Source organism: Methylocystis silviterrae, assembly GCF_013350005.1.
Classification (GTDB): Bacteria; Pseudomonadota; Alphaproteobacteria; order Rhizobiales; family Beijerinckiaceae; genus Methylocystis; species Methylocystis silviterrae.
Map to the genome: position 1 here is coordinate 56124 of NZ_JABVWW010000002.1, position 53950 is coordinate 110073.

General features: G+C 62.9%; 55 protein-coding genes, 1 tRNA gene and 1 other RNA gene (2 of these 57 only partly in view). 29 read left to right on the forward strand and 28 right to left on the reverse strand.

From position 1 onward, the window contains the following. A protein-coding gene (locus tag HUN39_RS02135; RefSeq protein ID WP_175092872.1) for an MFS transporter crosses the window boundary here: on the forward strand, positions 1–1184 show its 3' portion. The gene continues 136 nt to the left of window position 1, outside the view; only the last 1184 of its 1320 coding nucleotides appear in the window; the start codon falls outside the window, past its left edge; it ends in the stop codon at positions 1182–1184. A 111-nt stretch (positions 1185–1295) separates the two neighbouring features. Here HUN39_RS02135 and HUN39_RS02140 read toward each other — a convergent pair whose 3' ends face one another. Continuing rightward, the gene (locus tag HUN39_RS02140) at positions 1296–1757 is read right to left on the reverse strand and encodes a pseudoazurin (protein ID WP_175092873.1); all 462 of its coding nucleotides are present in this window, start codon (positions 1755–1757) and stop codon (positions 1296–1298) included. A gap of 178 nt (positions 1758–1935) precedes the next feature. Beyond that, positions 1936–3747 (reverse strand): ABC-F family ATP-binding cassette domain-containing protein, encoded by a 1812-nt coding sequence (locus tag HUN39_RS02145; RefSeq protein ID WP_175092874.1) that lies wholly within the window; start codon positions 3745–3747, stop codon positions 1936–1938. 100 nt (positions 3748–3847) lie between these two features. On the opposite strand from HUN39_RS02145, the gene HUN39_RS02150 reads away from it, so the two are divergent. Beyond that, positions 3848–4522: a class I SAM-dependent methyltransferase gene (locus tag HUN39_RS02150; RefSeq protein WP_175092875.1), complete on the forward strand. Its 675-nt coding sequence runs from the start codon at positions 3848–3850 to the stop codon at positions 4520–4522. Here HUN39_RS02150 and HUN39_RS02155 read toward each other — a convergent pair. Beyond that, positions 4511–6154, reverse strand: coding sequence for a L,D-transpeptidase family protein (locus tag HUN39_RS02155; protein ID WP_175092876.1), 1644 nt, complete (start codon positions 6152–6154; stop codon positions 4511–4513). The genes HUN39_RS02150 and HUN39_RS02155 overlap by 12 nt on opposite strands. Before the next feature lie 493 nt (positions 6155–6647). Between HUN39_RS02155 and HUN39_RS02160 the strand changes: the two genes are divergently transcribed. Then, on the forward strand, positions 6648–6944 hold the full coding sequence (locus HUN39_RS02160) for a type II toxin-antitoxin system HicB family antitoxin (protein WP_175092877.1): 297 nt from the start codon (positions 6648–6650) through the stop codon (positions 6942–6944). A 1-nt stretch (position 6945) separates the two neighbouring features. Here HUN39_RS02160 and HUN39_RS02165 read toward each other — a convergent pair whose 3' ends face one another. The 8 genes from HUN39_RS02165 to HUN39_RS02200 form a co-directional block, all read right to left on the reverse strand. Continuing rightward, entirely contained in the window at positions 6946–7140 is a 195-nt protein-coding gene (locus tag HUN39_RS02165) for a type II toxin-antitoxin system HicA family toxin (RefSeq protein WP_175092878.1), read from the reverse strand. Between the two features lie 154 nt (positions 7141–7294). Next, complete coding sequence (locus tag HUN39_RS02170) at positions 7295–9655, reverse strand: ATP-dependent helicase (protein ID WP_175092879.1); 2361 nt, start codon at positions 9653–9655, stop codon at positions 7295–7297. Positions 9656–9783: 128 nt separating this feature from the next. Further along, the gene (locus HUN39_RS02175) at positions 9784–10080 is read right to left on the reverse strand and encodes a ribbon-helix-helix domain-containing protein (protein ID WP_175092880.1); all 297 of its coding nucleotides are present in this window, start codon (positions 10078–10080) and stop codon (positions 9784–9786) included. Then, positions 10077–10271: a DUF4169 family protein gene (locus HUN39_RS02180; RefSeq protein WP_175092881.1), complete on the reverse strand. Its 195-nt coding sequence runs from the start codon at positions 10269–10271 to the stop codon at positions 10077–10079. Before HUN39_RS02180 ends, HUN39_RS02175 begins: the two co-directional genes overlap by 4 nt. Beyond that, a complete protein-coding gene (locus HUN39_RS02185) occupies positions 10271–10876 on the reverse strand; it encodes an SspB family protein (RefSeq protein WP_175092882.1) in 606 nt (201 codons plus the stop codon). Before HUN39_RS02185 ends, HUN39_RS02180 begins: the two co-directional genes overlap by 1 nt. A gap of 101 nt (positions 10877–10977) precedes the next feature. After that, positions 10978–11335, reverse strand: a transfer-messenger RNA (tmRNA) gene (gene ssrA / locus HUN39_RS02190). Between the two features lie 59 nt (positions 11336–11394). Next, on the reverse strand, positions 11395–12000 hold the full coding sequence (gene pth / locus HUN39_RS02195; protein WP_175092883.1) for an aminoacyl-tRNA hydrolase: 606 nt from the start codon (positions 11998–12000) through the stop codon (positions 11395–11397). Positions 12001–12064: 64 nt separating this feature from the next. Continuing rightward, positions 12065–12706: a 50S ribosomal protein L25/general stress protein Ctc gene (locus HUN39_RS02200; RefSeq protein WP_175092884.1), complete on the reverse strand. Its 642-nt coding sequence runs from the start codon at positions 12704–12706 to the stop codon at positions 12065–12067. A 242-nt stretch (positions 12707–12948) separates the two neighbouring features. Here HUN39_RS02200 and HUN39_RS02205 point away from each other — a divergent pair, with 242 nt between their 5' ends. Beyond that, entirely contained in the window at positions 12949–13278 is a 330-nt protein-coding gene (locus HUN39_RS02205) for a PepSY domain-containing protein (RefSeq protein WP_175092885.1), read from the forward strand. 16 nt (positions 13279–13294) lie between these two features. Here HUN39_RS02205 and HUN39_RS02210 read toward each other — a convergent pair whose 3' ends face one another. The 3 genes from HUN39_RS02210 to HUN39_RS02220 form a co-directional block, all read right to left on the reverse strand. Further along, positions 13295–14779, reverse strand: coding sequence for a CoA transferase (locus HUN39_RS02210; RefSeq protein ID WP_175092886.1), 1485 nt, complete (start codon positions 14777–14779; stop codon positions 13295–13297). Between the two features lie 37 nt (positions 14780–14816). After that, the gene (gene aspS / locus HUN39_RS02215) at positions 14817–16598 is read right to left on the reverse strand and encodes an aspartate--tRNA ligase (protein ID WP_175092887.1); all 1782 of its coding nucleotides are present in this window, start codon (positions 16596–16598) and stop codon (positions 14817–14819) included. 121 nt (positions 16599–16719) lie between these two features. Further along, positions 16720–16908: a DUF1192 domain-containing protein gene (locus tag HUN39_RS02220; protein WP_175092888.1), complete on the reverse strand. Its 189-nt coding sequence runs from the start codon at positions 16906–16908 to the stop codon at positions 16720–16722. Positions 16909–17126: 218 nt separating this feature from the next. Here HUN39_RS02220 and ppdK point away from each other — a divergent pair, with 218 nt between their 5' ends. Next, a complete protein-coding gene (gene ppdK / locus HUN39_RS02225) occupies positions 17127–19805 on the forward strand; it encodes a pyruvate, phosphate dikinase (RefSeq protein ID WP_175092889.1) in 2679 nt (892 codons plus the stop codon). Positions 19806–19990: 185 nt separating this feature from the next. Here the strand turns inward: ppdK and HUN39_RS02230 are convergent, their stop codons facing one another. Next, complete coding sequence (locus tag HUN39_RS02230; RefSeq protein WP_175092890.1) at positions 19991–23068, reverse strand: class I SAM-dependent DNA methyltransferase; 3078 nt, start codon at positions 23066–23068, stop codon at positions 19991–19993. A 43-nt stretch (positions 23069–23111) separates the two neighbouring features. After that, complete coding sequence (locus tag HUN39_RS02235; RefSeq protein WP_175092891.1) at positions 23112–23783, reverse strand: Crp/Fnr family transcriptional regulator; 672 nt, start codon at positions 23781–23783, stop codon at positions 23112–23114. 107 nt (positions 23784–23890) lie between these two features. Between HUN39_RS02235 and HUN39_RS02240 the strand changes: the two genes are divergently transcribed. The 3 genes from HUN39_RS02240 (at position 23891) to HUN39_RS02250 (ending at position 26595) form a co-directional block, all read left to right on the forward strand. After that, positions 23891–24307: a secondary thiamine-phosphate synthase enzyme YjbQ gene (locus tag HUN39_RS02240; RefSeq protein ID WP_175092892.1), complete on the forward strand. Its 417-nt coding sequence runs from the start codon at positions 23891–23893 to the stop codon at positions 24305–24307. A 157-nt stretch (positions 24308–24464) separates the two neighbouring features. Further along, positions 24465–25739, forward strand: a complete 1275-nt coding sequence (locus tag HUN39_RS02245) for a cell wall hydrolase (RefSeq protein ID WP_175092893.1) — start codon at positions 24465–24467, stop codon at positions 25737–25739. A 28-nt stretch (positions 25740–25767) separates the two neighbouring features. After that, positions 25768–26595: a sulfite exporter TauE/SafE family protein gene (locus HUN39_RS02250; RefSeq protein ID WP_175092894.1), complete on the forward strand. Its 828-nt coding sequence runs from the start codon at positions 25768–25770 to the stop codon at positions 26593–26595. Between the two features lie 38 nt (positions 26596–26633). Here HUN39_RS02250 and HUN39_RS02255 read toward each other — a convergent pair whose 3' ends face one another. Together HUN39_RS02255 and HUN39_RS02260 are read right to left on the reverse strand one after the other, a co-directional pair. Then, positions 26634–27299 (reverse strand): aminotransferase class IV, encoded by a 666-nt coding sequence (locus HUN39_RS02255; RefSeq protein WP_175092895.1) that lies wholly within the window; start codon positions 27297–27299, stop codon positions 26634–26636. Next, on the reverse strand, positions 27248–28432 hold the full coding sequence (locus HUN39_RS02260) for an aminodeoxychorismate synthase component I (protein ID WP_175092896.1): 1185 nt from the start codon (positions 28430–28432) through the stop codon (positions 27248–27250). Before HUN39_RS02260 ends, HUN39_RS02255 begins: the two co-directional genes overlap by 52 nt. Positions 28433–28554: 122 nt before the next feature. On the opposite strand from HUN39_RS02260, the gene HUN39_RS02265 reads away from it, so the two are divergent. Both HUN39_RS02265 and ypfJ read left to right on the forward strand, forming a co-directional pair. Beyond that, positions 28555–29397: a TIGR00282 family metallophosphoesterase gene (locus tag HUN39_RS02265; RefSeq protein ID WP_175092897.1), complete on the forward strand. Its 843-nt coding sequence runs from the start codon at positions 28555–28557 to the stop codon at positions 29395–29397. A gap of 89 nt (positions 29398–29486) precedes the next feature. Continuing rightward, complete coding sequence (ypfJ, locus tag HUN39_RS02270; protein WP_175092898.1) at positions 29487–30380, forward strand: KPN_02809 family neutral zinc metallopeptidase; 894 nt, start codon at positions 29487–29489, stop codon at positions 30378–30380. A 17-nt stretch (positions 30381–30397) separates the two neighbouring features. Here the strand turns inward: ypfJ and HUN39_RS02275 are convergent, their stop codons facing one another. Continuing rightward, entirely contained in the window at positions 30398–31027 is a 630-nt protein-coding gene (locus HUN39_RS02275; RefSeq protein ID WP_332310708.1) for a transposase, read from the reverse strand. A 9-nt stretch (positions 31028–31036) separates the two neighbouring features. On the opposite strand from HUN39_RS02275, the gene HUN39_RS02280 reads away from it, so the two are divergent. The 3 genes from HUN39_RS02280 (at position 31037) to HUN39_RS02290 (ending at position 35072) form a co-directional block, all read left to right on the forward strand. Continuing rightward, positions 31037–32575, forward strand: a complete 1539-nt coding sequence (locus HUN39_RS02280; RefSeq protein WP_175092899.1) for an NAD(P)H-hydrate dehydratase — start codon at positions 31037–31039, stop codon at positions 32573–32575. Positions 32576–32816: 241 nt separating this feature from the next. Next, positions 32817–33464 (forward strand): carbonic anhydrase, encoded by a 648-nt coding sequence (locus HUN39_RS02285; protein ID WP_175092900.1) that lies wholly within the window; start codon positions 32817–32819, stop codon positions 33462–33464. A gap of 42 nt (positions 33465–33506) precedes the next feature. Beyond that, positions 33507–35072, forward strand: a complete 1566-nt coding sequence (locus tag HUN39_RS02290) for a SulP family inorganic anion transporter (protein WP_175092901.1) — start codon at positions 33507–33509, stop codon at positions 35070–35072. A 12-nt stretch (positions 35073–35084) separates the two neighbouring features. Here the strand turns inward: HUN39_RS02290 and HUN39_RS02295 are convergent, their stop codons facing one another. The 3 genes from HUN39_RS02295 to HUN39_RS02305 all read right to left on the reverse strand — a co-directional run bounded on the left by HUN39_RS02295 (position 35085) and on the right by HUN39_RS02305 (position 37151). Beyond that, complete coding sequence (locus HUN39_RS02295) at positions 35085–35783, reverse strand: sel1 repeat family protein (protein WP_175092902.1); 699 nt, start codon at positions 35781–35783, stop codon at positions 35085–35087. A gap of 124 nt (positions 35784–35907) precedes the next feature. Further along, on the reverse strand, positions 35908–36675 hold the full coding sequence (locus HUN39_RS02300) for a glycerophosphodiester phosphodiesterase family protein (RefSeq protein ID WP_175092903.1): 768 nt from the start codon (positions 36673–36675) through the stop codon (positions 35908–35910). Then, on the reverse strand, positions 36672–37151 hold the full coding sequence (locus tag HUN39_RS02305) for a RidA family protein (protein ID WP_175092904.1): 480 nt from the start codon (positions 37149–37151) through the stop codon (positions 36672–36674). The genes HUN39_RS02300 and HUN39_RS02305 overlap by 4 nt, the downstream gene beginning before the upstream one ends. 108 nt (positions 37152–37259) lie before the next feature. Between HUN39_RS02305 and HUN39_RS02310 the strand changes: the two genes are divergently transcribed. The 4 genes from HUN39_RS02310 to HUN39_RS02325 all read left to right on the forward strand — a co-directional run bounded on the left by HUN39_RS02310 (position 37260) and on the right by HUN39_RS02325 (position 40363). Continuing rightward, positions 37260–38081, forward strand: coding sequence for a cell envelope integrity EipB family protein (locus tag HUN39_RS02310; RefSeq protein WP_175092905.1), 822 nt, complete (start codon positions 37260–37262; stop codon positions 38079–38081). Between the two features lie 101 nt (positions 38082–38182). Then, positions 38183–38752: a pyruvoyl-dependent arginine decarboxylase gene (locus HUN39_RS02315; RefSeq protein WP_175092906.1), complete on the forward strand. Its 570-nt coding sequence runs from the start codon at positions 38183–38185 to the stop codon at positions 38750–38752. Continuing rightward, positions 38749–39669 (forward strand): agmatinase, encoded by a 921-nt coding sequence (gene speB / locus HUN39_RS02320; protein WP_175092907.1) that lies wholly within the window; start codon positions 38749–38751, stop codon positions 39667–39669. Before HUN39_RS02315 ends, speB begins: the two co-directional genes overlap by 4 nt. A 130-nt stretch (positions 39670–39799) precedes the next feature. Further along, positions 39800–40363: a hypothetical protein gene (locus HUN39_RS02325; protein WP_175092908.1), complete on the forward strand. Its 564-nt coding sequence runs from the start codon at positions 39800–39802 to the stop codon at positions 40361–40363. Between the two features lie 22 nt (positions 40364–40385). Here HUN39_RS02325 and HUN39_RS02330 read toward each other — a convergent pair whose 3' ends face one another. Further along, on the reverse strand, positions 40386–40907 hold the full coding sequence (locus HUN39_RS02330) for a hemerythrin domain-containing protein (protein ID WP_175092909.1): 522 nt from the start codon (positions 40905–40907) through the stop codon (positions 40386–40388). 54 nt (positions 40908–40961) lie between these two features. Further along, positions 40962–43034, reverse strand: coding sequence for a catalase (katE, locus tag HUN39_RS02335; RefSeq protein ID WP_232365860.1), 2073 nt, complete (start codon positions 43032–43034; stop codon positions 40962–40964). A 601-nt stretch (positions 43035–43635) separates the two neighbouring features. Between katE and HUN39_RS02340 the strand changes: the two genes are divergently transcribed. From HUN39_RS02340 to HUN39_RS02350, 3 genes are all read left to right on the forward strand, one after another. Beyond that, positions 43636–44556 carry an HAD family phosphatase gene (locus HUN39_RS02340; RefSeq protein ID WP_175092911.1) on the forward strand — a complete coding sequence of 307 codons (921 nt, stop codon included), beginning with the start codon at positions 43636–43638 and terminating at the stop codon, positions 44554–44556. Next, complete coding sequence (locus HUN39_RS02345) at positions 44553–45494, forward strand: phosphotransferase family protein (protein WP_175092912.1); 942 nt, start codon at positions 44553–44555, stop codon at positions 45492–45494. Before HUN39_RS02340 ends, HUN39_RS02345 begins: the two co-directional genes overlap by 4 nt. A gap of 127 nt (positions 45495–45621) precedes the next feature. Next, the gene (locus HUN39_RS02350; protein ID WP_175092913.1) at positions 45622–46137 is read left to right on the forward strand and encodes a superoxide dismutase family protein; all 516 of its coding nucleotides are present in this window, start codon (positions 45622–45624) and stop codon (positions 46135–46137) included. A gap of 119 nt (positions 46138–46256) precedes the next feature. Here the strand turns inward: HUN39_RS02350 and HUN39_RS02355 are convergent, their stop codons facing one another. Further along, a complete protein-coding gene (locus tag HUN39_RS02355) occupies positions 46257–47057 on the reverse strand; it encodes an SDR family NAD(P)-dependent oxidoreductase (protein ID WP_175092914.1) in 801 nt (266 codons plus the stop codon). Positions 47058–47376: 319 nt separating this feature from the next. Here HUN39_RS02355 and HUN39_RS02360 point away from each other — a divergent pair, with 319 nt between their 5' ends. The 3 genes from HUN39_RS02360 to HUN39_RS02370 all read left to right on the forward strand — a co-directional run bounded on the left by HUN39_RS02360 (position 47377) and on the right by HUN39_RS02370 (position 50199). Further along, positions 47377–47745, forward strand: coding sequence for a copper resistance CopC family protein (locus tag HUN39_RS02360; protein WP_175093131.1), 369 nt, complete (start codon positions 47377–47379; stop codon positions 47743–47745). Between the two features lie 221 nt (positions 47746–47966). Then, positions 47967–49364 carry a copper resistance D family protein gene (locus HUN39_RS02365; protein WP_332310709.1) on the forward strand — a complete coding sequence of 466 codons (1398 nt, stop codon included), beginning with the start codon at positions 47967–47969 and terminating at the stop codon, positions 49362–49364. A gap of 352 nt (positions 49365–49716) precedes the next feature. Next, a complete protein-coding gene (locus HUN39_RS02370; RefSeq protein ID WP_175092916.1) occupies positions 49717–50199 on the forward strand; it encodes a hypothetical protein in 483 nt (160 codons plus the stop codon). 195 nt (positions 50200–50394) lie between these two features. Here HUN39_RS02370 and HUN39_RS02375 read toward each other — a convergent pair whose 3' ends face one another. Beyond that, positions 50395–50724, reverse strand: coding sequence for a hypothetical protein (locus HUN39_RS02375; RefSeq protein WP_175092917.1), 330 nt, complete (start codon positions 50722–50724; stop codon positions 50395–50397). 367 nt (positions 50725–51091) lie between these two features. Between HUN39_RS02375 and HUN39_RS02380 the strand changes: the two genes are divergently transcribed. Then, positions 51092–51316, forward strand: a complete 225-nt coding sequence (locus HUN39_RS02380) for a hypothetical protein (RefSeq protein WP_175092918.1) — start codon at positions 51092–51094, stop codon at positions 51314–51316. A gap of 78 nt (positions 51317–51394) precedes the next feature. Here HUN39_RS02380 and HUN39_RS02385 read toward each other — a convergent pair whose 3' ends face one another. Then, positions 51395–51775: a PRC-barrel domain-containing protein gene (locus tag HUN39_RS02385; protein ID WP_175092919.1), complete on the reverse strand. Its 381-nt coding sequence runs from the start codon at positions 51773–51775 to the stop codon at positions 51395–51397. A 269-nt stretch (positions 51776–52044) separates the two neighbouring features. On the opposite strand from HUN39_RS02385, the gene HUN39_RS02390 reads away from it, so the two are divergent. The 3 genes from HUN39_RS02390 (at position 52045) to HUN39_RS19395 (ending at position 52726) form a co-directional block, all read left to right on the forward strand. Further along, complete coding sequence (locus HUN39_RS02390; RefSeq protein ID WP_175092920.1) at positions 52045–52242, forward strand: hypothetical protein; 198 nt, start codon at positions 52045–52047, stop codon at positions 52240–52242. Positions 52243–52353: 111 nt separating this feature from the next. Further along, positions 52354–52596, forward strand: a complete 243-nt coding sequence (locus tag HUN39_RS02395; protein WP_175092921.1) for a hypothetical protein — start codon at positions 52354–52356, stop codon at positions 52594–52596. 4 nt (positions 52597–52600) lie between these two features. Further along, on the forward strand, positions 52601–52726 hold the full coding sequence (locus HUN39_RS19395; protein WP_269750292.1) for a hypothetical protein: 126 nt from the start codon (positions 52601–52603) through the stop codon (positions 52724–52726). 228 nt (positions 52727–52954) lie between these two features. On the opposite strand, the gene HUN39_RS02400 is transcribed toward HUN39_RS19395, so the two are convergent. Further along, a tRNA-Ser gene (locus HUN39_RS02400) sits at positions 52955–53044 on the reverse strand. Positions 53045–53090: 46 nt separating this feature from the next. On the opposite strand from HUN39_RS02400, the gene HUN39_RS02405 reads away from it, so the two are divergent. Further along, complete coding sequence (locus HUN39_RS02405) at positions 53091–53543, forward strand: gamma-glutamylcyclotransferase family protein (protein ID WP_175092922.1); 453 nt, start codon at positions 53091–53093, stop codon at positions 53541–53543. Next, positions 53540–53950, forward strand: partial view of a pantoate--beta-alanine ligase gene (gene panC, locus HUN39_RS02410; RefSeq protein ID WP_175092923.1) — the 5' portion only. 447 nt of this gene lie beyond the right edge of the window; the window shows 411 of its 858 coding nt (coding positions 1–411); its start codon is at positions 53540–53542; its stop codon lies off the right edge, out of view. The genes HUN39_RS02405 and panC overlap by 4 nt, the downstream gene beginning before the upstream one ends.

Genomic DNA, 53950 nt, shown 5'->3' on the forward strand with positions numbered 1-53950 from the left:
ACCGCGTGAACATCGGCTTCGCCGCCCTGACAATGAATGCCGAACTTGGCTTCACGCCGGAATTCTTCGGCTGGGCCGCCGGCGTCTTCTTTATCGGCTATTGCCTGTTCGAAGCGCCGAGCAACTACATCATGCACCGCGTCGGCGCGCGCCTGTGGATCGCGCGCATCATGGTGAGTTGGGGCCTTGTTTCCGCGCTCACCGCCTTCATCTGGAGCGAGGCGAGCTTCGTCGCTCTGCGTCTGCTGCTCGGCGTGATGGAAGCCGGTTTCGCGCCGGGCGTCATTCTCTATCTCACCTATTGGATCCCCGCCGCCCAGCGCGCGCGCGTTCTCGCCAGCTTCCTGATTGCGGTTCCTCTCGCCAGTGCGATCGGATCGCCGATCTCGGGATTCATCCTCGCCTCGCTGAACGGCGTCGGCGGGATCAGCGGCTGGCGCTGGCTGTTCCTGATGGAGGCGTTGCCGTCGATCATTCTCGGGGTCGTCTGTTTTTTCTATCTGCCTGACGGACCTCAGTCGGCGAAATGGCTCACGTCTGGTGAAAAGGCGTCGTTGCGCGCCGTGCTCGAGCGTGAGGCCGGGCGGGATCATGGCGACCATTGGCGCGCGCTCAAGGATGTGCGCATTCTCATTCTCGGCGTCGCCTATTTCGGGATCGTCATTGCGCTCTACGGCTTGAGCTTCTGGCTCCCGCAGATCATCAAAGCCTTCGGATTCGGCGTCATCGCCACGAGTTTGCTGGCGTCCATTCCCTATATTTGCGCCGCTCTCGCGATGTGGGCCTGGAGCCGCAGCTCCGACCGACGGCGTGAGACCGTCGGCCACACGGCGCTCGCCGGCGTCGTCGGCGCCATGGGATTGGCCTGCGCCGCCTACGCGCCGACGCCGTTGCTGTCGATGATCGCGCTGTCCGTCGCCGCTGTCGGCGCGATCGCGGCGCTGCCGACGTTCTGGAGCTTCACGACGCTGGCGCTCGGAACGGGCGACGCCGTGGTCGGCGTCGCGGTGATCAACTCGATCGGCAATATCTCTGGGCTTGCCGGGCCCTACCTCGTCGGTCTCGTCAAAGGCGCGACGGGCGAATTTTCTGACGCGCTGCTCGCGCTCGCCCTGGGGCCGCTGATTGCGGCTTTGCTGATTCTCCGCATCGGCAGGGTCAGCCTTCGATTTCTTCGCGCCTGATGTCTCGCTGCGGCCATTTCTCGGCGCCGGAGAGTGGCTTTCGCCGCGGCGAAAGCCACTCTCGTTGCGACTGACTGGGCGTTCGCCAACGCCGCATTTAGACGCGAAGACTCAGAGGCTCCCCAGAAGTTTCGTCATGACCTCGCCCGCCTTGCCGGGCAGCTTCGCCTGCTTGGCGGCGTCGAGATTGGTCGGCTCTCCAACGATGACGACGCCGACCATTCCCAGCGTGTAGTGCGGATCGCAACGGAAGCCATAGACGCCCGGCGTAGACAGCGTGATCGCCAATTCCTCATTGATCTTGCCGCGGAATGGCTCCGCGCCCGAAGGGAGCAACTCCTTTATCGTGACGGCGTTATGCCCCTTATCGGCCGCGACGAATTTAATCGTGTCGCCCGGGTTGATCCGCACGACCTCCGGCTCGAACACCATGTAACGGTCCGCGCCCTTGTTGAGCATTTTGATCTCGACGGTTTCGCCCGCCATCGAAGGGCGCGACCATCCGATGAGGATTGCAAGAGCCAAAGCGGTCGCGCCGAAAGGGCGGCCAAGAGTAAGATATGCGCGTGTCACGAAGCTTTCTCCCTGGAACTATTATTAGTTGACGCGCCAATGCAAGTTTCCCTACAGCGGCGCTTCTCTTGGAAGAGAGCCAGACATCTAGCTATGCTAATTTCGATCATCAATAACGAGCGGCAGAACTTCGCGTGGAAGACTTCCATTGTGCCGACTGCTGTAGAGCAGAAGTCTTCTAATTTGACCGCTCTTCCTCGCGCTTGATTTCGAGCGCAAGCCACTCATCTTCGGCCTCAGCGATGTCAGCTTGAAGAGCGGCGAATGCTTCGCTCGCCTTGGCGAATTTGGCCGGATCGCGCGCATAAAGCTCCGGGTCATCGAGTAGACTCTGCAATTTCGCGCATTTTTCCCGCCACGCGTCGATCTTGCCGGGCAGGGTCGCGAGCGCATGCTGTTCCTTGAAGGAGAGCTTCTGCCGTATCGCCGCCTTCTCGCGCGGCGCGGGCTTTTCTTTCGTCTCCCGCGCTGAGGCGATCGCGCCCCGCGTCTCCACGCCCTTGCCGCGTTGCGCGACCATGTCGCTATAGCCGCCGGCATATTCAATCCAGCGGCCGTCGGCATCGCTCATCAAAACGCTGGTCGCGACGCGATCGAGAAAATCGCGATCATGGCTGACGACGATGAGCGTGCCGGGATAATCGGCGAGCATTTCCTCTAAGAGATCGAGCGTTTCGAGATCGAGGTCATTGGTTGGTTCGTCGAGCGCGAGGAGATTCGACGGCTTCGCCAGCGCCCGCGCAAGCATTAGGCGTCCGCGCTCGCCGCCTGAAAGCCTGCCGATGGGCGTGCGCGCCTGTTCCGGCTTGAACAGGAAATCCTTCATGTAGCCGATGACGTGACGCCGTTCGCCATTGATTTCGATCGTGTCGGAGCCGCCGCCGGTCAGCGCGTCCTGCAAGGTGGTTCCCGGATCGAGACTCGCGCGGCTTTGCTCGAGAGTCGCCATTTCGAGATTGGCGCCTAATCGCACCTTGCCGCTGTCGGGCGCGAGCGCGCCGGTCAGTAAATTGACGAGCGTCGTCTTGCCGGCGCCGTTCGCGCCGATGATTCCGATGCGATCGCCCCGCAGAATGCGCGTCGTGAAATTCTCGACGATGACGCGTTCGCCGTAGGACTTGCCGATCTTGATCGCCTCGATGACCAGCTTGCCGGACAGCTGCGCTTCGCTGGCTTCGAGTTTCACGTCGCCGGTCGGCATGACGCGATCGCGGCGCTCCGCGCGCAGATGATGCAGGCCCCCGAGCCGCTTCATATTGCGCTTGCGCCGCCCCGAAACGCCGTGGCGCAGCCAATGTTCTTCGGCGACGATCTTGCGCTCCAACTTGTGCTGCTGCTTTTCCTCTTCCTCCAATTCGCGGTCGCGCCAGGCCTCGAATTCCTTGAAGCCGCGCGCCAGATGCCGCGTGCGGCCGCGGTCGATCCAAAGCGTTTCCCGGGTCAGATCCTGAAGAAAGCGGCGGTCATGGCTGATGAGCACGAGCGCCGACCGCAACGCCGCGAGCCTTTCTTCGAGCCACAGGATCGTCGGCAGATCGAGGTGGTTCGTTGGCTCGTCGAGCAGCAAAATGTCGGGCTCGGGCGCGAGAACGCGGGCGAGCGCCGCACGCCGCGCTTCGCCGCCCGAGAGGCGCGCAGGGTTTTCGTCCCCCTCGAGCCCCAGATCGTTGAGCAACGTCCTGGCGACGTGAGGATCGTCGAGCGGCCCGAGGCCAGCTTCGACATAGGCGAGCGCCGTGGCGAAGCCCGAAAAATCCGGCTCCTGCGGCAGATAGCGCAGCGACGCGCCGGGTTGCAGGAAGCGCACGCCGCCGTCCGGTTCGATTTCGCCGGCCGCGATCTTGAGCAGCGTCGATTTGCCCGAGCCGTTGCGGCCGACGACGCACAGCCGGGCGCCTGTCGCGACGGCGAAATCGGCGCCTTCCAGCAGCGGCTTCCCGCCGAGCGTGAGCATGACGCCCTGGAGGGCGAGGAGGGGCGGAGGGGCCATTGGAAGCTTAGCAGCGTCTTATGAACATGAGATAAGCTTCTTCCACGCAGGCGGGCCGGTTGTCACCCCCGAAGCCGCCGATAGTTCCGGAGCGAGAGCGATGCCGATCACCACCGAGCAAATTCACGCCGGACAGGCGGTCTACACGCCGAACATGCTCGCGATTTACGATGTGCTGGTGCTCGGCCTGTCCAATCGCTGGATCTGGAAATGTCCGACGCCGCGGCTGCTCGCCCATTACGATCAACACATAAGCGGCAATCATCTCGATGTCGGCGTCGGCACCGGCTATTTTCTCGATCGCTGCCGCTTTCCGACTCCGGCGCCGCGCGTCGCGCTGATGGATCTAAACCGCGACGCGCTGCAATATGCGGCGCGACGCATCGCGCGCTACCGGCCCGAGATCTATGTGCGCAATGTGTTGGAGACGATCGATTTTGACGGCGCGAAATTCGACTCGCTCGGCATGAATTATCTTCTTCATTGTCTGCCGGGCGACATGGCGACGAAGGCGCGCGCGTTCGATTGTCTGTCGCCCTTGATGAACCCTGGCGCCGTCGTGTTCGGTTCGACGCTGCTGCAGGGCGGGGTCGCGCGCGGCTTCGCGGGGCAGAGGCTGGTGGCGTTCTATAATTCCAAGGGCGTATTCTCGAATACGCAGGACGATTTGGAGACGCTGACGCGCGAACTCGAAAAGCGCTTCAGCGCGGTCAGCATCGAAACGGTCGGCTGCGCCGCGCTGTTTTCGGCGAGAGTGAAAGGTTCAGGCGCCTAGCCCCAAAGCCTTCCGCACCCGCGCCGAATAGCCATAGAGATCGGGGCGCAGCACGATTCGCCCGCCTTCGTCGACATAGGCGGTGAAATATTCGATGTGGATCGGCAGCGGCTTCGCCAAGTTGATGTAGCGCTCCGAGCCGCCGATCAGCCGGCGTACGCGGCTCTCCGACCAGCCGCTGCCGGGGCCGAGCACGGCTTGGGCGAACGCGAAAGGCGCGTCGACGCGCATGCAGCCATGGCTGAAGGCGCGATGCGACGCCGCGAAAAGGTTGCGCGACGGCGTATCGTGCAAATAGACCGAGAAATCGTTCGGGAACATGAATTTGATGCGACCAAGCGCGTTGCGCTCGCCGGGCGGCTGACGCACCACGAGCTTGCCGCCGCGATAGGACACGTTGAAGCCGCTGGCCGCGATGGCGGCGACATCGCCATTGGCCTTCGGCAGCATCTCCTTGTTCAGGATCGACGGCGGCACGTTCCAATAGGGATTGACGATGATGTATTGCAGCGCGTTGGAGAAGATCGGCGTGGGCGTCTGCTCCTTGCCGACGATGATTCGCGTGCGATGCGTCACCTCGCCATTACGCACGACGGCGAGTTCGAAATCGGGGATGTTCACCTCGACCCGCTCTTCGCCAAGGTCCCGTGGCAGCCAGCGCCACCGCTCCATATTGGCGATGATTTCGGCTTCGATCCGCAAGGTCGAAGCTTTGGCGAGCCCGGCGGCGCGGCGCCGCTTGGACTTGCTTGCAGGCGGCAGGACGTCGCTCTGGGTGACGTTCCCAGTGGCTGCGGCGTAAAGTCCGTCAGAGGCCGGCGCGCTGGCGCGCTGCGTTCTCAGCTCGATGAGTTTTTCGCGCAGCTGCTGATAGCCATAATGCGTGGGATTATAGGCCTGCAGCGCGTCGCCGGCGGTTGCGCCCGCGCCGGCGACTTCTGCCACGGCCAGCGCCGGATCGGGGAGGGTCGTTTTCGCCCCGACGAGTCGCGAGATGCGTTCAGGTTCGATCCGGGCGCCGCGCGCCTGCAGCGCATAGGCGGCGATCGCCTCCGACAGAGCGAGTTCGTCCGCCGCCGTGGGCGCCGCCTTTTCCGCGTCCGGCGCTGCATAGGCGCGAAGATCGAGTCCGTCATCGGCGGCGAGCGCGAGGCGCGCGAGCGCGGCCCGGGCCGAGGCGCGCCATTCTCCATTCTCGATCCAGAACGGCGCGAGATCTCGAGCGGCGTAGGCGGCCGCCAGCGCCGCGCGCAGCCGACGGCGCTCCGGCCCGAGAGCTGCATCGCCGGACGACGCCCAGGCGTCGAGCGCCAAGGCGAGATCGCGCTTCTCTTCGGGCTGAAGGCTCCAGGCAAGGTCGAGCGGGTCCGGCTTGTTAGGCTCGGCGCGCAGCTCGACGTCGAGCAAAACCGCGGCGGGCGCGGCGTCCGCGACGGCGAAGTCCGGATTGTCCAACGGCGCGCGCGTCGGAATGCGCTCGACGTCAAAGAGCGCGACGAGCGGCGGCGGGTCAAACAGTTCGGCGCGGCGCGGCGGATACTGCGCCGCGACCGCGGGAGCGGCGAACGCCGACATGGCCGCAGCCGCAAGCGCGGCGCGGAGAAGTCGCTTGGCCTTTTCGCCAGCGGTCATAGCTGTCCCTCGCGCAAAACCTCGTCGCGGCGAGATCTGCGGCGCCTTTCCAGTCAAGATATGGGTGGAGCGCCGCCGCGCGGCAATCCTCCATTGCTTCGCCGGAACAGTAACGCGCGGCGTCAGGCTTGGGAATCGGCGCGCGGCGACGCGCCCCGCTCAGCCCCCGAAAAAGCCGGACTGTGGCGGCGACGCCACAATGGCGCCGGGCTCCGAAGCCAGGTTGGCGAGGCGTCATCTCACCGCGTCATGGCCGCGCTTGTCGCGGCCATCCACGCGACGACACGATGCAATTATGAGAGCATGAGCCGAATGCCGTCTCCCCGCGATGCGTTTCACGCTGTTCCGGCGTGGACGCCTGGCGCAAGGCCGGGCATGACGGCTGAAAGCTGAGCTGAAATTAGGCCGAGTTCGAAGCCCGTACAGTGGCGCCGAGCGATGGCAGGCCGGACTCGAACGCGCTATGAATTGTCATGGACCCCAGAGGCCGCCAATGAAGCCCTACATCGTCATCGTCCATAAGGACGAACACAGCGCCTACGGCATGACCTTTCCCGACGCGCCTGGATGTTTCTCGGCCGCGGATGACATCGACGACATTTTCATCATGGCCACCGAGGCGCTGGAGCTTTGGGCGGAGGGGATGCGCGAAGACGGCCTGCCGATTCCCGAGCCACGCGATTTTGAAGTCTTACGGGCGGACCCGAAATGGGCTGAGCGTTTTGGCGATGCGGAAATCGTGATTGCAGTCGAAGCGCCCTGGGCACGAAGGCGGCAAGCGGCTGAGTGAATCAGTCTTTCGGCCAGCCTGCGCTTTCATAAATGCTGAGCACAGTCTTTGGCGGCATGTCTTTCTTGGGATGCGCCACGGTCACCCGGCCGGATTTCGTCGGATGTTTGAACTGACGATGCGAGCCCTTGGAGCGCACGAGCCGCCACCCTTCGCTTTCGAGGCGGCGGATGATGTCGCGACTGTTGGTGAGCATGAGGCGCCTTCACATTTGTTGGGCGCCTTTCCAGATATCACTCAGAGAAATTGAATTTCAAGCTCGCGCGGCTTGTCCACAGAGATTACGACCGACTCCGCATTATGCTACATTGTGTTCGTGTAATGTTCTCATTCTGTTACGCGGGATAGGCTCACCCCGCATCGACGAAACTCTCCAGCACCATCTTCCTGCCGGCCTTGTCGAAATCGACCGTGAGCTTGTTGCCGTCGACCGCCGCCACGGAGCCGGGCCCGAACTTCAAGTGAAACACCCGCGCGCCCACTGAAAAGTGCGAGCCGCCGCTTGAGCGCGCGATCACTTCGCCCTCGATCGTCACAGGCTGCTTGCTGCGTGCGCCGCGCGACTCGCGCGCCGCGCCGCCGCGCCCGGCGTCGCCCCGCGTCGCCTGCGCGCGCTTCCATCCCGGCGTCGAATAGTCGGAGCCGTAGACGTCGAGATTGGCGAAGCGCGAGACGCCATAGGAGCCATATTGCGAGCCGCTCGGCGCCTCGACCACCTCGACATTGTCCGTCGGCAGATTGTCGATGAAGCGTGAGGGCACGGTCGCCTGCCACAGCCCGTGAATGCGCCGGTTGCTGGCGAAATAGATCTTGGCGCGGCGCTTGGCGCGCGTCAGCCCGACATAGGCGAGGCGGCGCTCTTCCTCGAGGCCGGCGCGTCCCTGTTCGTCGAGCGTGCGTTGGCTCGGAAACAGCCCTTCCTCCCAGCCGGGAAGATAGACGGTCTCGAACTCGAGGCCCTTGGCGCCATGCAGCGTCATGATCGAGACGCGCTCTTGATCGACGGCGCTGTCGGCCTCCATGACGAGCGACACATGTTCGAGGAAGGATTCGAGGTCGGGAAAGGCCTCCATCGCCCGGACAAGCTCTTTCAAATTGTCGAGCCGCCCGGTGGCCTCGGGCGTCTTGTCCGAACGCCACATCTCGGTGTAGCCGGATTCATCGAGCACCTGCTCGGCAAGCTCATGCTGCGGCTTTGAATCGATCAGCGTGCGCCAGCGGTCGAAATCGCCGATGAGGCCGCGCAGCGCGCCGCGCGGCTTTGGCTTCAGCTCCTCGCTTTCGACAAGAACGCGCGCCGCCTGCATCAGCGGAATGGCTTCGCGCCGCGCATATTCATGCAGCATCTGCAGCGTCGCGTCGCCGAGGCCGCGTTTGGGCGTATTGATGATGCGCTCGAAGGCGAGATCGTCGGCCGGCTGCGCGACGCAGCGCAGATAGGCGAGCGCGTCGCGAATTTCGAGCCGCTCGTAAAAGCGCGGCCCGCCGATGACGCGATAGGGCAGGCCGATCTCGACGAAGCGCTCTTCGAATTCGCGCATCTGAAACGACGCGCGCACGAGAATGGCGATCTCTTCGAGCGAATGGTCCTTGCGGCTCAACTGCTCGATGTCCTCGCCGATGCTGCGCGCTTCTTCCTGGCTGTCCCAGACGCCGGTGAGCGTCGGCTTTTCGCCCTCGCCGCCATCGGTGAACAGGGTTTTGCCGAGCCGGCCTTCATTATGCGAGATGAGATGCGAGGCGGCGGCGAGAATATGTCCTGTCGAGCGGTAATTGCGCTCGAGGCGAATGACCTTCGCGCCGGGAAAGTCCTGCTCGAAACGCAGGATGTTCTCGACCTCGGCGCCGCGCCAGCCATAGACGCTCTGATCGTCGTCGCCGACGCAGCAGAGATTTTGTTTCCCGGGCGCCCGCTGCGAGATCAGCCGCAGCCACAAATATTGCGCGATATTCGTGTCCTGATATTCGTCGACCAGGATATATTTGAAGCGGCGCTGATAGTCGGCGAGCACATCCGGATTGTCGCGAAAGAGCCGCAGGCTCTCCATCAAGAGATCGCCGAAGTCGACGGCGTTCAAGACCTTGAGCCGCTCCTGATAGAGCGCGTAGAGCGCCGCGCCTTTGCCATTGGCGAAGCTTTCGGCGTCGCCGGCGGGAACCTGCGCCGGCGTCAGACCGCGGTTCTTCCAGCCGTCGATGCGCATCGCGAGCGCGCGCGCCGGCCAGCGCTTGTCGTCGATATTCTCCGCGCGCAGCACCTGCTTCAAGAGGCGGATCTGATCGTCGACATCGAGAATGGTGAAGTTCGGCTTCAGCCCGACGAGTTCGGCGTGGCGGCGCAGAATCTTGGCGCTGATCGCGTGAAAGGTGCCAAGCCATTGCATGGCCTGCGCGCCCTCGCCGACGAGCGCCTCGACGCGCTGGCGCATCTCGCGCGCCGCCTTGTTGGTGAAGGTGACGGCGAGGATTTCATAGGCGCGGGCCTTGCCGAGCGCGAGGATGTGGCCGATGCGCGTCGTCAGCGCGCGCGTCTTGCCGGTGCCGGCGCCGGCGAGCACGAGCACCGGCCCGTCGAGCGTTTCGACGGCGGCGCGCTGCTCGGGGTTGAGCGCGTCGAGATAGCGCGGCCGTCCGGCGCTCGCCGCCGCGCGCGCGGCAAGCCCGCCCGTCTGCGGCGCGTAATCGTCGATCTCGGGCGGAGGGCTCTTCATGATTCTTCGATCATATAGGAGAACGGAAGGCGAATCACGAGATTGCGGCGCTTTCACCTCCCCCTTGGGGGGAGGTCGCTCGCCGCAGGCGAGCAGAAGGGGGGTGAGAAACGTAAGCCTGGCGGCGTTCACCCCACCCCGGCCTGCTTTGCAGGCCGACCCTCCCCCTCGAGGGGAGGGTGTAATTCCAGCGCCCGCTCCAGAACGAACACCCTCAGCGCCGAGGACAGGTTCGCCTCGCCGCGCCCGGCGTCAACGCGGGCGATGAGTCCCGCGAGCGAGACGCCCTCCTGCGCGGCGATGTCTTTCAGCGCGCGCCAGAAAGCATCTTCAAGAGAGACGCTGGTGCGGTGGCCGGCGATGACGACGGAATGCTTGACGACTCGGCGGCCATTAGCGTCTTGAGGCGCCTGCGCCTCGCTCACGCCTGATCGTCCGATTCCGGTTCCCGCCTATGCGCCTCCAGCCTGGCGCTTTCCAGCTGCGCCTGCGCGGCGGTCAACTCCCGCTCGGATTTGGCGCGCCCGAAGGCTGCGCGCTTCGCTTGCGCGGCGTCGTCCTTGACGCGGCGGTCGCGTTGTTTGCGCGCGCGCCGCAGATTGACGACGTCGCCCATCAGGGCTTTTTGCGGAAGGCGTCGATCGAGACGATCTTGTCGTCGCCGTCTTCCTTCGCTTCGACCGGCTTAAGTTTTTTTTGCCTGTCGGCGCTCGGCGTCTTGTTCGGCTCTGCTTTGGCCGGCTCTGATTTTACCGGCTCGACCTTGGCCGGCTTGAACGCCTTTACCGAGTCCGGCGTTTTCGCAACAAGGCTCGGTCCTGGGGAAGGCGCGTCCTCCTCTTCGCCTTCCTCAAGCGCGTCTTCCGCGCTCTCAAAGCGCAGGCCGAATTCGACGGCAGGATCGAAAAAGCCGGTGACGGCCGAGAAGGGCACGTAGAGATGCTCGGCGACCGAGCGGAACGATAGGGTGACGCCGAAACCTTCTTCGTCGACTTCCAGATCCGAATATTGATGCTGCAGGATGATCGTCAGCTCGCTCGGCCATTGTTCGGCGAGGCGGCGCGAAATCGTGACGCCAGGCGCATCGGTGCGGAAGCTGATGGTGAAGTGATGGTCGCCGGGCAGATAGCCGCTCTCGGCGACGTCGCCCAGCACTTTGCGCATGACGCCGCGCATGGCGTCCTGAACGAGAAGATCGTAGCGAATAATGTCTTTAGTCATTGCGTCGCGCCAGACTGCCATCCGTATGGTCGACCGGCTATCGCTTCCGACCGCCATGTCTGCCGCGCTTGCATCACGGCGGCGCGGCGCGAGAAAATTGAAGTGGAGGCTTCTGTTGCCAGGCGCCTCCTGACCCCGCCTAGAAGTGCTAACCCCTAGGGCTTAATTCCCAGTTTGGGCGCCGCATTACGCGGCGACGGCCACCGGAGCATAGTTGTCGTTGGCAACTATAAGTTTGACCCGATAACGGCGGTATCATGCCGAGCAAAAAATCACCCTTTACACCCTCGTCAATCCTATTTCGCCCCCGCCAAAACCCGCCGCGCGGACGGGCTTTGGTGGAGGCGCCGGGTACCGCCCCCGGGTCCGAATGGTTTATTACGGTGTTCGTTTATCGCCATAGCCGACGCAAGCGCCGGCAAATTGAATATAGGCGCTTGCGGGATTTTGTGAAAGTCCCCGCCGTCTGCGTCTTCAGCGCTTTTGCCGAGGTGGCGTGTGGCGCGAACGAGCCTGGCCTATTGCGCGCCGACGCGCTTCACCTCGCCAAAGCCCTTCGCGTCCATGGCGAGGTGCAGCCGGTTTTGCAGTCCGGCGTCGTCGCCCTTGACGAGCAGTCCGGCGTTTTCGGCGATCGCTTCGCAGAGCGCAGCCACCCAGGGCTCCTCGCTTTTGGCGAAATCGCTGAGCACATAAGCATGGACCAGCGCCTTATCGCCGGGGTGGCCGATGCCGAGCCGCAGCCGCTTATAGTCGTTGCCGATATGCGCGGTGATCGAGCGCAGCCCGTTGTGGCCTGCGACGCCGCCGCCTGTCTTGATCCGGCACTTGGCCGGCGCAAGATCGAGTTCGTCGTGAAGGACCACGATCTCATCGAGGCCGATCTTGTGAAAACGCGCGGCTTCGCCGACCGAACGGCCGCTCTCGTTCATATAGGTCTGCGGCTGCAGCAGCATGACCTTTTCGCCGCCGATCGCCCCTTCGCTGACGAGGCCTTGAAAGCGCGCCCGCGCTTGTGGAAAGCCGTGTCGCTTGGCGATCGCTTCGAGCGCCATAAAGCCGATATTGTGCCGGTTCTTGGCGTAGGCGCGTCCGGGATTGCCCAGTCCGACAAGGAGCAGCATGTGAGCCTCTGACATAAAAATGGCCGGGCGAACCCGGCCATTATCACGGTAAGCTTTGCAGCGCTTACTTCTTCTTTTCTTCCTTGGCGGGAGCGGCCGCAGGCGCAGCTGCCGCGCTCGGAGCCTCCTCGGCGCCGCCGCCCGCCGGCGGCGTAAGGCTCGCGACGGTGAAATTCTTGTCGGGATTCGTGGGCTTGCAGCCCTCCGGCAGCGGAATCGCCGAAATATGCAGCGAATCGTTGAAATCCAGGCCCGTCAGGTCGGCGGTGATGGCCTCCGGAATATTGTCGGCCGGCACCCACATCTCCACCGTGTGATAGACGATGTTGAGCGCGCCGCCGCGCTTGATGCCAGGCGCCGCTTCCTGGTTGGTGAAATGCACCGGCACTTGCACGCGCAGCCGCGAACCCGGCTTCAGGCGCAGGAAATCCACGTGCATCGGCGTGTCTTTGATGACGTCAAGCTGATAGTCGCGCGGGATGGCGCGCTCCTTCTTGCCGTCGATGTCGAGCTCGAAGATCGTCGTAAGGAAGTGCCCGGCGAAAATCAGCTGAGAGAGGCTCTTCTTCTCGAGCGAGAGCGGCTGCGGCGCTTCGCCGCCGCCATAGAGTACTGCTGGTATACGGCCCTCACGGCGAACGCTGCGGGCGGCCCCCTTGCCTGTCCCGCTGCGCACCGTGGCCGCGAGCTTCTTGGTCTCGGCCATTTCGGTGTCCTTTAAATCAAAAGAAAAGGCGCTGCTTCGCCTCCAGGGGTGTCGGAAACGCAGGCGCCGCGGCGCTTATAGGGGAGCAAGCCATGAGAGGCAAGGCGGAGGGCCGAAAACCGGCGCGCGACCCCCTTTTCCATCGCGGCTGGGGCCTCATATGGCCGCAGATCGCTCGCTCGCCTTTGAGCGGCATGGCGCAGCCGTGGCTTGCTTCCGGCTGCAAGAGAAAGGGTTCGAACATGCGTACTCTCGTGACGTGCATCGCGCTTCTTGGGCTCGTCGGCATGGCGGCGACGCCTGCTCAGGCCGACCGTCGGCTCACCCGCGAAGAGAAATCCAGCATCCGTTCAGCGATGAAGGACGCGCAGTGTTCCGGCGGCAAGATGGAATTCGACGATGGGAGATTCGAAGTCGACAATGCGAAATGTCAGGACGGGAAGCGTTACGATCTCACCTTCGATCGCAATTTCAAGATGACAAGCAAGGAGCTCGAAGACAACAAATATTATGGCAGCGGACGGTACAACAAGCGCGATAACACCCGTGACAACAGGCGCGATACCTACTAACGCGCCTCTCGGGCGGTCATAGGATTTGCCGTCCGCGCATATGCGCGACGCCGCGCCGGAAGATCGACGTTGGCCGGTGCGGCGGCGCGTGTGCCGCGATAGGATCAGGTCCCCACCCGATGTCGAGCGTTGAGGAGCCTGGAAAGCTTCCGGCGCGATCCACATAGGGTGGGGTTTTCTCCAACTGAATCGCCGGCGCAACCCTCGTCAACAGACCGAGTGGGGAGTCCTGATCGACCAGATAATGATTGAGATCGTGCTGGCTGATGGGAATGGGCGCTTCCGCGTTGACGGCGAAACGCATGCCGAGCATGGCCGTCCTGGCGAGCGACACACGGACGATCCAGCGGCCGCCTTCATCTGCGCGGCGCAGTAGAGCGGAAAGAACCCCGAGCGCGCCGAGACAGCCTGAACCGTAATCATTGAAATAGGCGGGAATGAGCGCCGGCTCGCCAAGTTCAGCGCTGTGCATGGCGGCGAGGCCGGTCGCGGCCTGAGCGAGCTGCTCCCAACCGCGCCGCTCGGCCCAGGGGCCCTGAAAACCGTAAGCGTTGACCTCGACGTAGATCAGGCGCGGGTTGATCCTCCACAGCTCCTGCGGCGCGAATCCTTGCTTCGCCAGCGATCCCCAGCGAAATCCCTGCACGAAAACGTCGCAGTCGCGAACGAGATCGAGCGCGCGGGTGCGATCGGCGTCGGCGCGCAGGTCGACATAGGCGGTCTTCTTGCCGAAGGACGTGTCGATGTCGAAGCCGAGAATATGGTCGAGATAGGGGTTGCGACAGTGAATGACGTCGGCGCCATGCTCCGCCAGCAGTTTGCCGATCGTCGGGCCGGCGACGACATGCGTGAAATCGAGAACACGGAGCCGCTCGAGCGGCCGGGCGGCGGCAGGCGTGAAAGGCACGGGCGCTGCGTCGCCCTGCCGCACAAGCTCGATCGGCGGCGTATCGCCGATCGCGCGACCCTGCGGATGCGCGCGCCACTCCTCGGGGCTTCGCAGGAACGCCGCGCAGAGACCAAGCGCCGAAAGTGCGTCCTCGAGCGCCTGCGCGTCAAAGCGCGCAACGCTCTTGGCGATGGCTTCACGCTCGTTTGGGCAGTCGAGATAGCGCAATATGCCATCGCGCAGATGCTGATAGGCGCCGTTGAAGAAGATGCGCCGTCCATCGCGGGTGCGATAGAAATTATTCACCGCCGTATGGACGGCGCTGATGTCGAATTGCCAGCCGCTCTGAAAGAAATAAGCGATCTCGTTGAACAGCAGGCCGGCGTGCCGCCGATCGATTCGCACCTGCTGCGCGCCCAGGCCGCGACTCTCGCCGATCGAGGCGATTGTTGCGCCGATCGCGCCCATCAGCGCGACGGCGAAGTCATGAACCTCGATGGGCGAGTCGACATAGCCAGGCGTCTGATCGACGTGAACAGGCGACGAATGTTGAGGTAGGTTCAGTCCTTGCGCGATCGCCGCGAGAATTTCTTTTTGCCGCGCGCTGTACAAGTCTTCAACTCCGCAACGCGCGCCTTGGCGACTGTCGCTACGCCTTGGTCTCCGGCAGATTCAGCCGGATGTGCAGTTCGCGCAGATGCTTCATCGTCGCTTCCGACGGCGCGCCCATCAGCAAATCCTCGGCACGCTGATTCATCGGGAACAGCGTCACTTCGCGCAAATTTTCCTCTTCCGCGAGCAGCATGACGATGCGGTCGACGCCGGGCGCAATGCCGCCATGCGGCGGCGCGCCATATTGGAAGGCGCGATACATGCCGCCGAATTTCTCGATCAGCACATCTTCGCCATAGCCGGCGATCTCGAACGCCTTCTTCATGACGTCGGGACGATGGTTCCGGATCGCGCCGGACGATAATTCGACGCCATTGCAGACGATATCATATTGGTAGGCGAGGATGGTGAGCGGGTCCTGACTTTCCAGCGCCTCCATGCCCCCTTGCGGCATGGAGAAGGGATTGTGCGAGAAGTCGACCTTCTTCTCGTCCTCGTTCCACTCGTACATCGGGAAGTCGACGATCCAGCAGAATTCGAAGACGTCTTTCTTCGATACGCCGAGTTCGTCGCCGATGCGCAGCCGCGCCATGCCGGCGAGCCTTGCGGCGGCGGTCTCTTCGCCGGCGGAGAAGAACACCGCGTCGCCTGCCTTCACGCCCGCCTTGGCGGCGATCGCGGCCTGCGCCTCCGCGGGAATGAATTTCGCGATCGGCCCCTTGCCGGCGAGCGCGCCGGCCTCTTCCTCAAAGATCACATAGCCGAGGCCCGGCGCGCCTTCGCTACGCGCCCAGTCGTTCAATTTGTCGAAAAAACTTCTCGGCTGGGCGGCGGCGCCCGGCGCGGGTATGGCGCGCACGGTCTTGCCTTTGAACGCCTTGAAGCTCACGTCCTCGCGGGCGAATTCCTCGGACACGTCGGCGATGAGCAGCGGGTTGCGCAGATCCGGCTTGTCGGTGCCATATTTGAGCATCGACTCGCGGAAGGAAATGCGCGGAAATTTCTGCGTGACCGCCTTGCCGTTGGCGAACTCCTCGAACAAGCCGCGCAGCACCGGCTCGATCGCGCCGAACACGTCCTCCTGCGTGACGAAGCTCATCTCGACGTCGAGCTGGTAGAACTCTCCCGGCGAGCGGTCGGCGCGCGCGTCCTCGTCGCGAAAGCAGGGCGCGATCTGAAAATAGCGATCGAAGCCGGCGACCATGATGAGCTGTTTGAACTGCTGGGGCGCCTGCGGCAGCGCGTAGAATTTCCCCGGATGCAGGCGCGAGGGCACGAGAAAGTCGCGCGCGCCCTCGGGCGAGGAGGCGGTCAGAATCGGCGTCTGGAACTCGAAGAAGCCCGCCTGCTTCATGCGCATGCGGATCGAATCGACGATACGGCCGCGCAGCATGATGTTCTGATGCAGCTTCTCGCGCCGCAGGTCGATGAAGCGATATTTGAGCCGCGTGTCCTCGGGATAGGGCTGGTCGCCGAAGACCGGCACCGGCAATTCGGCGGCGGCGCCCAACACCTCGATTTCGTTGACGTAAACCTCGACCTGTCCTGTCGGCATGTCGGGATTTTCGGTGCCGGCGGGGCGCTTCCGCACCTCGCCGTCGAGCCGCACCACCCATTCCGAGCGCAGTTTCTCCGCCTGCGCGAAGGCGGGCGAATCGGGATCGACGACGCATTGCGTCAGCCCGTAGTGATCGCGCAAGTCGATAAACAGCACGCCGCCGTGATCGCGGATGCGATGGCACCAGCCGGAAAGGCGGATTTTTTCGCTGACGAGCGCCTCATTGGGCGCGCCACAATTATGCGAACGGTAGCGATGCAAGGGTCGGCTCATGGGGTGGAGGTGTAAAAGGACGGGATCCCGGAACGATCGGGCGTTTTCGCGCGCAGAAAGGGCATGGGCCATCGTCGGCTGTCAAGCCGAGCCCCGTCGGGCGGGAGAGCTATTTCCTGAAGAACGCTTCCGCCGCCGCGTTCGCCGCCTGTTTCGCCGCGCGGGCGGCCTCGAGCCGGGTGATCTCTAGCCGCAGTCGCTCGATGCGCTCGTCGAGTTCGGCGACGGACAGCAGATCGAGCGGCTGGCCGAGCTCGAAAGCCGCGGGACGCGGCGCGTCATCCTGTTCGCTTTTCATCACCGCGGACCTCGGCTGGATTTCTTCGATCGCTGGCCAAAATAGCGCCTGAGGAGTCGCGCGCCAACTTGTGGACGCGCGTCATTTGAGCGTAACTTCCGGCGCGCTTGATGATCCACGCAGGCGGGGCGTCGGCGGCCGCGGCGCGGCCGGAAGCGCCCAAGACCGCCAAGGCGCGGCGCGTCCCGCGCCCGCCTCTCTCGCCGGACGAAATAGGTATGACAAAGTGGGTGTATAGTTTCAGCGCCGGTCGGTCCGAGGGATCGGCGTCGATGAAAGAGCTTTTGGGCGGCAAAGGGGCCAATCTCGCTGAAATGGCGGCGCTCGGACTGCCAGTGCCGCCCGGTTTCACCATCACCACCGAGGTCTGCGCCTATTTTTACGCCAACGGCAAGACCTTTCCCGCCGATCTCGCCGGGCAGGTTGACGAAGCGCTTGCCGATATCGGCCGCGTCGCCGAGCACGCCTTCGAAGATCCGCAGCAGCCGCTGCTCGTCTCGGTGCGTTCGGGCGCCCGCGCCTCAATGCCCGGGATGATGGACACGGTGCTCAATCTCGGCCTCAACGACGAGACCGTGGAAGCGCTCGCGCGCAACGCGGGCGACGAACGCTTCGCCTGGGACTGCTACCGACGCTTCATCGAAATGTATTCTAGCGTCGTGCTCGGCGTCGAACATCACGAGTTCGAGGAAGCGCTGGAGAGAATCAAGGAGAGCAAGGGCTTCGCGCTCGATACGCAGCTGACGGCCGACGATTGGCGCAAGGTCGCCGCGCAATACAAGGCGATCGTCGAACAGGCCGCCGGCAAGAGCTTCCCACAGGATCCGCGCGAGCAATTGTGGGGCGCGATCAAAGCGGTGTTTTCATCCTGGATGAATAATCGCGCCATCGTCTATCGCGGCCTGCACAACATTCCCGAAAGCTGGGGCACCGCGGTCAGTATTCAGGCGATGGTGTTTGGCAATATGGGCGCGCAATCGGCGACCGGCGTCGCCTTCACGCGCAACCCTTCGACCGGCGTGCGCGAACTCTACGGCGAATACCTGATCAATGCGCAGGGCGAAGACGTCGTCGCCGGCATTCGCACGCCGCAGCCGATCGCCCAGTCCGCGAGCCACGCCTCCGGCTTCGAAAAGATTTCGCTCGAAGCGGCGATGCCGGCGATCTTCGCCGAATTCAAGGGATACGCCGACAAGCTCGAACGCCATTTCCGCGACATGCAGGACATGGAGTTCACGGTCGAGCGCGGGAAATTATGGATGCTGCAGACGCGCGCCGGCAAACGCACCGCGCGCGCGGCGCTCAAGCTCGCCGTCGACATGGCCCGCGAAGGCCTCATCAGCAAGGATGTGGCGATTACGCGCGTCGAGCCGCAGTCGCTCGAACAATTGCTGCATCCGACGATCGATCCCGCGGCGAAGCGCAATATTCTCGCCACGGGTCTCCCCGCTTCGCCGGGCGCCGCTGTCGGCGAAATCGTCTTCGATCCGGAAGAAGCCGCGAAGCTCGCCTCGAACGGCCGCAAGATCATCCTCGTGCGCATCGAGACGAGTCCGGAAGACATCGGCGGCATGCATGGGGCGGAAGGCATTCTTACCGCGCGCGGCGGCATGACCTCGCACGCCGCCGTCGTGGCGCGCGGCATGGGCAAGCCCTGCGTCACCGGCGCCGGCGCGCTGCGCATCGACTACGAGGACCAGAGCTTTACCGTCGCCGGCAAGCGTTTCGGCAATGGCGACCGCATCACCATCGACGGCTCCGCCGGGCAGGTGATCGCCGGCGAAGTGAAGATGCAGCGGCCGGAGCTCACCGGCGAATTCGCGGTGCTGATGTCCTGGGCGGACCAGAAGCGGCGGCTGAAAATCCGCGCCAACGCCGAAACGCCGTCAGACGCGCGCGCCGCCCGTCGTTTCGGCGCCGAAGGCATCGGCCTCGCGCGCACCGAACATATGTTTTTCGAAGGCGAGCGCATCGTCGCGGTGCGCGAGATGATTCTCGCCGATGACGCCGAAGGGCGCCGCCTCGCGCTGGCGAAACTACTGCCGATGCAGCGCGAGGACTTCAAGCAGCTGTTCGAGATCATGTCGGGCCTGCCGGTCACGATCCGTCTGCTTGATCCGCCGCTGCATGAATTCCTGCCGCATTCGGATGCCGAGATCGCCGCCGTGGCGAAGGCGATGGGCGCCGACCCGGTGAAGCTGCGCCGCCGCGCCGCGCAGCTTTCCGAATTCAATCCGATGCTCGGCTTTCGCGGCGTGCGGCTCGCCGTCATCTTTCCCGAGATCGTCGACATGCAGGCGCGCGCGATCTTCGAGGCGGCGATCGAAGCCTCTCTCTCGACAGGCGAACCCGTCGACATCGAGATCATGGCGCCGCTCGTCTTCACCCGCGCGGAGCTCGATCTCGTCAAGGCGCGCGTCGCCGAAATGGCGAAGCTCGTCGAGGGCGAGACCGGGATCAGGCCGAACTACCACGTCGGCACCATGATCGAACTGCCGCGCGCGGCGCTGCGCGCCGGCGACATCGCGCCGTCGGCGGATTTCTTCTCCTTCGGCACCAACGACCTGACGCAAACGACGCTCGGCATTTCGCGCGACGATTCGGGCTCCTTCCTCAACGCCTATGTCGAAAAGGGGCTGCTGCCGGCCGACCCCTTCGTGACGATCGATCAGGAAGGCGTCGGCGAACTCGTCGAACTCGGCTGCAAGCGCGCCCGCGCCGCGAATCCGACGATTACGCTCGGCGTCTGCGGCGAACATGGCGGCGATCCGGTTTCCGTCGCCTTCTTCGACAAGATCGGCTTCGACTATGTGTCCTGTTCGCCGTTCCGCGTGCCGATCGCGCGGCTCGCCGCCGCCCAGGCGGCGCTTGGCGAAAAGGCGTCGAGCACGGCGTGATACGAATTCCGGCTGATCCGTTCGCCTGGACCGCCATTCCCGGCAGGCCGAAGGCCTGACCGGGAATCCAGAGCCGGTTCAAGAATGTTGGTCTTGCTCTGGATTCCCGATCGCGCGCGTTGCGCGCGTCGGGAATGACAGCCGTCGTTCAAACGGACGTCGTATGACCTTGCGACGATATGGCGTTATCCAGCGCTGCGATGCAGATTCAGCTCCAGCAGTTTGGCGAGCGCGTCCTCGGTCGAAATATCCTCCGGCCAGCCGTAAGCGGCCGCCACCGCGCGATCGAGCTTCTCATGCGCGTTGACGAGCCATTGCGGGCGCTGATTGTAGAGATTGGTCAGCGTGCGCGTTTTGAGCGTCGCGGCGGCTTGCGCGTCCTTGGGCAGGATGCGGTCGGGGTAGCCGGGGACGACTTCCGGCACGATGTCGACGAGGTCGGGCGGATTGAGCCAGTTGCGCCGCGCTTCGTCGAGTTCGCGCGCGGCTTCCGCGATGCGCGTCGCGCGCGGATCGCCCGCGTATGTCTCGGCCGGAATGTTCGGCGTCAGCCCTTCGGGGAAGGGGAAGGTTTCGAAGGTTGTGGTGATTGTATAACGGGGATCGTTGCCAACTCCATGCCAGGAACCGGCAGCAAGCGACCAAATATGATGGAATTCGCTAAGGAGTATTCCGAAAGTTGTTTCATCGTCTCGGACAATGACTTGAAGCTTATGATCAGGGAGAGTGGGCGGGCTAAGCCAAGCGAAAACGCGATGTTTTGAAACTTCGGGCGTCACGATGTAACGCGTCGTCTTTCCACCGTCATGGCCGGGCTTGTCCCGGCCATCTACGCCATCCTGCGCGGCGGCCTTGCGTGGATGCCCGCGACAAGCGCGGGCATGACGCGCTGAGAGAGCCTTGATCGCGGCCCACATGGCGGGGCGTGGCTCGACATGCCGCCACCAGTTCCTCGCATAGGCTGCGCGGCGATTTTTTTCGCGCTCCGGCTTTACATGTTCGAAGACGTAAGCGAAGGGCTCCTCGTAAAGCGCTGCTTCCTGCTCGCTCATCGTCCAGCCGAAATCGATAATCCACATATCGCGCGGACGGCGCGTCACATCGAGACCGTTGACCCACGGCCGCAGCACGTCGCTATTGGGCCTGCCGTTGGTATTGAGCGGCGCCCGCAGCCATGCGCGCGCGAGTTCGCCGGGAACATCAAACGCGCCGCCCTTGGTATCGCCCATGAAGGCGACGCCTTCATTTTCTGCAAGGCGCTTCGCCTGCGTAATGTCGAACTCTCGCCCCGATAGATCAGCATTGATCGTCTGCACAGGAACGCCGTCCAACCGACAAGCAACCTCATCCTGAGGAGCCGCCGCAGGCGGCGTCTCGAAGGACGAGGTTGCGCCCTCCATCGCCCTCGTGCTTCGAGACGGCTGCTTCGCAGCCTCCTCAGCATGAGGGCTCTGGGATGCAGCAAAACACACGATGCTCACGCGCACGGCGGCGCCGTCGATGGTCCAGGGCTCGTCGCTCCAGGCTTCAAAAATCGCGCCCGCCTGCGCGATGGGCTCCAGCAGGCGGCGATTGGCGCCGCCGCGGATGGAATTCGTCGCGACAAGGCCGACGCTGTTGGCGCGGCCGGCGAGAACCGCCGCCCATGCTTTCGCAAACCAGTAGCAGACGAGATCGGCTTCGGCGGGGACGCGGCCGTCATAGGCTCTAAAAAGCGTCTCGACATAGTCGTCGCCGAGGCCCTTGCGCAGCAGTTTCCCGCCCAGAAACGGCGGATTGCCGATGATGAAATCGGCCTCTGGCCATTCCGCCTCTTTGCCATCCTCCGTCAGCACGGCGTCGCGCCGTTCGATCGAATCGAGCTTCCTCAAGATCGGCTGCGGGCGCGAATAGATGGCGTTCTTGATCGACCATTGAATGTCGCCAATCCAGATCGTCGTGCGCGCGAGTTCGGCGGCGAAGGGATTGATTTCGATCCCGTGAAGAATCTCGGGGCCGACGCGCGTCAGCGGGCGGTTGAGGCCAAGAGTCTCGCATTCGTTGATGGCGCGATATTCGATGTCTTTGACGCCCTGCAGCGCGAGATAGAGGAAATTGCCGGAGCCGCAGGCGGGGTCGAGAATGCGCAGCTTGGTCAGCCGGTCGATAAAGTCGTCGCGCAGAAGTTCGGCCTTGGCCCGCGCGGCGGCGATCCTTTTCTCATGGGCGCGCTTACTGTCCTTGGCTTGCGGCGTCGCTTCCAGCGCCGGGGCCATGACCTTCTCGATCTGCGCCCGCACGGCGTCCCATTCGCGCCTCAACGGCCGCAGCACGACCGGCTCGACGATCAGCATGATCTTGTCGGGGCCGGTGTAATGGGCGCCGATCTGGGCGCGCTTGTCGGGATCGAGGAAGCGCTCGAACAGCGTGCCGAAAATCGTCGGATCGATGAGGCTCCAGTCGAGGCTGGTCGCCGCGAAGAGGAGCTGGATTTCGACATGCTCCAGCGGCAGGGCGCGGCGCCCGTCGAACAGGCCGCCGTTGAACCAGGCGATTTCGGTCAGATCGAATTCGCCGCCCTTTTCCATCTGCTCGAAAAGCTTGTCGAAATAGTCCTTGGATTTATGCGGCCGACGCTCCGCCGTCTGCAGCAGCTTCTTGAGCAATCCTTCGGGCAAAAGCTTCACGCTGTCGGCGAAAAAGCAGAAGACGAGCTGATTGACGAAATGCGCCACCGCCTCGCGGTCGGGATTGCGGTGCTGCAGCGCGTCGGAGATCGTCTGGAAGTTCTTCGCCGCCTCGGCGGTGATCATCGCGCGCGTGCGGGCCGGTTTCAACGCGTCCGGATCATGGAAGACCGCCCGGAGGATATTGAATTTTTCCGGGTCGGCGAGGTCTTCGAGTTCGAAACTGTATTTCTTGGTCTCGAGATTCGTCCAGGTGGTGACGATCTGGAAACGAATCGTATCGCAGACGACGAGCAGCGGCGGGTGCTCCAACGCCGCGGCGTAGCGCGTGAGCTGGGTCATCGCCTCGTCGAGATTGCGCCGGCGCTTTTTATATTCCCAGGCGAAATAGCCCCTTTTCCAAACATCCGCCCAGCCGTCGCCGCCGCCGACAATCGCCGCGCCCTTTTCGAAGGTGAAAAATTCGCCCGCCGGGTCGGCCTCGGCCGGTGTCTGGTGCTCGAACAGCCGGCAGAGATCGATGAAATGTTCCTGCGCCGCCGCCCGTTCCGTCAGCGCGTGGGTTTTCCATTTCTTGATGAAATCATACGGCGTCATAATAACTTGACCTAGCACGATTCGCGCGGGCTGCGCCGTTCCCTCACGCGCTCTCCAGCTCTTCCTCGCGGTGGTTCATCTCGAAGCGGCGCACGATCAGCCGCACGAGATAAAGGCCGAACTCGGGGTTTTGAAAATAGAGCTGTTCGAACTGCTCATAGGTGATGACGAGCAGACTGACGTCGTCGATGCAGCGCGCCGTCGCGGTGCGTTTGCCGTTTGTCGTAAATAGCGCCATCTCGCCGAAAATGGCGCCGGGCGAGAGAAGCGCGCCGCGTTCGACGATTTCGACGCGTCCTTCGACGACGACGAAGGCCTCGTCGGCTTCGTCGCCCTTCATGAAGACCGCTTCGCCGCGTCGCAGCGTGCGCGGATGCATGAAGGGCTTCAGCCATTCGATGTTCAGGTCGCTGCCGTTGGCTTCGCGCACGCTGGCGATGAGCTTGCTCATTTCGCGCATGCGGGTGAAGTTGAGCGGCAGGTTGATCGCATGTTTGGCGATCGTCGGCGGGCTGGCGATGATGAGCCCCAAGGTCACGCCGAGCACATTGCCCAGCATCGCGGTGATGCGCAGCGGGATCATCCGCTTCATGTAAGCGGCGCCGACGACCGTGGACGCTTCGGCCCAGGCGAGCGCCGTCAGCGCCACCCCGCCGACGGTCTTTCCCGTGTCAGACGCGGCCCAGTTCATTAGCGTATCGATCAGTTCCGACATTGCAGCTTCCATCCTTACGCCGCGCTTAACCTTTGCGCGTAACCAAGACAAGCGTTCAAAAAGCCTGCGGGACTGGACTTTCCCATGCGCTTTCGCACATTCGCTCCATGCGACAAACGAGCCGAATCCTGCGGATCGACACATCCGGGCGCGGATTTTACGAATTTACCGAGGCTGTCCGCGACTTTGCGCGCAGCGCGCGCATGACGCAGGGGCTGGCGACGGCGTTCTGTCGCCACACCTCCGCGTCGCTGCTCATTCAGGAAAACGCCGATCCCACCGTGCTGCGCGATCTCGAAGCCGTCTTCGCGCGGCTCGCGCCCGAAGGCGCGGATTACGCCCATGATACGGAAGGCGCCGACGACATGCCGGCGCATATCCGCGCCGCGCTCACCCAGACGCAGCTCTCGATCCCCCTCATTGGCGGCGCACTGGCGCTTGGAACTTGGCAGGGCGTCTTTCTTTTCGAGCACCGCCGGCGGCCGCACCGGCGCGAGGTCGCGCTGCATCTGATCGGCGAATGATCGCGCCATTGCGTCATTCTGGCACGATCGCGGCGCCGCGCCGGCAACGGTTCCGCAAGGCTAATGAACGATAAGATTTTACGAAGGATCGCATCCGGGGCGGAGCGACGCAAATCGCGGCGCCTTGCCAGACGCGCCGTCGCACATGGATCAGTCTATGCGTCGTCAGTCGAGAACGCGTTTCGTGCGCAGAGGGGTTGCGCCCTGGGTTTTCAGCGTAACGGCGCCCTGGGCGCTCGGCGTCGGCGTGCTGGTCTCGTTCACCGCGGTCGCGGGGCAGGACCCTGTCGCCGATTGGCGCGTTTCTCCGCTCGCGGCGCGCGCGCCAGGGGCGCTGACGCTCGGCTTCAGCGAGGCGGCGAGCGGCGATTACGGGTTCTATGGCCAAACGCGCGCCCAAATTCAGCAGGCGCGCCTTGTCGTCGGCGGTCCGGAGGAGGGCGTTCCCGACGAGCGCGAGCCACATGTCGATCTCAAGCCCGATGTGAAGCATTTTCCCCAGGTCGATCGGCGGCATAAGGGCGATCCGGTGGTCGCCATGCGGCCCGGATTCGATACGCGCCGGCCGCAGCCGGCGAATCTGGGGCTGAGCGAGTCGCCGCCGCTTTCCTTCGGCCTTGAGGGCAAGTCGACGCGGCCGACCGCGACGCCGCTTGCGCCTCGCGGCAAAACCCCAGGCGACGAAGCGCTTGAAGAGGCGGACGCGGGCTCCGCGCCGGAGCCGGCGACGACGCAAAAGTCGATGGCGGCCGCCTCGCCGGCGCAGAGTTCGTCGATCTCGACGCCGACCGGCGCCGACGCGCCCCGCGACGTTGCGCGGGAGGCGCAGACCGAACGCGCCCTTCATGGCGCATCCCCGCAGACGCCGCGCGCCGTCGCGCTGGGGTCGTCGACGCCGGCGCAGCCGGACGCCGTGCCCATCGAAGTGTCGTCTTTCCCCGGCGCGACGCTGGCGCTATCGACGCCAGGCAAGGAATTGAGCGCGTCACGTCCGGATTATGCCGCTTCGATTGATCCGGAAAAGCTTGGCCGCGAGGCCCGCTGTCTGGCCGAAGCGGTCTATTTCGAGGCCCGCAGCGAGCCCGAGGCGGGGCAGGCGGCCGTCGCGCAGGTCGTGCTCAACCGTGTCCAGAGCGGCCTCTATCCGTCGAGCGTTTGCGGCGTCGTCTATCAGAACCGGCGCCACTATCGTGGGTGCCAGTTCTCCTTCGCTTGCGAGGGCAGGTCGCTTCGCATCACCGAAGGCGACGCCTGGGAACAGGCGGTGCGCGTCGCCAAGGAGGTCATGGTTGGTCGCACCTACATCTCCGACGTCGGCCGTTCGACGCATTACCACGCCAATTACGCCCATCCGCGCTGGGCGCGCGCGCTCCGAAAGATGGACGTCATCGGCAGGCATATTTTCTACCGACTAAAGCCGGGACAGACGTAATTTTTCTACCGCGGCCCTGCCTGCCCCGATGGCATGTTCCCTGCACACGGCAGAAGAACCTGAGGCGAGCGTGCGGAACAACAAAGCGGCGGCATTCGGCGGCGGGACGATTATCGGAGTCCTGGGCGGTCTAATCGGCTTGGGCGGCGCTGAATTTCGGCTCCCGCTTCTCATTGGCGCGTTTCGGTTCCCTGCTCTCGAAGCCGTCATTGTTAATAAGGCGACAAGCCTAATCGTCGTGGCTTCGGCGTTGCCTTTTAGGGCGGCGACGGTGCCGCTGAGCGACGTCGCCGCTCATTGGCCGGTGGTTCTGAATCTGCTCGCTGGGAGTCTCTTCGGAGCGTGGCTTGGGGCTGGGTGGGCGACCCGCATCAGGTCAGAGACGCTCTACCGCATCATCGCCTTCTTGCTGGTCAGCATCGCAGCGCTGCTGCTGTTTGGGCACGAACAGCACACAGCTGGTCAAGCGCTTGCGACCGGTAGTCTTCGTGTCGCCGCGGGGACGGCGGCAGGATTCGCAATCGGGGTCGTCGCATCGCTTCTCGGCGTCGCGGGGGGCGAACTGCTGATTCCGACGCTGGTGTTACTGTTCGGCGAGGATATCAAACTCGCGGGTAGCCTCTCCCTCGCCATCAGCCTCCCGACGATGATCGTGGGCTTCACCCGCTATAGCCGTGACCGGAGTTTCGCCGTGCTACGACAAAACCGCCGTTTTCTATTGGTTATGGCGCTTGGCTCGGTCGTCGGAACATTCGTTGGAGGACGGGCGCTCGGCATTATCCCGAGCGCGATCTTGCTTCCCATGCTGGCAGGAATTCTGCTGATTTCCGCAGTTAAAGTCTGGCGGCATGGATGATGAGAGCGAGAGGAGCCGCTTTTTCGGCCGCTAGCCCGTTAATCGACAAGCCGCGCGCGAACCAGCCCGCGCACCGAATTGCCGAGAAAAAACTCTGACTGCGAAATATCTTCAAGGCGCAAGATGGACTCGCAGGCGCGCCCTTGCGCAATGAGCGCGGCGCGCAGCGTTCCCGGCAGCAGGCCACAGGACAGCGGCGGGGTCAGCAAAATGTCGCCCTGAGGCGCGAAGAGATTGCAGCGCGCCGCTTCGCACAGCTCGTCGCGCTCATTTTGAAAGAGAACTTCATCGGCCCCGCAGCGCTGCGCCGCCTCGGCGAGCGCGTCTTCATAGAGCGCGCGCCGCGTCGTCTTGTGCCACAACAGCGGATCGGCGGAGGAAAAGCGCCGTTTCGCGAAGGCGACGCGCCAGACGGTATCGGACGGAATCGGCTCAATCGGCGTGACGCTGGTTTCGATCGTTCCGTCGCGCGCAAGGACCAGCCGCACGCGAAGGCGCCCGCTCGACGCGCCCGCAACAGCGGCGTTTAGCGCGTCGCGGATGCGCGCGTCATCATGTGCGAAGCCGAGCGCAGCGCTCGAAGCCGCAAGCCGCGCGAGATGTTCGGCCAGCAAGCCGAAGCCCTCGTCGCGCGTCCACAGCAGCGTTTCGATCAGGCCGAAGTCGTTCTCGCGCCCGTCAGAAAGCGCGCCTTGATCAGACATTCCTCATACTCTTCGCGCGCGCGGGAGTCGGCGACGACGGCGGAGCCGACATTGCAGACGAGGTCGCCTTCCGGGAAAATGGTCAGCGTGCGGATCGCGACGTTGAAACGAATGTCGCCATCAGGCGCGATGACGCCGAGCGCCCCGCAATAGACGCCGCGCGCCGCGCATTCGAGATCGCGGATGATTTCCATCGCGCGGATCTTGGGCGCGCCGGTCACCGAGCCGCAAGGGAAAAGCCCGGTGAACAGATCCTTCAGCGTCACGTCGTCGCGCAGCCGCGCCTCGATGCCCGACGTCATCTGATGCAGCGTCGGATAGGTTTGGATGGTGAAAAGATCCGTCACTTTCACCGTGCCGACGACGGCGAGGCGAGAGAGATCATTTCGAAGAAGATCGACGATCATCAGATTTTCGGCGCGCGATTTTTCGTCTTCGACGAGATATTGCGCGCGCGCCATGTCTTCGGTCGGCATCACGCCGCGCTGCGCGGTGCCTTTCATCGGACGGGCGCGAATGTCGCGGTCCTGCGCCTCGAAGAAGACTTCCGGCGAGAGCGACACGACGGTTTCGGCTTCCAGCGCCACGACCCCGCCATAAGCGACCGGCTGGCGCTTGCGCAGACCGCGATAAAGCGAAAGCGCATCGCCGTCATAGCGTCCGTACAGCGGGAAGGTGAGATTGATCTGATAAACATCGCCGGCGAAAATATAGTCTCGGCACGTGTTGAATCGTTGCGTGTACTCTTCCTGAGTCCAGGCAGGGGAAAGCGGAATGTTCGGCGCCGCGCTCTCGGCAGGCGGCAGCGACCAGGGCCGCGGCGCTCGAAACGCGCCGAAAAGGAGCAGCGGCGTCTGCGCGTCGGGCGTCGCCTGAGCGGCGAATTTTGGCTCCAGCGCATAGCCGAGCTCGTAGCCGGCGTAGCCGGCGAGATAGAGGCCGCGTCGGGTCGCCGCCTCCATGCATTCGAACGCCGCCGCGACGTCTTTCGCCGCGCGCGCGACGATGATCTCCTCAGGCTCCTCGAACAGCAGCGCCTGTCCGTCGCTGCGGCCGTCTTCGAAAACGACGTAAGGCCGCGCCGGCGCGTCTTTTTGCGTCAGGACGGCGGGGCGTTCGGCGGCGTCTTGCATTTTTGGCGGGGCTCGCAATGGAATGTGATGTTACATCAGCCGGCTCCAGTTATGAAACGCCGCGTCGTCGCGCAACCTCCGATCCGCTTTGCTCTCGCTGCGCGCGCGGGCTATGAGGCCCTATGTCGAAATCCCCGCCGCTCCGCTTTCTGTTCATCGGCGACGTTCTGGGCCGTTCGGGCCGCGCGGCTTTGTCGCGCTTTGTCCCCCGGCTGCGCGAAAAATGGGCGCTCGACTTCGTCGTCGCCAATGGCGAGAACGCCGCCGGAGGCTTTGGCATCACCGAAGCCATTTGTGAGGAAATGCTCGGCCTTGGGGTCGATTGCGTCACCCTCGGCAATCACGCCTTCGATCAGCGCGAGGCGCTGGTTTTCATCGAACGCCAGCCGCGGCTGCTGCGCCCGATCAATTATCCGCCGGGAGCGCCGGGACGCGGCGCCGGCCTCTATACGGCGGCGCGCGGGCAGCAAGTGCTCGTCGTCAATCCGATCGGCCGGGTCTTCATGGACGCGCTCGACGATCCTTTTGCCGCCATTGAGCGCGAGCTTGGCGCCTGCCCGCTTGGCGTCGGATGCGACGCCATTTTTATCGACATGCACGCCGAGGCGTCGAGCGAGAAAATGGCGATGGCGCATTTCGTCGACGGCCGCGCGTCCGTGGTGGTCGGCTCGCACACGCATACCCCGACCGCCGACGCGCAGATCCTGCCTGGAGGCACCGGCTATCAGACTGACGCCGGCATGACGGGCGATTACGACTCGGTCGTCGGCATGGACAAGGAGGAGCCGCTTCGTCGGTTCCTGCGCAAGACGCCCGGCGCGCGCTTTGAGCCCGCGAATGGCGAGGCGACCTTCTGCGGCGTGGCGGCCGAAATCGGCGCCGACGGCTTGGCGACCATGATCTCGCCGGTGCGGCTCGGCGGCCGGCTGCGGGAAGAGTGGCCGAAGGAATGGGACGCGTCTTGAGCCGCCGAGGGCCGCTCTACCCAGAGGCAGTAAGCTCGCTTAAATAGCTCATCGAGCAGCGCCCCCGGGCGCGGGTCCGGAGCGCGAAGATGAAATGGGAAGATCTCCAGTCGTCCGAGAATATCGAGGATCGTCGCGGCTCCGGACCGATGATGGGAGGCGGGTCTCGCATGGGCGCGGGCGGCATCGGCCTTGGCACGATGGTGATCCTTGGACTGATCGGTTGGGCGCTCGGCGTCAATCCAGCGATTCTCATCGGCGGCGCGCAGATGATCAACAATATGCGCCAGGAGCGCGAGGCGGCTTTGCCCCGCCAGGAGGCGCCGCGGCAAAGCGCGCCGACCGATCAACTGGGTCGCTTTGTCGCGAAGGTGGTGGGCTCCAACGAGCAGGTCTGGTCGCGAGTGCTTCCCGAACAAAAGGGCGTGCGCTTTCAGCCGCCGCGGCTCGTTCTCTTCAATGGCTACACCCAGTCGCGCTGCGGCGCGGCGCAGTCGGCGATGGGGCCGTTCTATTGTCCGCTCGATCAGCGCATCTATCTGGACACCTCCTTCTTCCGCGACATGCAGCGGCGGTTCGGCGGCGGCGGCGATTTCGCCTATGCCTATGTGATCTCGCACGAGATGGGCCATCACATTCAGAACCTTATGGGCATTCTGCCGAAGATCCAGCGGGCGCAGCAATTGGCGAGCAGCCGTTCGGAAGCCAACGCGCTTTCGGTGCGCGCGGAGCTGATGGCGGATTGCCTCGCCGGCGTCTGGGCCAACAACGCCAACAAGCAAAAGCCTATTCTCGAGGAAGGCGACATTGAGCAGGCCGTCGCTTCGGCGCAGGCGATCGGCGACGATCGGCAGCAAAGGGCTACTCGCGGCTATGTGGTGCCGGATAGCTTTACGCATGGCTCGGCTGCGCAGCGCACGCAGTGGCTGCTGAAAGGCTTGCGCACGGGCAGCATTGACGCCTGCAATACATTCGCGCGCTAATCGGCCGGACGCCGCGCCTATAGGACGCAGCGGGCGCGGGTCGTCAGATCGGCGCCCCGCATCTTTCGCACAAGTCGCGCCAAATCCGCGCCTTCGGCCGCCGCCGCGAGCGCGCTCTTTGGCGCAATGAGCCCGACCGGACGCGCCAGACCCGGCGCAAGGCGGGTGATCAGCGAATCCGGAGCCAGCCGAAGCGTTCGGGCGCGGCTGGCGTCGCCATGGGCGAAAAAATCCTGCGCTTCCTCGGCGAAGCCGCGCTCCACGGCGAAACCGGCCAGCAGAAGGAGAAGATGGTCGCGCCGCGCCGCTTTCAGCGCCTGCGCCAAGCCGTCGCCGGCGTGCGGCGCTTCGATCAGCGCGCAGCCGGCTTCGTCGGCGATCCCGTCCAGGCCTCGTCCCGGCGCGGCGAGGATCAGTGCGTCGGCGATCAGTCCCTGAACGCACGATTCGACGAGCGAACCGAGGCTGCGCGCCACGGCCGCCGGGCGCAATGGCGCGCCGGGAGAGTCGAAGGCGATCAGCGCGGCGGTCAGCATGTCGCTGACATAGCGGAAACCGAGGCGCGGCGGAATGCGGCGCCGCGTCAACAGGCTTTGCGTCCATCTTGTGGGCCGGCGCCCATTGCGCGGGCGGCGGCCTTCGGTCACCATCGCGCCATGCCCTCCGCGTTCCCGCTCGAAATCCTCACGACGGATCAAATGGCTCGCGCCGATCGCCTGACGATCGAGAGCGGCGTGCCGGCGATGTCGCTGATGGAGAGCGCCGCCGTGGCGATCGCGCGTGCGACCAGCCAAATTCTTCAACGCACCAGCGGGCGTCGGGTGTTGGTGCTCTGCGGTCCGGGCAACAATGGCGGAGACGGCTTTGTCGCGGCGCGGCTGCTGCGTGCGCAGCGCTATAAAGTGCGCGTCGCCTCCCTGACCCCGCTCGACCAATTGCGTGGCGACGCGGCGCAAGCGGCCGCCGCCTGGCCCTGCCCAGTCACTTCCGCGCTCGAGTGCAGCTTCGACGGCATCGATCTCGTTATCGACGCTCTGTTCGGCACGGGCCTCGCGCGCGATCTCGATTCGAACGCAAGCGCGCTCGTCCGCCGCCTGAACCGCTGGCGGCGCGAAAGCGGCCAGAACGTCGTCGCCGTCGATATTCCAAGCGGCGTCGACGGGACGACCGGCGCGGTGCGCGGCGCGGCGGTGGAGGCCGACGCGACCGTCACCTTCTTTCGCGTGAAGACCGGCCATCTGCTGTTGCCCGGCCGTCTGCATTGCGGCGCGCTCACCTGCACGCATATTGGCATTCGACCCTCCGCGCTCGATTCGCTCGCCGTTGAGACTTTCGTCAACATGCCGCAGCTCTGGCGCGCCGCGCTGCCCCTGCCGAAAGTCGAGGGCCACAAATATTCGCGCGGCCATGCGCTGGTCGTTTCGGGCGGCGCCTCCTTTACGGGCGCCGCGCGGCTTTCGGCGGCTGCGGCCTTGCGCGCCGGCGCGGGTCTCGTAACGCTCGCCAGCCCAACCGAAGCGCTTGCGGTCAACGCCAGCGCGCTCACGTCGGTCATGGTTCGGCCGGCCAATGGCGCGAAGGGCCTCGGCAAGGTTCTCTCCGACGAGCGCAAAAATGCCGTCGCCATCGGTCCGGGGCTAGGCGTCAGCGAGGAAAGCTGCGCACAGGTCGAAACGGCGCTTGCGCCGCAGGCCTATCGCCGCGCCGCGGTCCTCGACGCGGACGCGCTCTCGAGCTTCGCCGGCGATCCAGAGCGGCTGTGGCGCGCAACGCGCGCTGCGCCAGGTCCAGTGGTGATGACGCCGCACGCCGGCGAATTCGCACGGCTCTTCGCCGCGTGCGAGACCGATTGCAGCTGCCGCTCGAAACTCGACAAGGCGCGCGAGGCGGCGCGCGCCAGCGGCGCGGTTGTGCTCTTCAAGGGGGCGGATACGGTCGTCGCCGCGCCCGATGGACGCGCCTCAATCCTTCCCTATGCGACGCCCTGGCTCGCCACCGCGGGCTCGGGCGACGTCTTGACCGGCGTCATCGCCGGCTTGCTGGCGCAGCGCATGGACGGCTTCCTCGCCGCGTCCTGCGCCGCCTGGATGCATGCGCGCGCCGCCGAGATTTTTGGTCCGGGGCTGATCGCCGACGATATCATCGCCGCCTTGCCGCAGGTGTGGCGGGAGCTCTGCGCGGCGCAACAAAAATAGGCAGCCGAAGCGAGCGGTTCTTTCTTGTCCGTTTCGCGAGCGTGGCCCTATGCGAGGACGAGCCCGCGGACTTGTCGTGACCTCGAGAGCTTCGTAGACTCGTCCCTGCTTGAGCGAGGGCGCGCGACGCCGACGATGATCGCCTTAGTTCGCGCTCCTGTCCCAAGCGGCTTCCGTCGCTGTCACATTGCTGTCGCAGCCAGGCCGCTTTTGAGGCGACGGCTGGAAGAAAACGAGCGTGATGAAATCCTTCGAAAAACTGTTGCTTGAGAACAAAGCCTGGGCCGAGGAAGTCCGGGAGCGCGATCCCGGCTATTTCGAGCGTCTCGCGGCCGATCAGAAGCCCGAATTCTTGTGGATTGGCTGCTCCGACAGCCGCGTGCCGGCCGACATCATCGTCAACGCGCTGCCGGGCGCGATTTTCGCGCACCGCAACATCGCCAATCAGGTGATCTGCACGGACTTCAACTGTCTCAGCGTCATCCAATACGCTGTGCAGGTGCTCAAAGTTCCGCACGTCATCGTCTGCGGTCACTATAATTGCGGCGGCGTTCGCGCCGCCCTTGACCGACAGCGCCCCGATCTGGAGCTGCTCAATAAATGGCTGATGCACATTAAAGACACCTATCGGATGCATAGAGATGAGATCGACGCGCTCAACTCTCAGACAGAACGCGCCGACCGACTTGTCGAACTCAATGTGATCGAGCAGGTTATGCGTCTGTCGCAATTTTCGATTGTGCAGACCGCCTGGAAAGAGGACCAGCGGCCGATGCTGCACGGCTGGGTGTTCGGGCTCGATGACGGAATACTGCATCAGCTCATTACATTGCCCCCGGGCAGCGACGTCGACGTCATCTATCAGCAACACGGCGGCGAGGATTTCTAACCGGCCGCGCGGCGTAATGCCGCCAATAAGGAGAATTCAGGCGTGTTTAGGCGGCATCTCGACTACTATTTCCGCTACCTCGATCACGACATTCCGGCGGGCGTCGTGGTGTTTCTCGTCGCAGTGCCGCTGTGCCTTGGCATCGCGGTGGCTTCCGGCGCGCCGCCCTTTTCGGGAGTTATCTCGGGGATTATCGGCGGGCTGGTCGTTTCTGTTCTTAGCGGTTCACAGTTGAGCGTTTCGGGTCCTGCCGCGGGCCTGACCGTCATTGTCGCGACCGCGGTCGAAAAACTCGGCTTCGACGCCATGCTGCTTGCGGTGGCGCTGTCGGGCCTCCTGCAATTGGGGATGGGCTTTCTGCGGGCGGGCGTCATCGGCGCGTTTTTTCCGTCGGCCGTCATCAAGGGCATGCTCGCGGCGATCGGGTTGATCCTGATCATGAAACAATTGCCGCACGCGGTGGGCTACGACGCCGACGCGGAAGCTGACTTGTCGTTCCTCGAGGACGATAGCCACACCCACCTTTCCTTTCTCTTTGACGCCTTTCGCTCCTTTTCGACGGGAGCGGTGATTGTTAGCGTCGTCTCCCTCGCGATCATGCTCCTTTGGGATACGCCCTACATCAAGAAGCATCGCTACCTTTCGCTCGCGCCAGGCGCGCTGGTCGGGGTGCTGTTTGGCGTCGCCTATAACTTCGTGGCTCAGACGCTGTTTCCCTCTTTGGCGATCGCGCCGCAGCATCTCGTCAATCTTCCGGCCATCTTTGGACCGATAGATTTCGCGCGGGAGTTCAGCTTTCCGGATCTTACGCGGCTGATCGACGTCCAGATCTATGTGACGGCCGCCACTTTGGCGCTGGTCGGCAGCCTTGAAACTCTGCTGAGTCTCGAAGCAGTCGATAAGCTCGACCCGCTCAAGCGCATCGCGCCGACCAATCAGGAGCTCAAGGCCCAAGGCGTCGGCAATTTTTTGAGCGGCATGTTGGGCGGCTTGCCGATCACTGCGGTGATCGTGCGCAGCTCCGCCAGCATCGACGCCGGCGCGCACACAAAGGTGGCGTCCTTTGTCCACGGCGTGCTGCTGTTGCTCAGCGTGATGTTCCTGGCGAGCCTGCTCAACATGATTCCGCTCGCCTGTCTTGCCGCGATTCTGCTCCTGACAGGCTACAAGCTCGCGAAGCCGAAGCTCTTCGTTCAGCAATATGAGAAGGGCTTCAACCAGTTCGCGCCCTTCGCCGTGACGGTCGGCGCCATTCTTTTGACGGATCTCCTCAAAGGGATGGCGATCGGCATGGCCGTGGGCCTCTTCTTCGTGTTGCGGGCGAATTACCACTCAGCGTTCACGCTCACGCGCGACGGCCGGAACTACCTGCTGCGCCTGCAAAAGGATGTGTCGTTCCTCAATAAGGCGCAGCTGCGCAACTTCCTCGAGAATGTCGAGGGGGACAGTTATCTGGTGATCGACGGCACGCGCGCCGGCTTTATCGATCAGGACATCATGGAGACGATTCAGGATTTCATCAAAGCTGCGAGCGATTACAATATCCGGGTGGAGCTCAAGGAAATGCGGGGCCTGGAGCCGGTCAACGGATTGGTCCCCGCAGAATAGCGTCGCGGCGAGTCACATTGACCTCAGCGCGCGGCGGGAAAAATCGCAGGCGGCGAATTCTGAGTCGAGCCTGCAGGATTTCCTGTAGGAGCGACGCGCGAGGGCAACGCTTTTCTTTACGCCCTCGCCGTTGCGGTACGCCTGTCCGAGCATAGCGCACCCCCAATGATCGGTTTTGTCGCAGGCGATCTTAAAGCTGCGAAATTGACAGCGCTCCTTGGCCTTTGCCGACAGCGACTCGAGCGGATCGCCCTCTTCGGCGGCGTTGCGCATATGCGCGGCGCGGTTGGTGCAGCCGGAGGCCTTGCCAAGCGCGCAGGCCATTGCGAACATGAGCTGCGCGTAGCGCGGCGTGATGACGCTTTCGTTCTCCTGAAGCGCGAGCGCCAACCGGAAGCAGTGTTCGCCGCTGCGCTTGCCAATGCAGGCTTGATAGCATTCCTCAGGGCGGGCGGCGCAGTGATCGCGCGTGACCGCTTGATCTCCCAGGAGCAATCCGCCAAGCGAGGCTTCCTTACGGAAAACGTCCGCCGGACAGGCGTGGGCGCTGGATTGCAGCGTCTTGTCGCGATCCATTTCGCCTGTTGCGCGGCGGGCGCCGTCGGCGTCGAAGGATCCGTTTTTCACGTCGGCGACGGCTATGCCGACGCCAAGCATCCCCGCTATTCCGATCGCTAGAACATAGCCAGCCCGGCGTCCGCGCTGTCTCATGGCGATAGTGCTCCCGTTTACCTCGGGCGCTTCACCGTGCGATGCGATTCGCGTCCGATCGGCTCTGCTAACAAGGATTGGCGCTTGGGCGGATGCGGCGGCGCACGCCGCGCGATTCGAACGCTTATGGCGAGAAGCCCTCGAAGACGATCTGATCGGTCCATTCCAGCGCCCGCGCCGCCATCTCGGGCGAGCGCACGGTCCAGGTCGTTACGGGAATTTTGAGCGCGGCGCGCAGCAGCAGCGGAATGGCGTGCGGAAGATCGCGCACGCGCCAAGACAGGAAATCCGGCAGCGTGCGCTTGTAGTGCAGAAAGTGCGTGAGCTCCGCGCGTTGCGCGGGGGACAGTTGCGGCCAATCATCCGCGTCGTAATGCGCCTCGCCGACGATGCCGAGCGGCCGATGCGCGATCCCAAGCGCCGCGGCGCGCGCGCGAAGAAAGGCGATCTGATCGGGATCGAAACTTTCGACGGCGACTGGCCCCTCGTAATGCGCCAGCGACTGCGCCAAGCGCTGCGCGACGGTGGTGTCGCCATCGAAGGCGCTCTTGATCTCCACAATGATCGGCGTTCGTCCGCCGATCACGGCGAGAAACTCGGAAAACCTCGGAATGGCGTCAGTGGCGCCGCGCAGCCTCATACGACTGAGCTCATCCGCGCTGTGCTTCGCGACAGCCCCGGCGCTTTCGGTCAGGCGCTCCAGCGTCTCGTCGTGAAATACGACGAGTTCGCCGTCGGCTGTGAGCTGCACGTCGCATTCGACGCCAAAGCCCGCGGCGATCGCCGCGCGGGCGGCTGAAATCGAATTTTCGATCACGCCCTTGCGGGCGTCATGCAGTCCGCGGTGCGCGATCGGACGCGCCGTCAGCCACGAAAAATCACGGGAGTTCACGGAAGAATCTCGAAGATTCCTTCCACTTCGACAGCAGCGTCGAGCGGCAATTGCGCGACGCCAACGGCGAAGCGCGCATGTTTGCCATTCTCGCCCAACACGGCAGCGACGAGATCGGAAGCGCCGTTGACGACTTGCGGCAGCGAAGCGAAGTCGGGCGCGCTGTTGACATAGCCGCCGAGCCGCACGGCGCGCAGTTTCGCAAGATCGCCGACGGCGGCGTTGGCTTGGGCGAGGACGTTGAGCGCCGCCTGACGCGCGGCGGACTGCCCGGCCTCAAGCGAAACGCCGGCGCCGAGCTTGCCCTGATGCGCCGGATCGACGCCATTGGGGCCCAGCGGCAGCTGTCCAGATATGAACAGCAAGGCGCCCGTGCGCACAAAAGGAACATAGTTGGCGACCGGCGCGGCCGCGGCGGGCAGCGTCAATCCCAGCTCTTTCAGCCGCGCGAGCGGGGTGTCGGACGATGCGGTCATAGCGCCTCTTCAAAGAGAAAGTCGTTGCTCCCAATGACGCGCGACCCTAGTTTCCTACTCCACGCGACGCAATGGCGTCGCAGGCGCCGCCACACAGAAAGAGGACCAATGATTTCGTCACGCGTGCTGGCCGCCGCGATCTGCGCGGCGACGCCCGTCGGCCAGGCGTTCGCCGAGCGCGCATTGCCGCTCGCCAATCATCGCGCTGTTTATGATCTGAGCCTGTTGAAATCGAGCGGCGCGAAGGCGCCGGCGCAGGCGCGCGGCCGGATCGCTTTCGATTTTTCCGGTTCGGCCTGCGAGGGCTATGTGCAGAACTTTCGCCAGATCACCGAGTTGCAGCCCTCGGAAGGGGCGGCCAAGCTCTCCGATATGCGTTCGGCGACATTCGAGGGCGGCGACGGCGCGGACTTTCGCTTTAAGGTGGAGACCAAAGTCGACAATTCGCGGACCGATGAAGTCGACGGAAAGGCCAAGAAATCCGCCGACGCCCGGCTTGCCATCGATCTTGCAAAGCCAAAGCGCACGCGACTGGAGCTGGCCGGTCCGATGCTCTTTCCGACGGAACATTTGCGCAAGATCGTGGAAACGGCCGCGGCCGGCGAACAGCTGCTTGAAGCGCGGGTTTTCGACGGCACGGGAGACGGCGAAAAAGCGTTCGATACCTTAACGGTCATTGGCAAGCCGACGACCGAGCCGCCCCAGGAAAAGGTCGCGCGCGTGAATGCGCTCAACAATATCCGTCGCTGGCCGGTTGCGATTTCCTATTTCGACCTGGGCAAGAAGGACGGGCAGCCGATTTATGTGCTGTCCTTCGACCTTTATGAAAACGGCGTCTCGCGCGCGCTGAAGCTCGACTATGGCGACTTCGTCTTGCGCGGCGACATGACGGATCTCGTCTTGCAGCCGACGCCGGCCTGCAAAAAATAGCGCGGTCTGCTGCTGGTTTTAAGGAACGCCGCCAATCGGCGTGGCAGTCTAGCCCGCTTGTCCTAATTGAAGCTTTGCGGTTTTTGCCAGGAGCGCGTTCGATGTTTCCTATTCCGCAATGCGTCTTTCTCACGCGCGGCGTCGGCGTTCACCGCCATCGTCTGACGGCGTTCGAATATGCGCTGCGCGACGCTGACATCGAACAGCAGAATCTCGTGGCGGTGTCGTCCATTGTGCCGGCGGGATGCGAAGTCGTTCCGGTGGAGCGGGGCGTCGCGACGCTTCAGCCTGGCGAAATCACTTTTACGGTGCTTGCGCGCGCTGAGACCGACGAGCCCGGACGGCGCATCACGGCAAGCATCGGCCTCGCGCGGCCAAGGGAGCCGACGCTCTACGGCTATATTTCGGAACATCACGGCTATGGCATGACGGAGCGCGAGAGCGGCGATCATGCGGAAGATCTCGCGGCGACGATGCTCGCTTCGACGCTCGGGATCGAATTCGATCCGGACGCCGCCTGGAACGAGCGCAAGAAGGTCTATGAAACAAGCGAACTGATCGTCGAGAGCCTGTCTTTGACCGCGGCGGCCGAAGGCGCTCCGAACGGCGATTGGACCTGCGCGGTCGCCGCGGCGGTGTTCCGTTTCGTCAAACTCGACGGTTTGCCATGAGCGGCACGCCGACATTCGCCGCTCCGCCAACCTTCCTCGGCGTCGTCCCGCGCGCTGACGCGGCTGTTGTCGTCGCCGGCGTCCCTTTCGACATCGGCACGACCAACCGCAGCGGCGCGCGCTTCGGGCCATCGGCGATTCGTCACGCGAGTCGTATGTTGATCGACGGCGAGCACCCCGCGCACTGGACGTCCCCCGTTGATCTGCCGCTCGCCGACGTTGGAGATTTCGCCATCGCGCTGGGCGACATCACCGCAAGTCTCAGGCTCATCGAAGAGCAGGCCTCAGCCTACGCACATCTTGTGACGCTTGGCGGCGATCATGGAATCACGCTGCCTCTCTTGCGCGCCTGCGCGAGAAAGCGCGGACCGCTGGCGCTGATTCATTTCGACGCCCACGTCGATACTTGGCCCGATAATTTCGGCCAGCCCTATGCGCATGGCTCGATGTTCTATCACGCGATCAACGAAGGCGTCGTCGATGCGCGCCGCATGATTCAGATCGGCATTCGCTCGCCGGTGCAACGCGAAGTCTACGACTGGACTGTTGGGCAAGGCGTCACGATCGTCGCCGCGCAGGAGGCGCATGAAATTGGGCCAGCGGCGATCGCCTCGCGGATCGTCGAAGTCGTCGGCGACGCGCCCGTCTATTTGACGTTCGACGTCGACGCGCTTGATCCGGCCTTTGCCCCCGGGACCGGCACGCCGGAAATCGGCGGTCTGGCCACTTGGCAGGCGCAGTCGATCATCCGCAAGCTCGCCGGTCTGAACTTCGTCGGGATGGACGTCGTCGAGGTGGCGCCGGCCTATGACGTTTCCGAAATCACCGCGCTCGCCGGCGCGACGATGGCCTGGGAATACCTCTCCCTGCTGGCGGCCTCTGCCGATACACCCCGGTCCGCCTTGCGCTCTCCTTAGCTCCTTCGCCAGCGTCAATGCGGCTCTTGCCAAGGGCCGGCCTTCGGCAGCACTCTTCCCCGAACAGCCGCGATGCGGCGGGGCCGCTTCGAAGCGGATCGAGGCGTGCAAGGCTAGGGAGGAGGGCGGCATGTCCAGTGCGGAGCGGCGGGGGCGAGAGGTGGTCGGCGTTTTCTCGGACGGCTATGTGCTCGAGAGCGCTGTCGAGGAATTGTTGAATTCGGGGTTCGATCTCGGCGACATCAGCCTGCTTGCGGGCGAAAAGGCGATCGTCGGCAAGCTCGGCCATAAATATGAAAAGGTCGAAGCCGCCGAAGACGACGGCGCCGCCCCCCGCGTGGCCTACGCGCCGAGGGAGTCTTTGAGCAAGAAAGAGGGCGCGATCATTGGCGGTCTTGTCTATGTCGGCGCCACTGTGGCGGCCGGCGCGGCGCTCGCGTCAGGCGGCGCCCTCGCGATGCTTCTCGTGAGCGGCCTGATCGGCGCGGAATTTGGCGGCCTCATCGGTGGCGTGCTTGGCGAGTTCATGGAGGAGCGTCACGCGAAATATCTCCAGGAGCAACTTGACCATGGCGGCCTGTTGCTCTGGGTGCGAACGCGGAACGCCGCGCTGGAGGAAACCGCCAAGCGCGTTATCGCCAAACATTCCGGCCGCGACGTGCACGCCCATGATGTGCCTGCCGCCGCGGCGTGAATGAACATTGAGGCGGCCGCGATCAGGCCGCTTTTTTCATCAGTTCGGCTTTACGCTTCGATAGCTTGACGCCCAAGGCGTCGAGGTCGATCTCGCTCTTGCGCGCCTCGGGAAACATTTCCTGCTCTTCTTCCTGGACATGGTGCATGACATATTCGCCAAGCACCTTGACCTTTGCGTCGAACAGATGGTCCTTCGGTGACATCGATCGGATCTCGGCGATCAGCTGTTTGGCGCTTGCGTGCTCAACTTCGGCTTCGTCGAGAAGCTCGTCGTCGTCGATGCTCTTGCGTAGCGCCGGATAGAAGATTTCCTCTTCGATCTTGGCGTGAACCGTCAGCGCGGCGCAAATTTTTCGGGCGAGCTCTTCCTTCTCGGTTTCCTTATCGAGCTTTTCGTACTGTTTGAACCAGGTTTTCACCTCTCGGTGATCCTCCCTCAGGAGCTTGATGGCGTCCGCCGTTTTGGAGGCGCTGGCCGACGTCTTCGCGCCCGTTCGGTGCTTCGACCTTTTCGTGCTGCTGCCCGTGCTTGCCGTTGGCATTTTGGTTCTCCTGTTGCGCGGTTGTAACCTGGCTGTTCTGTCTGCGTGACCGCATCACGCATCCAGATCGACCGTCAGTTCTCTGGGCCAGTAACGAAGTTCGGCGCAGGCCGCGATGAACGCGGCCGCGTCCTTGACGGTCGCAAGCTGAATGCACGCTTCATCCAGCGCGTCGGCGACGCCGGCTTTCTCCAGCAGCGGCAACGCGCTCTCGGTGAAGCCGATGAACTTGCAATGCGCGAAGGCGTCGCTTGCAAAATCGCGTGCGGCGGCATCGGCGACGAGATCGGCGACGCCGGTCTCCGACGCGACGATGGCGACGGCGTCATAGAGCACCGACGGTCCACCGTCGATCTTTTGCGCGGCCGGCTGCATGGCGCCGTCGTCAAGCACCACGCCGCCGATGTGGGGCGCGACAATCTCGTAAACCGCTCCGATCTTTTCGACGGCCTCGATCAGCGCCTTCAACAGCTTCGCATCGGCGCCGTCCGTCGCGAGAATCCCGAGCTTGCGCCCCGTGAAGGATTTTGGATGCGCCAAAATGCTCAATGGGGTGGACGGGGGAAGCTCTTGCCGAGTCGGGCGCGCGGCCTTCGCCGGATCGGGCATTTCAAGCCGCAAGCCGTCAGCAACGCGCGTCGCGAGCGCAACGTCAATGTTTAAGAGATGCGAGACGACTCGGGAGCGAACGTCCGGGCGCTCGCATTTGCTCAGTTCGAATACGAGCGCATCGCCAATGTGTTTGCGCTCAATCGGCGCTTGGCTGATGAAGAATTGCCGCGCCTGGCTGTAATGATCGGCGAAGCTTTCGGAGCGACGTCTCGTCTTCGGCCCGGCCACTTCTTCCGGGAATGACGTGAAGCCGCGCTCGGGATTCTCGCGCGGACCGCCGAGCGCGCCCCAGCTGTTGGGTTCGTAATTGACGCGGCCCTTCGGGTTCTTCATCGCCATATGCCCGTCCTGTTGGAAATGCGCCATCGGGCAGCGCGGCGCATTGACGGGAAGATGGGTGAAGTTCGGGCTGCCGAGCCGCTTCAACTGTGTGTCGAGGTAGGAGAAGTTGCGGCCTTGGAGCAGCGGATCGTCGCTGAAATCGATGCCAGGAACGATGTTCTGCGTGCAGAAAGCGACTTGTTCGGTTTCCGCGAAGAAATTGTCGACCGTTCGGCCGAGCACGAGGCGCCCGACGACCTGCACCGGAATCTGCTCTTCGGGAATAATCTTGGTCGAGTCGAGAATGTCGAATTCGAATGTGTCGGCGAACGCTTCGTCAAAGAGCTGAAGGCCGAGCTCCCATTCCGGGAAATGTCCGCCCTTGATGGCGTCCCACAGATCCCGCCGATGGAAATCGGGATCGGCGCCATTGATCTTGACCGCTTCGTTCCAAAGCACCGATTGCAGACCGAGCTTCGGCTTCCAGTGAAACTTGACGAAGGTCGACTTGCCATCTGCGTTGACGAAACGGAAGGAGTGAACCCCAAAACCTTCCATGAAGCGGAAGGAGCGCGGAATGGCGCGATCCGACATGATCCACATGATCATGTGAAAGCTTTCCGGCGACAGCGAAACGAAGTCCCAGAAGTTGTCATGCGCCGTTTGCGCCTGGGGAAAGCCGCGATCCGGTTCAGCCTTCGCCGCATGGATCAAATCCGGAAACTTGATCGCATCCTGAATGAAGAACACCGGGATGTTATTGCCGACGAGATCCCAATTGCCTTCCTTGGTATAGAACTTCACCGCGAAGCCTCTCACGTCGCGCGCGAGATCGGCGGATCCCTTACTTCCGGCCACGGTGGAGAATCGCACAAACACCGGCGTCTGCTCGCCAACCCGCTGGAAAAGATCGGCGTGCGTGACGTCTGCGAGCGACTTCGTGAGTTCGAAATAGCCATGCACGCCGAATCCCCGCGCGTGAACGACGCGTTCCGGGATGCGCTCGTGATCGAAGTGGAAGATTTTCTCGCGGAAATGGAAGTCTTCGATGAGGCTCGGACCGCGCGCGCCTATGCGTAGCGTGTTTTGGTCATCGGAAACCGGGATGCCCTGCTGCGTGGTGAGCGTCTCAACCGCGTCGTTGGCGGTCTGGTGCGTTTCACCGCCGTCGCCTTGCGGCTGCGCGTAGGACATCTCAGTCTCGGCTGCGACAAGATCGGGCTGCTCGGTTTGACTCCTTCCAGCGTTCGCCATGGCGGATGCGCTCGAGGACGACGGTTTGCGTTTTGACCCCATAGGAAACTCCGAAGAAGCGGCGATTGGACGCGAGCGCACGTGAGAGCGAAACCTCGGGCGATCTGACTTGTTCCCCGGGCAGGAAAAATTCTCTCTGGAAGCGCAGAGCGTCGAAGACGTTTGACACGAGGACGGGCCAGCCCATGGAAAACTCGCAAGTGTTTCCACTGCCGACGCAGCTCAAACCAAATGACGCTGAGCGGCGAGATGTGTGCCGTAAAGAACATTTGCGCAAGAAGCGCCAGCCCGTCCGGTGTGCTCGTTGGACCGCGCCAAGCGTAATCTTCGCGCGTGATCGCGCGAGAAGGATTTTAGCAATAAGGGCTGTCGCTTAAGCGCATCGGCGCCACATAGGACGGAGTGTCCGCCATCAAGCGCACGCCGACCGCCGGCTCTCGTCTGGTTACAGCAGGCGCGATCATCATGTCTCCGGTCTCAACGCGATAGCTCGCTGCCTGTGTAAGGACGAAACGCGGCGACAGAGGATGGAGAACCGGGAATGGCGCTTAGGGAGCAGATCGACGAGGAGCTCAGGGCGTTTTTGGCGGAGACCAATTTCACCGGAGCCGGCGCGCTCATAACCGACCTTGACGGAACTGCGGTGCATGAGTTTGAAGGCCGCATCGTCATTCCTGATCCGGTCGCCTGCGGCTTGAAGCGCCTCAATGATCTTGGCCGCCCCATTGTGCTGAACACGCTACGATTTCCGCTGAACGTCATCCGCACCTTCGGGCGCGAGTGGTATGCGATCACCAATGCGCCCTTGCCGCTCGTCTCGCTCAACGGCGGCGTCGTCGGCTATCTCAGAGAAGATGCGGCAGGAGACATCATCTTCGAGGAACTCGATGCTTTTCCGCTTGAGCCGCTGGAAATCGACGAGGTGCTGACCGGCGTGCGCGGGCTGCTTGAGAATGGCGTCGATGAGCTTCTTGTCTTCTACTACACGCGCGACTGGACGCTTGGCGAGACGATCTGGACGCCTGTCAGAGAGAAGATCCCCCATCTTCGCGCGAAATACGCCAGCGCGTCGTCAATCGTCTGCCTCCCGATGGATGATCTTCGCGAGTCCTTGATGGCCCAGGACATCTGCATGATGTTTCTGCTCGTCGAAGCCCCGCAGGATCGCCTGATGGCCTATCAGCACGTCAAGCGCTCGAATTTCGCGACGCGCAAGGGTGTCGACAAATTGTTCGGCGTGCGCGCCATCGCGGAGCGGCTCGGCGTCGACCTGCAGGCCTCTGTCGGCTGCGGCGACACGCAGATGGATTCATTTCTTTCCGGCGTCGGCCTTGCCGTCCATGTCGGGTCGCGCGATCTGGAATATAAAGGCCTGCTGCGGACGGTGAAGATTGAAAGCTCCCAGGAGCTTGGCGAACTGCTGTTTCGCCTTGGCGGCCTGCAGAGCGAGGCGCTGCAATGACGGCTGCGCAAGAAGCGCCAATCAATCCACGCAAGGCGCGATCCAATGCGGGCAAAATTATCGAGCATCACCTCGGGTCAAAACCAAAGCGCATCGTGGCGCGCGGCGGCGGCCTCACCAATTTCGTGTTCGAGGTCCGTCATGCGGAAGGCGATTTCATCGTCCGCATGAACACAACGCCGGACAAGCTAAAGGATTATCTTAAAGAGCAATGGGCGATCGCCAAGGCCAGCGAGGCTGGCGTGCCGACCGCGAAAATTCTGGAGGTCGGCGCCGACATCATCGGCATGCCTTATATGGTGCTTCCGAAGGTTGAGGGGCAGGAGGCGACGCATCATCCCGAACGCCTCGCGATTCTGCGGGAGATGGGACGTCTGACCGCGCTGATCCACTCGGTGAAGACATCTGGCTTTGGCCAAACCTTCGATTGGTCGGACAATACGCTCTCGCGCAAAGAGACCTGGAAGGAGTATCTGCACGGGGAATTGAAAATTGAAGCGCGCGTCGACCTGCTCGATGCGCGGGATATGTTGGACGCCGCCCAGCTTAAACGTCTGAAATCGGTCGTTCGCGACATGGAGCGCTGGGACCCGTCGCCCGTTCTCAACCACGGCGACATGCGGCTAAAGAACGTGGTCGCCGACGCCTCGGGGGCGATCACCGCCGTGATCGACTGGGAGTGCTGCGCCTCCAACGTTGCGCCTTACTGGGATCTTTCGATGGCGCTTCATGATCTCTCGGTCGACGCCAAGCAGGAGTTTCTCATGGGCTATGGCCTGACGGAGGAGAAGATCCGCGAAATGGCGCCGATCATAAAGGCGATCAACCTCATCAATTACGCGCCCTATGTGGAGCGGGCCGCTGCGGAAAAGGACAAAGCTCGGCTTGAACAATATCGCACGCGCTTGTCTGGGGCGCTGGATCTATATTCGCTTTGACCGCATTCACCCTTTATCCAGTCGCCCTTTATAGCTCAGTGGTTGGAAAGCCTGGAACCGTGCTGGCGCGCGTAATATCCTGAGACGCCGCGACGACCGCCGGTTCGCAAAGACGTGAGAGGGAAACATGTTCGATAAATTTGTCCTCGCCTTAGTTTCAATCGCCCTCATGACGGGCTTCGCAAGCGCGGAGGAGCGAACCGCCGATGTCGTCGACAACAAAGGGAAGGGGATAGGGTCCATCGAGGTCAGACAGGGTCCGCATGGAGTCGTTCTTCGTGTCATGCTGCGGCCGGGCGCGCTCGCGCCGGGCTGGCACGGCGTCCATCTGCACGAAATTGGCGATTGCTCCGACATCGAGAAATTCATGCACTCGAAGGGTCATATAAATCCGTCAAATGCCGAGCATGGGTTCCTCAATCCCAAGGGGCCGCACCCGGCGGATCTGCCGAATGTCTATGCATATTCCGATGGCTCCGCGCAGGCGGAAATGTTCGTCGACGGCTTGTCCTTGAGCGGGGGTAAGATCAATCTCCTTGACGCAGATGGGTCGGCGGTCGTGGTGCATACGAGCCCTGACGACCACATGTCGCAGCCGATTGGCGGCGCCGGCGCGCGCGTCGCCTGCGCTGTGTTGAAGTAGCGTCGGCGCGACGCGCGTGGCGGAAGGGGTGTGCCGTCCCGGCCCGGCCCAGGTTCGTCTCACAAGATTGCGCTGGGCCGATACGCCGAACGCGCCATCAGAATTGATGGTGCAGGCCACTAGCGCCGCGCAGAATCCGGCTTGGCCATCCTGCGATGCTGTTTGGCGAGGAAGGTCGCGGGCATGGCGTGTATGAAGGTCGCGGAAATCTTGTTCCTCCATCCGCTTACGACGTGCGCCTGGCCCTGCATCATCGCGTCGAAGCCGTCGCGCGCGACGTCAGCCGCATTCGCCTTCCTGGCCTGCCCGACGCGGGTATCCAGCATGTCGGCGCGGCGAAAAAAGTCCGTCTCGGTCACGCCCGGCATAAGCAAGGAAACCGTAACGGTGGTGTCCTTCAGTTCGTTCCTCAGCGCGAAAGCGAAATTCTCGAGAAACGCTTTGGCGCCATTGTAAACGGCCTGGAAGGTTCCCGGCACCATGCCGGCGATTGAGCCAACGATGAGAATGCGCCCAGAGTTTCGGTTTCGCATGTCGCGGCCAAATTTTTGGATCGCATAGACTGTTCCGGTGATGTTGGTGTCGATGACATCACGAACCTTTTGAAAGTCTTGATCGAGGAAGGCGTTGCCCAGTCCAATGCCCGCGTTGGCGATGAGGACGTCAACGGGCCGGCCGAATTGCTGAGCTGCGTCATAAAGCCGATCGACGCCTTCGATCGTCGAAAGATCAGCTTCAATCGCGACAACCCTAGCGCCTCGCGCTGCGAGACTTGCGGCGGCGTCATATATGCGCGCCTTGTTGGATGCGATTGCGACATCAAAGTTATTGACGACGCAAACTTGCGCCAGCTCGAATCCGATGCCGACTGAAGCGCCGGTGACGACCGCAAGCGGACGGCCGTTGGAAGTATGATCCATGACGCTCTCCTTTAGGGGATACATACAACCTGTTTCTGAACTGGCTCCCCCGTCGACATCGACAATAGGCGCGCGCACTTTTCCTTTCGTTCGTTCGTCATCAAGCTTGCTCTAAGGCGACGACAAATGTCCGCATCAACGCATCGACAACGAGAGCGAGCAGGCGAACGACCTGCAGGGTGGGGCGCGCTTTCGGCGACAAATGCTCGAAGGGACAGCGCAACAAACATCGGCGATGCTCCGCTTGCCGGTATACGCGCGCGACTTAGATGCAATGACGTTGACGGCCGAAGGCGCTGGTTTTGAACTCGGGCTTACGATGATCCTACGAAAAAAATTACCTTTTCTTCTGTCGCTTATCCTAGCGTTCGCGCTTGTGCGCGCTCCCTGCCTCGCGCATGCGGCTCTGATCTCGGCTTCGCCTCAGGATGGCGCAACGGTTCCAAGCGGAGAAGTCGTCATTCAGCTTCGGTTCAATAGCCGCATCGACTCGAAGCTTTCGCGTCTCACGCTTCTCAAGGCGGCAGATCAAAGCGTCGTTCAGCCTCTCGAAACGAGCCCCGTATCAGAGGGGCTAAAAGCGAGAGCGCCGGACTTGGGGGCGGGCGCGTATACGCTCGAGTGGCAAATCCTGAGCCTTGACGGCCACCTGACGCAAGGCAGGCTGAATTTTCGCGTGGAACGCTGATTATGCAATCCTTCATCGCGTTGTACGGTTTCTTGGACCTCGTGCTGCGCGCATATCTCCTCGCAACGCAATCGATCGTCGTGGGCGGCGTAGCGTTTCTTACGTTCGTTCTGTCTCCCCTTGACGGGAGGCTAGACGTCGAGGAGGCGCCAATTGCACGACGTTGCCTTCGCATTCTTTTTTGGAGCTGCTGTGCTTCGGTCTTCGGCGAGATCGTCGCCGTGGGCGTGCTGACTGCGATGCTCGTTGGAACGTTGCAGGTGGATTTTGCGGTCGCAGCCAGCGCCGACGCCGTCGTCAGTCATTTCATCGCCATGATTCTGTCGGGCGCGCTGGCGCTTTACGCCCGCCTCGACGCCCGCAGCTTTTTCATGTGGAGGGGGGGCGCCGTTGCTTTAGCGTTGCTGCTGGTTTGTGCGCATGTGGGCGTGACGCATGCGGCGAGCCGCCCCGTCGCCTCTGCGTTGCTGGTGACGACCGAGATTGTGCATGTGCTTGCAGCGGCGATCTGGATCGGCGGCATTCCGTTCTTTTTGGTCGCGCTCGGAATGACGAAGAGCGGCGAAGCGCGGCGATTGATCGCCTCCAAATTCTCGCGCAACGCCATGGGGGCGGTGGGAGCGTTGATTATTGCCGGCCTCTTGATGATGACGCGCCACACTCCTGATCTCAGCGCATTGTATGAAACGAATTACGGAATGCTGCTCACCACCAAAATCGTGCTGCTGTTTGGCTTGCTTTGCTTTGCCGCCGCTAATCTTTCGACAACGCGCAAGCTTTGGCGGGCTTCTTCCGCTCCTATCAGAAGATTATTGCGTTTCGCTGAGGTGGAGGTGGGACTGGGCCTCGTTACGCTGTTTTGCGCCGCCGCTCTTGCGTCAGCCTCGCTCCCAATCGAAGGCGGCGCGGAGCGCACGAGTTTGTCTGAGATCACGGCTCGCTTCGCACCGCGTTGGCCGAGTTTCCATAGTCCAGCGTATGCCGAGTTGTCTGCTGCGCAATCCGTCTCCAGCGTAGCCGAACCGGGAACGTCCAGCCCACTCAGCCCGGCGGACATTGCCTGGGCGGAGATGAATCATCATTTGGCGGGAGTTTTTGTTGTCCTCGTGGGCGTTTTCGCCTTGCTTGAGCGCCATCGGCGAACTGCGCCGATGATGCGTCATTGGCCTCTGCTATTTTTATTGCTTGGCGGCGTTCTGGTGATTCGCGCGGATGAAACCGCATGGCCCCTCGGACCCATAGGGTTCTTTGAAAGTCTTCGCGACCCTCAGATCGTCCAACACAAAGTTATTACGCTCCTCATTGCGACCTTTGCGATATTCGAATGGCAGGTTCGACGAGGCCGCTTCAAGTCCGACTGGCCAGCCTTCGTCTTCCCGATAACAACCGGCGCGGCGGCAGCGTTTCTATTGACGCACTATGGACACACGGAAGGCGCAGACGAGGTTCTGATCGCGATCAGTCATACACCTATCGCCTTGCTCGGGGTTGTCTCCGCAAGTGCGCGCTGGCTGGAAATACGTTTATCGGACACCTTCGCGGGTCGAATAGGTGGTTATGTCTGGCCCGTCGCATTCATGCTATCGGGCTTCTTGCTGCTGCTCTACCGAGAACAGTGACTGGTAGCAGGATGCATCCTAAGAAGCCGACGCACCCAAAAAATACTTAAATGCAATTGTTACGCAATAAAAGTGGCGGGCCACGCCCCACGATGATGAGCACTATGCCTACGCTGTGGCGCAATGCTCAAATCCTGGAGGATCTGTGCGGGCTGAGTAGCGGCAGGTAGTCACCCTTACCGTGGTTGATCAGTTTGGTGCGCGATTCTTTCGTGCCTATTCGTCGCGATCGACACGTGACAGACGTGCATCGACGCGTTCAGTTTCTTGTTCGAACTGAGTGGCGGTTGACGCGTAATTTGGGTTGGATTTGCATAAGTCTGATGCTGGCGGAGGGTTTGGCCGCCCCGGCATGCGCAAGGCGCTCGCCGACGCCGTGGAGGCCTTCTTGAACCTATTGGACCAGATCGACGGCGACGCCGATCGTGAGGCAGACAACCCACCCGAAGACGACGCGCCCTGCGAAGACGTGGGCGACGATGAGCCAAGCCTCGGGAGTGCGGGGAGCACTGCGCTCAGCTGGTCGTACAGCCAGATCGGCTGGGCCCAGGGCGCCGACGACGACCGGGAAGACGAAAGCGAGCTGCTTGAGCCGGTCGGCGACGAAGAACCAGCGTTCGGCGCGACGACGGCGATGAACCAAGAGCACGGCTGGCGATGGTCGCCTTTCGAAAGCACCGAGGAAGGCGAGCCTTCCCTGGGCTGGACCGGCCATGGGCGCGGCCATCCCGAAATGGCGCTGCGCGGCTATGCCGACGATCGGGAGGAGGATAACGATCTCGAATGGAGTATTGGCCCGGGCGACTTGGAGTTTGATTGGACTGATTACCTCTGAGAGCTTGGACCTTCGACACATCCAACGCCACAACTCGCCAGCTTCGCATTTAACGCATTCGGCTCGCGCGGTGTGCGGCGCGCGCCTCGCGGGCTCTCAACCATCTTACGGCGAGAACCAACACACGAGGGTTGGCAAAGTTTGCCAACCCTCATTCGCCGATGACCAGGCAAAAAATACTGGCGAAGCGTCGTCTTAGAGCCGCCTTGTGCGCCTCATGAATGAACGCCCGAGAAGGCCAACGAGATAGCCGCCGATCGTGATCGCGAAATAGACGACGATCACGAAAGCCCAGCGGTCGCTCGCAGAGGCTACCCTGCGGAATGTCTCGGTCAGATAAGTGAGATCAATGAAACCGTTCGCGAAGAATCCGCTAGCGATGGCGAGCGCGGGGACTATCCACCAGGGAGCCCTGAAATAGCCGAGGAGAGCCGCGAGCAGAAAGACGATTAAACCGAAAATGTGCAAGAATTCTAGGAAAATCGCTTGGGAAAGCAAGCCGATGAATCGGATCAGCCAAAGCATCTGACGCCTCTCTGCGCAAGCTCAGACCATTGTCTTATCTGAATTCGACCGCAGCAACTATATGGTTCGCCCGCTGCGAAGCGCGGAGGTCTCGGCCGGCCGCTTAGGCGGGCTGGGCGCGTGACGCGCGCCGCTTCCATCGTGGGGTGTAGACGTTGTCTACAGTTCGGACACCTGTCGGCCACTTGGAAGGCACTGTTTCCATGGGGTGTTGACAGTGTTGCCAGTGTCAACACCATTTAGCCCATTGCACCTAGACGCCCCCGGACCCCCGCCTTACCCGTATAGGTTGTGTACAGGAAGGACCCGCTGAACGCTGCTCGCCTCGATTTCTCTTTACGCCAAGCAGGCAAACGATGAAGAGTTGATGCGCCCAGCGACGCGCATTCGCGACCGCGCCATCCGCAGATGCGGCGAGTTGCTCAAGCAGATCGAGCCAGCGAAGAACCAATATGATGCAACTGCTAGGGCCGTCACCGGCCATAGCAGCAGATACGATGCGGCGTCTCAAGCCGGGATGTCGCCACGCCAAGCGAAGCAGGCAATCCGCGTCGCCAATGTTCCAGCGGAAGAATTCGAGCGCCTGGCGTGAGGCTGAAAAAAAGCCCGCGGCTTTCACGGCCGTGCGAGTGGCTAACGATCGTCTCTGTGAGAGGCGCCGCCCCGCCAATTATTGCTGCCCGCCGATTTCTTGCCAATAAGGCCGAGCGCTATAATGCTGATGCACGCGCGTCTCCCACTCACGATCCATCCAGCTTTCGTCGGTGTAGTCCGGCGCGCTCTCGACCAAGTCCTGACTCACATCCGTCACGTATCCTCGACGGTCCCTGTCGTATTTCAGCGATGTCCAAGGCAATGGATGATGACCCGGATGCAGGCACATGAAGCCGCAGAAGTTGACGACCGCGTAAAGAACTCGGCCCGACACCATATCGATCATGAGATGGTCGATTTTGCCGATTTCTTTACCGCCCGTATCGTAAACGGCCGTGCTATCGATATGCTGGCTCGAGATCAAGTTGGTTTTCCGATTTGCGGCTGCAGTAGCCATTTGCACTCTCCCTTGCGTTTGGCCGCCACCCGCCGCCTTCCAGCAACATCCCCTGCTCAGCTCTTGTTGGGAGTGGGTTGGACGTCTCGCATCAAGGCAAAAAGCTAGCGGCGTCATTTGAACCGAGAACGCATAACACCCGTGCAATGTTCCTGGGCCGCCACCCTTGTCCAGGCTGGTCCACCGATCTGTTCAAGGTCGCCGAGGCGACGCCGGCCAGATAGCGCCGAGGCAAGCGTGGCAGGCCGAGCGCCGCAAGGACCAATACGATGACCGAAGCTGAGAAGCTAATACGAGGAATAGAATCGCTGCGGGAGACTATCCGGCGCGAGTGGTTCAACATCAGGCTGGATACTCTGACGCATGACGACCGAGTCGTCATTCGAGAGCATATCGAACGCTGCCACGCCGATCTGAAAATCCTGCTGGATCGGCTTTGGAATTTGGATGACGGAAATTCAAACTAGCCACCTTATTGTCGGTTCAATTCGGCTCATAGCGCCTTAATTGACCAAAGGCGTCTGCAATCAGGCTTCAATCCGAGGGCGAGACCTGAGAAAAACGTGGAAGGAGCCAGTATGCATCAGGATTTGATCGACGAGGCCTTTCGAGCCGCCAATCGAATGGCCGCCGATCGCGGGATAAGCCTCGACGGAACTGCGCTGATGCGGGCTGTGCTTGCTGTCGCCGGGGAAGGCGAGGGGCAGAACGAGCCTGAGGAAATTGCCGAGGACGCCATGGAGCTATTGGGCAAGGATAGCGGGGCCCTCATCCTCTCGGCGAGGCCGCAGACCATTCTAGCGCCTCACACGCTGGGGTGAAACGATGATCTTGAAGCATGACGGATATTTCGCTCTGGTCAGCTATGATGAGGGCGACGAATTGATGCACGGCAGCGTCGTGAGCGCTCGCGTCGTTCTGCATTCGCCGGCCGCGACATCGACGAATTGAAAGCCGCTTTCGCCGACACGGATCGCCGACTACCGGGGATGGCGCCGGGAGCGTGGCGTCGAGCCGGTGAGGGCGAGTTGGGGCCGATGAAAACGACGATCACAAGCGCAGAGCGGCAAAGTTGCCCCTATGCAAGCTGAAGCGCCGTCCAAATGTAATACTCAGTGTCATACCATTGCCGGGTAAAATATTATTATCAAAGCAATTCAATGACTTATCAGTGTTTATTGGCGGAAGGGGTGGGATTCGAACCCACGGTGGAGTCGCCCCCACGCCGGTTTTCAAGACCGGTGCCTTAAACCACTCGGCCACCCTTCCACGTCGGTCGTGATATAGCACGCGTCGTCTTTTTCGCGACCCGGATTTGCGCGTGCCGCTCTACTTCGCCTATGGCTCCAACATGGACGCCGCCGCCATGGCGGGTCGCTGTCCACGGTCCCGGCTGCTCGGGCGGGGACGGCTTGCCGGCTTCAGGACGATTTTGATGCCTTCAGGCTTTGTCAGCGTCGCGCCGGACCGCCGCATGAGCGTTCACGGCGTGCTGTGGGACGTCGCGGTCGGCGACGTCGCCGCGCTCGATCACTACGAAGATGTCGCCCGTGGCCTTTACGCCAAGAACAATTTGCCGATTCTGCGCGAACCGGTCGGTTCGGTCCTGGCGCTGACCTATGTCGGCGCGCGGCCAGATCTTGGCGCGGCGCCCCGCGGCTATTTCGAGGGGGTCGTCGCCGCGGCGCGCGCGCAAGCGCTGCCCGGCCCGTATGTCGACTATCTATCGAGCTTGCTTTCCGCTCAGCAATCAGGGCGACGATCATGAATGCAAAAACGCCGATCGTCGGCGCCGTCGACGAACTGCGCCGCTATGTGCGCGCGCGCCGCGCCGCCGGCGAGCGCATCGGCCTTGTGCCGACGATGGGCGCGCTCCACGCCGGGCATCTGTCGCTCGTGGACGCGGCGCGGCAGGCGGCGGACCGCGTCATCGTCACGATTTTTGTCAATCCGGCGCAGTTCGGCCCGAATGAAGATTTCGCCCGCTATCCGCGCACGCTTGCGGCGGATGTCGAGAAGCTTTGCAGCGTCGCGGCGGATCTCGTCTTCGCGCCGTCGGTCGACGAGATTTATCCCCCAGGCTTTTCGACGAAAGTCGTGCTCGAGGGGCCGGCGACCGCCGACCTCGAAGACCGATTTCGGCCGACGCATTTTTCCGGCGTGGCGACGGTGGTG

What these genes read in the sequence shown, in the direction of transcription:
- HUN39_RS02240 (WP_175092892.1), top strand. Translation starts at nt 23,891, where the DNA reads ATGCGACAAACGAGCCGAATCCTGCGGATCGACACATCCGGGCGCGGA.
- HUN39_RS02340 (WP_175092911.1), top strand. Translation starts at nt 43,636, where the DNA reads ATGGCGCTTAGGGAGCAGATCGACGAGGAGCTCAGGGCGTTTTTGGCG.
- HUN39_RS02395 (WP_175092921.1), top strand. Translation starts at nt 52,354, where the DNA reads ATGCATCAGGATTTGATCGACGAGGCCTTTCGAGCCGCCAATCGAATG.
- HUN39_RS02160 (WP_175092877.1), top strand. Translation starts at nt 6,648, where the DNA reads ATGAAGCCCTACATCGTCATCGTCCATAAGGACGAACACAGCGCCTAC.
- speB (WP_175092907.1), top strand. Translation starts at nt 38,749, where the DNA reads ATGAGCGGCACGCCGACATTCGCCGCTCCGCCAACCTTCCTCGGCGTC.
- HUN39_RS02295 (WP_175092902.1), bottom strand. Translation starts at nt 35,783, where the DNA reads ATGAGACAGCGCGGACGCCGGGCTGGCTATGTTCTAGCGATCGGAATA.
- HUN39_RS02350 (WP_175092913.1), top strand. Translation starts at nt 45,622, where the DNA reads ATGTTCGATAAATTTGTCCTCGCCTTAGTTTCAATCGCCCTCATGACG.
- HUN39_RS02180 (WP_175092881.1), bottom strand. Translation starts at nt 10,271, where the DNA reads ATGGGCGACGTCGTCAATCTGCGGCGCGCGCGCAAACAACGCGACCGC.
- HUN39_RS02385 (WP_175092919.1), bottom strand. Translation starts at nt 51,775, where the DNA reads ATGGCTACTGCAGCCGCAAATCGGAAAACCAACTTGATCTCGAGCCAG.
- HUN39_RS02260 (WP_175092896.1), bottom strand. Translation starts at nt 28,432, where the DNA reads ATGCAAGACGCCGCCGAACGCCCCGCCGTCCTGACGCAAAAAGACGCG.
- ypfJ (WP_175092898.1), top strand. Translation starts at nt 29,487, where the DNA reads ATGAAATGGGAAGATCTCCAGTCGTCCGAGAATATCGAGGATCGTCGC.
- HUN39_RS02370 (WP_175092916.1), top strand. Translation starts at nt 49,717, where the DNA reads ATGCGCAAGGCGCTCGCCGACGCCGTGGAGGCCTTCTTGAACCTATTG.
- HUN39_RS02355 (WP_175092914.1), bottom strand. Translation starts at nt 47,057, where the DNA reads ATGGATCATACTTCCAACGGCCGTCCGCTTGCGGTCGTCACCGGCGCT.
- HUN39_RS02150 (WP_175092875.1), top strand. Translation starts at nt 3,848, where the DNA reads ATGCCGATCACCACCGAGCAAATTCACGCCGGACAGGCGGTCTACACG.
- pth (WP_175092883.1), bottom strand. Translation starts at nt 12,000, where the DNA reads ATGCTGCTCCTTGTCGGACTGGGCAATCCCGGACGCGCCTACGCCAAG.
- HUN39_RS02280 (WP_175092899.1), top strand. Translation starts at nt 31,037, where the DNA reads ATGCCCTCCGCGTTCCCGCTCGAAATCCTCACGACGGATCAAATGGCT.
- HUN39_RS19395 (WP_269750292.1), top strand. Translation starts at nt 52,601, where the DNA reads ATGATCTTGAAGCATGACGGATATTTCGCTCTGGTCAGCTATGATGAG.
- HUN39_RS02145 (WP_175092874.1), bottom strand. Translation starts at nt 3,747, where the DNA reads ATGGCCCCTCCGCCCCTCCTCGCCCTCCAGGGCGTCATGCTCACGCTC.
- ppdK (WP_175092889.1), top strand. Translation starts at nt 17,127, where the DNA reads ATGACAAAGTGGGTGTATAGTTTCAGCGCCGGTCGGTCCGAGGGATCG.
- HUN39_RS02165 (WP_175092878.1), bottom strand. Translation starts at nt 7,140, where the DNA reads ATGCTCACCAACAGTCGCGACATCATCCGCCGCCTCGAAAGCGAAGGG.
- HUN39_RS02250 (WP_175092894.1), top strand. Translation starts at nt 25,768, where the DNA reads ATGGCATGTTCCCTGCACACGGCAGAAGAACCTGAGGCGAGCGTGCGG.
- HUN39_RS02205 (WP_175092885.1), top strand. Translation starts at nt 12,949, where the DNA reads ATGCGTACTCTCGTGACGTGCATCGCGCTTCTTGGGCTCGTCGGCATG.
- katE (WP_232365860.1), bottom strand. Translation starts at nt 43,034, where the DNA reads ATGTCCTACGCGCAGCCGCAAGGCGACGGCGGTGAAACGCACCAGACC.
- HUN39_RS02230 (WP_175092890.1), bottom strand. Translation starts at nt 23,068, where the DNA reads ATGACGCCGTATGATTTCATCAAGAAATGGAAAACCCACGCGCTGACG.
- HUN39_RS02375 (WP_175092917.1), bottom strand. Translation starts at nt 50,724, where the DNA reads ATGCTTTGGCTGATCCGATTCATCGGCTTGCTTTCCCAAGCGATTTTC.
- HUN39_RS02380 (WP_175092918.1), top strand. Translation starts at nt 51,092, where the DNA reads ATGCGCCCAGCGACGCGCATTCGCGACCGCGCCATCCGCAGATGCGGC.
- HUN39_RS02220 (WP_175092888.1), bottom strand. Translation starts at nt 16,908, where the DNA reads ATGAAAAGCGAACAGGATGACGCGCCGCGTCCCGCGGCTTTCGAGCTC.
- HUN39_RS02185 (WP_175092882.1), bottom strand. Translation starts at nt 10,876, where the DNA reads ATGACTAAAGACATTATTCGCTACGATCTTCTCGTTCAGGACGCCATG.
- HUN39_RS02265 (WP_175092897.1), top strand. Translation starts at nt 28,555, where the DNA reads ATGTCGAAATCCCCGCCGCTCCGCTTTCTGTTCATCGGCGACGTTCTG.
- HUN39_RS02235 (WP_175092891.1), bottom strand. Translation starts at nt 23,783, where the DNA reads ATGTCGGAACTGATCGATACGCTAATGAACTGGGCCGCGTCTGACACG.
- HUN39_RS02360 (WP_175093131.1), top strand. Translation starts at nt 47,377, where the DNA reads ATGATCCTACGAAAAAAATTACCTTTTCTTCTGTCGCTTATCCTAGCG.
- HUN39_RS02155 (WP_175092876.1), bottom strand. Translation starts at nt 6,154, where the DNA reads ATGACCGCTGGCGAAAAGGCCAAGCGACTTCTCCGCGCCGCGCTTGCG.
- HUN39_RS02305 (WP_175092904.1), bottom strand. Translation starts at nt 37,151, where the DNA reads ATGACCGCATCGTCCGACACCCCGCTCGCGCGGCTGAAAGAGCTGGGA.
- HUN39_RS02170 (WP_175092879.1), bottom strand. Translation starts at nt 9,655, where the DNA reads ATGAAGAGCCCTCCGCCCGAGATCGACGATTACGCGCCGCAGACGGGC.
- HUN39_RS02390 (WP_175092920.1), top strand. Translation starts at nt 52,045, where the DNA reads ATGACCGAAGCTGAGAAGCTAATACGAGGAATAGAATCGCTGCGGGAG.
- HUN39_RS02315 (WP_175092906.1), top strand. Translation starts at nt 38,183, where the DNA reads ATGTTTCCTATTCCGCAATGCGTCTTTCTCACGCGCGGCGTCGGCGTT.
- HUN39_RS02310 (WP_175092905.1), top strand. Translation starts at nt 37,260, where the DNA reads ATGATTTCGTCACGCGTGCTGGCCGCCGCGATCTGCGCGGCGACGCCC.
- HUN39_RS02345 (WP_175092912.1), top strand. Translation starts at nt 44,553, where the DNA reads ATGACGGCTGCGCAAGAAGCGCCAATCAATCCACGCAAGGCGCGATCC.
- HUN39_RS02200 (WP_175092884.1), bottom strand. Translation starts at nt 12,706, where the DNA reads ATGGCCGAGACCAAGAAGCTCGCGGCCACGGTGCGCAGCGGGACAGGC.
- HUN39_RS02285 (WP_175092900.1), top strand. Translation starts at nt 32,817, where the DNA reads ATGAAATCCTTCGAAAAACTGTTGCTTGAGAACAAAGCCTGGGCCGAG.
- HUN39_RS02330 (WP_175092909.1), bottom strand. Translation starts at nt 40,907, where the DNA reads ATGCCAACGGCAAGCACGGGCAGCAGCACGAAAAGGTCGAAGCACCGA.
- HUN39_RS02325 (WP_175092908.1), top strand. Translation starts at nt 39,800, where the DNA reads ATGTCCAGTGCGGAGCGGCGGGGGCGAGAGGTGGTCGGCGTTTTCTCG.
- HUN39_RS02245 (WP_175092893.1), top strand. Translation starts at nt 24,465, where the DNA reads ATGCGTCGTCAGTCGAGAACGCGTTTCGTGCGCAGAGGGGTTGCGCCC.
- HUN39_RS02255 (WP_175092895.1), bottom strand. Translation starts at nt 27,299, where the DNA reads ATGTCTGATCAAGGCGCGCTTTCTGACGGGCGCGAGAACGACTTCGGC.